The organism is Nesterenkonia sp. PF2B19, assembly GCF_001758425.2.
Lineage (GTDB): Bacteria > Actinomycetota > Actinomycetes > Actinomycetales > Micrococcaceae > Nesterenkonia > Nesterenkonia aethiopica.
In genome coordinates, this window is sequence record NZ_MDSS02000022.1 from 1 (window position 1) to 51,756 (window position 51,756).

40 protein-coding genes and 4 pseudogenes are annotated in these 51,756 nt (G+C 70.2%); 18 read left to right on the forward strand and 26 right to left on the reverse strand.

The genetic code is table 11. The features are described from left to right. Positions 1–326: 326 nt before the first annotated feature. Positions 327–1,496 (reverse strand): acyl-CoA dehydrogenase family protein, encoded by a 1,170-nt coding sequence (locus BCY76_RS08290; RefSeq protein ID WP_070158818.1) that lies wholly within the window; start codon positions 1,494–1,496, stop codon positions 327–329. A gap of 291 nt (positions 1,497–1,787) precedes the next feature. Between BCY76_RS08290 and BCY76_RS08295 the strand changes: the two genes are divergently transcribed. Next, positions 1,788–3,557 carry an AMP-binding protein gene (locus BCY76_RS08295; protein ID WP_083277286.1) on the forward strand — a complete coding sequence of 590 codons (1,770 nt, stop codon included), beginning with the start codon at positions 1,788–1,790 and terminating at the stop codon, positions 3,555–3,557. Between the two features lie 12 nt (positions 3,558–3,569). Here BCY76_RS08295 and BCY76_RS08300 read toward each other — a convergent pair whose 3' ends face one another. From BCY76_RS08300 to BCY76_RS08325, 6 genes and pseudogenes are all read right to left on the reverse strand, one after another. Further along, positions 3,570–4,103 (reverse strand): DUF1648 domain-containing protein, encoded by a 534-nt coding sequence (locus BCY76_RS08300; protein WP_070158815.1) that lies wholly within the window; start codon positions 4,101–4,103, stop codon positions 3,570–3,572. Positions 4,104–4,145: 42 nt separating this feature from the next. Beyond that, complete coding sequence (locus BCY76_RS08305) at positions 4,146–4,823, reverse strand: hypothetical protein (protein WP_070158816.1); 678 nt, start codon at positions 4,821–4,823, stop codon at positions 4,146–4,148. Between the two features lie 87 nt (positions 4,824–4,910). Continuing rightward, entirely contained in the window at positions 4,911–5,693 is a 783-nt protein-coding gene (locus BCY76_RS08310) for an enoyl-CoA hydratase (protein ID WP_070158820.1), read from the reverse strand. Positions 5,694–5,903: 210 nt separating this feature from the next. Then, positions 5,904–6,794: pseudogene (locus BCY76_RS08315) on the reverse strand (3-hydroxyisobutyryl-CoA hydrolase); the annotation flags it as partial. A gap of 101 nt (positions 6,795–6,895) precedes the next feature. After that, positions 6,896–8,218: a multidrug effflux MFS transporter gene (locus BCY76_RS08320; protein ID WP_085437515.1), complete on the reverse strand. Its 1,323-nt coding sequence runs from the start codon at positions 8,216–8,218 to the stop codon at positions 6,896–6,898. A gap of 3 nt (positions 8,219–8,221) precedes the next feature. Continuing rightward, a pseudogene (locus BCY76_RS08325) lies at positions 8,222–9,066 on the reverse strand (HpcH/HpaI aldolase/citrate lyase family protein). Between the two features lie 506 nt (positions 9,067–9,572). Between BCY76_RS08325 and BCY76_RS08330 the strand changes: the two are divergent. Continuing rightward, entirely contained in the window at positions 9,573–10,244 is a 672-nt protein-coding gene (locus BCY76_RS08330) for a GerMN domain-containing protein (protein WP_070160357.1), read from the forward strand. Between the two features lie 41 nt (positions 10,245–10,285). Here the strand turns inward: BCY76_RS08330 and BCY76_RS08335 are convergent, their stop codons facing one another. The 4 genes from BCY76_RS08335 to BCY76_RS08350 are packed head-to-tail and all read right to left on the reverse strand — an operon-like array spanning position 10,286 to position 15,291. Further along, positions 10,286–11,746, reverse strand: coding sequence for a dihydrolipoamide acetyltransferase family protein (locus tag BCY76_RS08335; RefSeq protein WP_070160355.1), 1,461 nt, complete (start codon positions 11,744–11,746; stop codon positions 10,286–10,288). Between the two features lie 35 nt (positions 11,747–11,781). After that, on the reverse strand, positions 11,782–12,963 hold the full coding sequence (locus BCY76_RS08340) for an alpha-ketoacid dehydrogenase subunit beta (RefSeq protein WP_237090049.1): 1,182 nt from the start codon (positions 12,961–12,963) through the stop codon (positions 11,782–11,784). Continuing rightward, entirely contained in the window at positions 12,960–14,087 is a 1,128-nt protein-coding gene (locus tag BCY76_RS08345) for a thiamine pyrophosphate-dependent enzyme (protein WP_070160353.1), read from the reverse strand. The genes BCY76_RS08340 and BCY76_RS08345 overlap by 4 nt, the downstream gene beginning before the upstream one ends. 58 nt (positions 14,088–14,145) lie before the next feature. Further along, complete coding sequence (locus BCY76_RS08350; RefSeq protein WP_083277519.1) at positions 14,146–15,291, reverse strand: histidinol-phosphate transaminase; 1,146 nt, start codon at positions 15,289–15,291, stop codon at positions 14,146–14,148. A 43-nt stretch (positions 15,292–15,334) separates the two neighbouring features. On the opposite strand from BCY76_RS08350, the gene BCY76_RS08355 reads away from it, so the two are divergent. Continuing rightward, positions 15,335–15,742, forward strand: a complete 408-nt coding sequence (locus BCY76_RS08355; RefSeq protein ID WP_070160351.1) for a phage holin family protein — start codon at positions 15,335–15,337, stop codon at positions 15,740–15,742. A 2,056-nt stretch (positions 15,743–17,798) separates the two neighbouring features. Here BCY76_RS08355 and BCY76_RS08370 read toward each other — a convergent pair. Then, the gene (locus BCY76_RS08370; protein ID WP_070160347.1) at positions 17,799–18,284 is read right to left on the reverse strand and encodes a hypothetical protein; all 486 of its coding nucleotides are present in this window, start codon (positions 18,282–18,284) and stop codon (positions 17,799–17,801) included. Positions 18,285–18,493: 209 nt separating this feature from the next. On the opposite strand from BCY76_RS08370, the gene purB reads away from it, so the two are divergent. Further along, positions 18,494–19,957 carry an adenylosuccinate lyase gene (gene purB / locus BCY76_RS08375; protein ID WP_070160365.1) on the forward strand — a complete coding sequence of 488 codons (1,464 nt, stop codon included), beginning with the start codon at positions 18,494–18,496 and terminating at the stop codon, positions 19,955–19,957. Between the two features lie 115 nt (positions 19,958–20,072). Here purB and BCY76_RS08380 read toward each other — a convergent pair whose 3' ends face one another. Then, positions 20,073–20,957, reverse strand: coding sequence for an ABC transporter permease (locus BCY76_RS08380; protein WP_083277518.1), 885 nt, complete (start codon positions 20,955–20,957; stop codon positions 20,073–20,075). Beyond that, entirely contained in the window at positions 20,954–21,889 is a 936-nt protein-coding gene (locus BCY76_RS08385; protein WP_070160345.1) for an ABC transporter ATP-binding protein, read from the reverse strand. Before BCY76_RS08385 ends, BCY76_RS08380 begins: the two co-directional genes overlap by 4 nt. A gap of 80 nt (positions 21,890–21,969) precedes the next feature. On the opposite strand from BCY76_RS08385, the gene BCY76_RS08390 reads away from it, so the two are divergent. Continuing rightward, positions 21,970–22,758 carry a TetR/AcrR family transcriptional regulator gene (locus tag BCY76_RS08390; RefSeq protein ID WP_170922632.1) on the forward strand — a complete coding sequence of 263 codons (789 nt, stop codon included), beginning with the start codon at positions 21,970–21,972 and terminating at the stop codon, positions 22,756–22,758. 10 nt (positions 22,759–22,768) lie between these two features. Here BCY76_RS08390 and BCY76_RS08395 read toward each other — a convergent pair whose 3' ends face one another. Further along, complete coding sequence (locus BCY76_RS08395) at positions 22,769–23,404, reverse strand: DUF998 domain-containing protein (RefSeq protein ID WP_070160361.1); 636 nt, start codon at positions 23,402–23,404, stop codon at positions 22,769–22,771. Positions 23,405–23,694: 290 nt separating this feature from the next. Between BCY76_RS08395 and BCY76_RS08400 the strand changes: the two genes are divergently transcribed. Next, a complete protein-coding gene (locus BCY76_RS08400) occupies positions 23,695–24,123 on the forward strand; it encodes a VOC family protein (protein WP_070160340.1) in 429 nt (142 codons plus the stop codon). 350 nt (positions 24,124–24,473) lie between these two features. Further along, on the forward strand, positions 24,474–25,238 hold the full coding sequence (gene erm / locus BCY76_RS08405; RefSeq protein ID WP_085437521.1) for a 23S ribosomal RNA methyltransferase Erm: 765 nt from the start codon (positions 24,474–24,476) through the stop codon (positions 25,236–25,238). A gap of 37 nt (positions 25,239–25,275) precedes the next feature. Here the strand turns inward: erm and BCY76_RS08410 are convergent, their stop codons facing one another. The 6 genes and pseudogenes from BCY76_RS08410 to BCY76_RS08430 all read right to left on the reverse strand — a co-directional run bounded on the left by BCY76_RS08410 (position 25,276) and on the right by BCY76_RS08430 (position 31,686). Then, complete coding sequence (locus BCY76_RS08410; RefSeq protein WP_070160338.1) at positions 25,276–26,475, reverse strand: pyridoxal phosphate-dependent aminotransferase; 1,200 nt, start codon at positions 26,473–26,475, stop codon at positions 25,276–25,278. A 44-nt stretch (positions 26,476–26,519) separates the two neighbouring features. Beyond that, positions 26,520–27,865: pseudogene (gene rlmN, locus BCY76_RS08415) on the reverse strand (23S rRNA (adenine(2503)-C(2))-methyltransferase RlmN). Positions 27,866–27,924: 59 nt separating this feature from the next. Further along, entirely contained in the window at positions 27,925–28,023 is a 99-nt protein-coding gene (locus BCY76_RS20370; RefSeq protein ID WP_336582033.1) for an SIP domain-containing protein, read from the reverse strand. Beyond that, positions 27,981–28,997: a siderophore-interacting protein gene (locus BCY76_RS08420; RefSeq protein WP_336582030.1), complete on the reverse strand. Its 1,017-nt coding sequence runs from the start codon at positions 28,995–28,997 to the stop codon at positions 27,981–27,983. The genes BCY76_RS20370 and BCY76_RS08420 overlap by 43 nt, the downstream gene beginning before the upstream one ends. A 137-nt stretch (positions 28,998–29,134) precedes the next feature. Further along, a complete protein-coding gene (locus BCY76_RS08425; protein WP_170922633.1) occupies positions 29,135–31,468 on the reverse strand; it encodes a heavy metal translocating P-type ATPase in 2,334 nt (777 codons plus the stop codon). Beyond that, entirely contained in the window at positions 31,465–31,686 is a 222-nt protein-coding gene (locus BCY76_RS08430) for a heavy-metal-associated domain-containing protein (protein WP_070160337.1), read from the reverse strand. The genes BCY76_RS08425 and BCY76_RS08430 overlap by 4 nt, the downstream gene beginning before the upstream one ends. A 112-nt stretch (positions 31,687–31,798) precedes the next feature. Here BCY76_RS08430 and BCY76_RS08435 point away from each other — a divergent pair, with 112 nt between their 5' ends. From BCY76_RS08435 to BCY76_RS08445, 3 genes are all read left to right on the forward strand, one after another. Further along, complete coding sequence (locus BCY76_RS08435) at positions 31,799–32,173, forward strand: metal-sensitive transcriptional regulator (protein WP_070160334.1); 375 nt, start codon at positions 31,799–31,801, stop codon at positions 32,171–32,173. 60 nt (positions 32,174–32,233) lie between these two features. Next, a complete protein-coding gene (locus tag BCY76_RS08440; RefSeq protein ID WP_070160332.1) occupies positions 32,234–33,154 on the forward strand; it encodes a DMT family transporter in 921 nt (306 codons plus the stop codon). 117 nt (positions 33,155–33,271) lie between these two features. Next, a complete protein-coding gene (locus tag BCY76_RS08445; RefSeq protein WP_237090051.1) occupies positions 33,272–34,300 on the forward strand; it encodes an NAD(P)H-dependent flavin oxidoreductase in 1,029 nt (342 codons plus the stop codon). A 380-nt stretch (positions 34,301–34,680) separates the two neighbouring features. Here the strand turns inward: BCY76_RS08445 and BCY76_RS08450 are convergent, their stop codons facing one another. Further along, complete coding sequence (locus tag BCY76_RS08450) at positions 34,681–36,174, reverse strand: hypothetical protein (RefSeq protein ID WP_201791099.1); 1,494 nt, start codon at positions 36,172–36,174, stop codon at positions 34,681–34,683. A gap of 164 nt (positions 36,175–36,338) precedes the next feature. On the opposite strand from BCY76_RS08450, the gene BCY76_RS08455 reads away from it, so the two are divergent. Together BCY76_RS08455 and BCY76_RS08460 are read left to right on the forward strand one after the other, a co-directional pair. Next, positions 36,339–37,124, forward strand: coding sequence for a methyltransferase domain-containing protein (locus BCY76_RS08455; RefSeq protein WP_070158540.1), 786 nt, complete (start codon positions 36,339–36,341; stop codon positions 37,122–37,124). A 193-nt stretch (positions 37,125–37,317) separates the two neighbouring features. Beyond that, on the forward strand, positions 37,318–38,367 hold the full coding sequence (locus tag BCY76_RS08460) for a CPBP family intramembrane glutamic endopeptidase (RefSeq protein ID WP_139827691.1): 1,050 nt from the start codon (positions 37,318–37,320) through the stop codon (positions 38,365–38,367). Positions 38,368–38,387: 20 nt separating this feature from the next. Here the strand turns inward: BCY76_RS08460 and BCY76_RS08465 are convergent, their stop codons facing one another. The 3 genes from BCY76_RS08465 to BCY76_RS18075 all read right to left on the reverse strand — a co-directional run bounded on the left by BCY76_RS08465 (position 38,388) and on the right by BCY76_RS18075 (position 41,535). After that, positions 38,388–39,326: a hypothetical protein gene (locus tag BCY76_RS08465; RefSeq protein WP_070158543.1), complete on the reverse strand. Its 939-nt coding sequence runs from the start codon at positions 39,324–39,326 to the stop codon at positions 38,388–38,390. 131 nt (positions 39,327–39,457) lie between these two features. After that, a complete protein-coding gene (locus BCY76_RS08470) occupies positions 39,458–40,384 on the reverse strand; it encodes a hypothetical protein (RefSeq protein WP_139827692.1) in 927 nt (308 codons plus the stop codon). 119 nt (positions 40,385–40,503) lie between these two features. Next, positions 40,504–41,535: a hypothetical protein gene (locus tag BCY76_RS18075; protein ID WP_070158545.1), complete on the reverse strand. Its 1,032-nt coding sequence runs from the start codon at positions 41,533–41,535 to the stop codon at positions 40,504–40,506. A 376-nt stretch (positions 41,536–41,911) separates the two neighbouring features. Here BCY76_RS18075 and BCY76_RS08480 point away from each other — a divergent pair, with 376 nt between their 5' ends. The 4 genes from BCY76_RS08480 (at position 41,912) to BCY76_RS08490 (ending at position 47,383) form a co-directional block, all read left to right on the forward strand. Further along, positions 41,912–43,345 (forward strand): MFS transporter, encoded by a 1,434-nt coding sequence (locus tag BCY76_RS08480; protein ID WP_070158546.1) that lies wholly within the window; start codon positions 41,912–41,914, stop codon positions 43,343–43,345. Positions 43,346–43,492: 147 nt separating this feature from the next. Beyond that, positions 43,493–45,439, forward strand: coding sequence for a molybdopterin oxidoreductase family protein (locus BCY76_RS08485; protein WP_336582031.1), 1,947 nt, complete (start codon positions 43,493–43,495; stop codon positions 45,437–45,439). A gap of 40 nt (positions 45,440–45,479) precedes the next feature. Further along, positions 45,480–45,683: a hypothetical protein gene (locus BCY76_RS20375; protein ID WP_336582034.1), complete on the forward strand. Its 204-nt coding sequence runs from the start codon at positions 45,480–45,482 to the stop codon at positions 45,681–45,683. Further along, positions 45,680–47,383, forward strand: coding sequence for an FAD-dependent oxidoreductase (locus BCY76_RS08490; RefSeq protein WP_070158805.1), 1,704 nt, complete (start codon positions 45,680–45,682; stop codon positions 47,381–47,383). Before BCY76_RS20375 ends, BCY76_RS08490 begins: the two co-directional genes overlap by 4 nt. Before the next feature lie 171 nt (positions 47,384–47,554). Here BCY76_RS08490 and nirD read toward each other — a convergent pair whose 3' ends face one another. After that, positions 47,555–47,944, reverse strand: coding sequence for a nitrite reductase small subunit NirD (gene nirD, locus BCY76_RS08495; RefSeq protein ID WP_070158806.1), 390 nt, complete (start codon positions 47,942–47,944; stop codon positions 47,555–47,557). Positions 47,945–48,170: 226 nt separating this feature from the next. Here nirD and nirB point away from each other — a divergent pair. Together nirB and cobA are read left to right on the forward strand one after the other, a co-directional pair. Continuing rightward, positions 48,171–50,840, forward strand: a pseudogene (gene nirB, locus BCY76_RS08500) (nitrite reductase large subunit NirB); the annotation flags it as partial. A gap of 99 nt (positions 50,841–50,939) precedes the next feature. Continuing rightward, positions 50,940–51,756, forward strand: an 817-nt coding sequence (cobA, locus tag BCY76_RS19195; RefSeq protein ID WP_237090053.1) for a uroporphyrinogen-III C-methyltransferase, incomplete at its 3' end; no start/stop codon positions are given.

The following is a 51,756-nucleotide window of genomic DNA, read 5'->3' on the forward strand; positions in this document are numbered from 1 at the left end:
CAGCCACGCGACGGCGCGCCCCGGCGCCCCACGGCCGTGTCGACCTCATCGCGCACACCAAGGCACCCGGGCTCCCGTGCGGGCGTGACCGTCCTCTACGAGACCAGCAGACGACGACACTGAGCCACACCAGCCCAGCCACACCACCGAACTCCCCGCTGCCTGACCTGCTCAGCCGAGCACGTCGTCGCGCCGGTCCTCCACGCACGGGTCGGCCCCGGCGGACCTGCGAATCCTCACCGAGGCAGTTGGAGGAGACCAGCCGCACCACGTCCTCCAGCACCCGCGCCAGCACCATCAGCTCCGTCCTGGCTGCGGCCTTCCGATCAGACGAAGGCCGAGACCCCGGTGAGTGCCCGGCCCACGATCAGGGAGTTGATCCCGTAGGAGCCCTCATAGGTATAGATGGCCTCGGCGTCCCCCATGAGCTTGGCGACCTCGTAGTCGGTGGTGATGCCGTTCCCGCCCAGGGCCTCCCGCCCGAGGGCCGCGGACGCCCGGGCCAGGCGGGTCGCAGTTGCCTTCGCAGCAGCCGCGTGCACCATCTCCAGCTGTCCCTCCTGCTGGAGTGCGGTGATCTGCGTCATCAGCGCCTGTGTCGCCGTCAGGTTCCCCGAGATCTCGGCGATGGCCTGCTGGATGAGCTGGAATGAGGCCAGCGGGCGGCCGAACTGCTCGCGATCGGTCACATAGGTGCGCACCACGTCGAGCACCGCGTGCTGCAGACCGACCGCCTGCCAGCCGACCCAGGCCCGTGAGCTGCACAGCAGCACGTTGGTGTCCGCGAAGCTTCGGGCGCCGGGCAGCTTGGCCTCAGCCGGAACCCGCAGATCCTCCAGCACGACGTCGGCGTTGGGGATGCCGCGCAACCCCATCTTGTGGCGGATCATCTCCGCGTGGTACCCGGGAGTGTTCGTCTCCACGAGGAAGCACTTGATGGCGTCGTCGGCGACGTCACGGGCCCAGATGAGGGCGATGTCAGCGATGGTGGCCATCCCGATCCAGCGTTTGGTGCCGTTGATGACCCAGGAGTCGCCCTCCCGGCGAGCCGTGGTCGCCAGACCGCCGGCGATGTCCGAGCCGTGGTCCGGCTCGGTGAGACAGAAGGCGCCGAGCGCCTCAAAGCGGGATAGGCGCCCCAGCCAGGCCTCCTTCTGCTCCGCGGAGCCATAGGCGTGGATGAGACCCACGATGAGCTCGTTGTGGATGCCCAGCACTGCGGACATGGAGACGTCGGCCTGGGCGACGGCGGCGTGCGCCAGGCCCTTGAAGAGACGGGACGTGCCGTCGATCTCCAGACCGCCGAGCCCCAGGTCCGCCAGGGACGGCAGCGCCTCGGCCAGGAACCGCTCCTCGTTCCACGCTTCGAGGGAAGGCTTGCGGAGCCTCTCCTGCACGAAGGCCTCGATGTGACGGAGGCGCTCGTCCTCCTCAGCGGACAGGTGGCGCCTGGTCTTCAGCAGGTCGCCCTCGGGGTACTGGACAGCAACGGTCACCGTCACCAGCTCCTTCGCATGGTCGCCGGCTCCTGGAGCCGGCCATGATGAGCCGCGCCGGGGCCGGGATGGGGAGGCGCGCCCCCTCGGGAGGGACGCACCCCGGTCTCGGGTCCCGGGCGGTGCCGGATCTCGGCCTGGCCGCCTCGGGACCCTCAGTATATGGCCTGACCGGTGACGCGCATCACAGGACGTCAGGTCCTGTCGTAGGCTGGAGCTGTCAGCCCGGCGATCACGTCGGGTCCCGTGTCGACTGACGCCGCACGCAGCCAGTGGGAGGTTCTCCAGGACATGACCAGCCACAACGCCTCACTCGACTCCAGCGCCCTGACCAGCGCCGAGCGCGCCGCCGCGTTCCGCCAGGCCCGGGACCGCCTGGTGGCCTGCCAGCAGGACTACGACCGGGCCCGTGAGGAGTTCCGCTGGCCTCGGTTCTCCCACTTCAACTTCGGCCTGGACTGGTTCGACGTCGTCGCCTCCGGGGAGCGAGCCGACCAGGACGCCCTGGTGATCGCCGAGGCCGACGGCACCGTGCTGCGCCGCACCTTCGCCCAGCTGCGCGACGCATCGAACCGAGTGGCGAACTGGCTGACCGCTCAGGGCGTCCGACGCGGCGACCGGATGATCCTCATGCTGGGCAACCAGGTGGAACTCTGGGAGGTCATGCTCGCCGGCATCAAGCTGGGCGCCGTGCTGATCCCCACCACCACGCAGATGGGGCCCGCCGACCTCCAGGACCGGGTCAGCCGCGGACAGGCGCGCTGGGCCGTGGCCGGCCCCGCAGACCTGGCGAAATTCCAGGAGGTCGACGGCGACCTCACCCTCATCCACGTGCCGGGGGCGGGGGCGCCGCCGGACAGCGGGCGGACTGTGCTGGACTACGAGGACTCCCGGCACGCCTCCGCGACATTCACCCCCGTGCAGCCGACCCCGGCTGACGAGACCCTGCTGCTCTACTTCACCTCCGGGACCACCTCGCTGCCCAAGCTGGTGGAGCACACCCACACCTCCTACCCGGTGGGGCACCTGTCCACGCTGTACTGGATCGGCATGCAGCCGGGAGACGTCCACCTCAACGTCGCCGGACCTGGGTGGGCCAAACACGCCTGGTCCAACTTCTTCACCCCGTGGATCGCCGAGGCCACGATCTTCATCTACAACTACACCCGCTTCGACGCCGCCGAACTGATGGCCCAGATGGACGCCCACCGGGTGAGCAGCTTCTGCGCCCCGCCCACCGTCTGGCGGATGCTCATCCAGGCCGACCTCACCCTGCTGCAGCACCCGCCCCGGGTGACCGTCTCCGCCGGGGAGCCGCTCAACGCCGAGGTCATCGACCAGGTGGAGCGGGCCTGGGGCTGCACCATCCGAGACGGCTTCGGACAGACCGAATCCACGCTGCAGGTGGCCAACACTCCCGGCCAGCCGGTGACGCGCGGCTCGATGGGTCGGCCCCTTCCCGGCTTCGACGTGGTGCTGATCGATCCCCGCACCGGGGAGGAGGCCGAGGAGGGGGAGCTGTGCCTGCGCGCCGAGCAGTCCGGGACGCGCCGGCCCGTGGGACTCATGAAGGGCTACGCGGGAGACCCCGAACGCACGGCGGAGGTCTTCCGCGACGGCCTGTACCACACAGGAGACGTGGTCCGACGGGGTGAGGACGGGGTGCTGACCTACGTGGGCCGCAGCGACGACGTCTTCAAGTCCAGCGACTACCGGATCTCGCCCTTCGAGCTGGAGTCCGTGCTGGTGGAGCACCCCGCTGTAGCGGAGGCCGCCGTCGTGCCCGCCGCGGACGAGCTGCGGCTGGCGGTGCCCAAGGCCTACGTGGTCCTGGCGGCCGGCTGGGACTGGGATGAAGAGACGGCCACCTCGATCCTGGCGTCCTGCCGGGAGAAGCTGCCGCCGTTCAAGCGGATCCGGAGGATCGAGCGCATCGAGCTGCCGAAGACCATCTCCGGGAAGATCCGCCGGGTGGAGCTGCGGGCACTGGAGGAGAGCCGGGGCGGCGAGCGCGGCACCGAGGAGTTCCGCGACGCCGAGCTGCCGGCGCTCCGGACCTGAGGCGGAGCCGGGTCAGGCCTTGACCATCTGCCAGATCCCGACGGCGGCGACCCCGACGACACCTGCGCCGCCGACCCAGGTGAGCCAGAACAGCGGCATCCCCGGCATGGCCCCGACCATCCCCCAGCAGAGCACCGCCGCCGATGCGGCCAGGGCGATCAGCATCCTCTCCCCGAGTCGGTACATGTCCTGCACGTTCTCACTGGTCAACGGCTTCGGGAAGTTGAAGATCCGCGGGTGCCGGGAGAGCAGCGTCATGCCGAGCACGCAGAGCAGCCAGATCAGCACGGGGGCGAGGAACAGCTCCCAGGGTGATCCCATCCTGTTCACCGACCCGTCCATGGCGAAATGCACCGGCACCTGACCGGGCTCCTCCAGGGCACGCCAGCCGATGAGCAGCATCGGCACCGCACCGACCACCACGCTCGCCCAACGCAGGGTCCTCCACCCCGAGCCCAACTCATAGTCCGGCTCCGGACGGTCCTGCCATCCGCCATACACCTCCGGCTCCGGCGCCTGCGCCCGGCTCGTCTCAGCGTCCCCCACAGCCAGTCCTCTCTCCTGTCTTGCGCGTGATGTGCGTCCTCATCAGTCGAAGTCCCCGAGCCCGCCGTCGAGCAACCAGTGATGGCGCAGGGTCAGCGCCCGCTCCAGGGCCGCACCCACCGCCGCGACCGTCAGGGTGACGTTCGCCCAGCCGGGCAGGGTCACCGGGGAGATGAACACGCCCCAGGACTCCGGTACGACGTCCCAGCGGGACACCACCTCGGCCAGCTGCAGCCCGCCCACCACGAGCCCGACGACCAGGATCACGACGGCGGCCCAGCCCACCGCACGACTGGCCCGGGGGCGCCGACGGTCGAACTCTGCGCGCAGCCCCTCCATGGAGCGGGGGTCCGGCTCCAGCATGCGGGTGGGCCCTCCGTCGTCGGGCACGTAGTGCATGCGCTTCAGACCGTAGAGGCTGGCGGCGAACTCCACCACACCACCCGGCACGGAGAACGCGGCCGGGGAGGCGCCGACGCCTACCTGGCGGCCCTCACGGTACAGCGAGGCCTCGAACTCGGCGGAGAAATGGTCCACATCGACCTGGTAGTCCACCGTCGGCCGCGCCTCGTCAGGCCCACCGGCGGCCCCGTCGGAGACGGGAAGCTCCAGATGGAAGGCCGAGCGGTGCAGCACATGCCACCACTGCATCGGAACGAAGGCACGGCCGTCCCCCGGACGGACCTTCCGCTGCCGACGCCGCTTGCCCCATTCCTTCATGGGCTCCAGCCTGCCAGGCGTCGCGCCGCGCGAGGATCAGCCGGAAGGATGATTCGTCCTCACGGCCCACACGGCAACAGGCGATGACTACCGGTGCTGCCAGGTGGGCTTCCGCTTGTTCGCGAAGGCGTCCATACCTTCGGACTGGTCCTCCGTGGAGAACAGCGAGTGGAAGATTCGGCGCTCGAACTGCAGCCCACTGGCCAGCGGCATCTCAAAGGCCGCAGCCACCGCCTCCTTGGCCATCTGTGCGGCCGGCTTGGACTTGGAGGCGATCAGCTCGGCCACCGTCTTCGCCTCGGCGTCGAGCTCCCCGTCCGGGACCACCCGCGAGACGAGGCCGATCCGCTCGGCCTCCTCGGCGTCGATGTGGCGGCCGGTGAGCACCATGTCCATGGCCTTGGCCTTGCCCACGGAACGGGTGAGCCGCTGGGAGCCGCCCATCCCCGGGATGACGCCCAGGTTGATCTCCGGCTGGCCGAACTTCGCCCCGGTGCCCGCGATGATGATGTCGGCCATCATCGCCAGCTCACAGCCGCCGCCCAGCGCGTAGCCGGAGACGGCGGCGACGATCGGGGTCCGCACTCGAGCCAGGTCCTCCCAGCGGCGGAACCAGTCCGCCGCGTACATGTCGGCGAAGGACTGCTCGGACATCTCCTTGATGTCCGCCCCGGCGGCGAACGCCTTCTGCGAACCGGAGAGCAGGATCGCACCGATCTGCGGGTCGGCGTCGAAGGCCACGGTCGCAGCGACCACTTCCTCCATGGTCTCTGCGTTGAGCGCGTTCAGCGCGGCGGGCCGGTTCAGCTGGATCCTCCCGACCCGCTTGGCGGAGGAGACCTTGATGGTGGTGTACGTCTGTTCAGTCATGGGGCAGCTCCAGAATCTTGTGGGGCACCGGGGTGAAGAAATGGTCGAGCAGGTCGTCGTCGACGTCGGCCAGCCGGGCGGGGTTCCAGCGCGGGCTGCGGTCCTTGTCCACCAGCTGGGCACGGATCCCCTCCCGGAAGTCATGGGAGCGCAGCATATGCATCCCCACCGTGTACTCCTGGATGAGGCACCCGCCAGGGAGAGCTCCGCCGCCGTGGTGATGGCACGATGCGCGACCCTCACGGACAGCGGGGAACGCGCCCGCAGCGTGGACGCCGCCTCGGCGGCCTCCGGGATCTCCCCGGCCACACCGTCCAGCCGGGCGAGGATGATGTCCACATCATTGCCGGAGTAGACGTGGTTGATCCACTCGGCCGCGCCCAGGGCGGAGTCTCCCGGCTCCACGGCGAACTCCGGCAGCGCCTCATCCACTGGGCGACTGGTCAGCTCGCGGATCAGCGCTTCGATGGACCCCGAGTCGATCCGGGTGTCCGCCAGTCCGGCGAAGATCGCATCCGCGGCTCCCAGGTGGAGCCCCAGCATCCCCGCGTGCAGGCCGACCTTCCTCGGCGCATGACCCAGCAGGAAGGTACCGCCGACGTCGGGCGAGAACCCGATGGTGGTCTCCGGCATCCCGGCCCGGGTGCGTTCGGTGACGATCCGGTGGGAGCCGTGCGCGGAGATGCCCATGCCCCCGCCGAGCGCCAACCCGTCCATCAGCGCGATGTACGGCTTCGGGTACTGGGAGATCAGCAGGTTCATGCGGTACTCGACCGCCCAGAAGTCCTCGGTGGCGAAATGCGCCTGATAGGCGGGGGTGCCGTCAGGAAGCATCGGGCCGCCGTCGTGGTCCTGATGCTCCACCATGTCCCGGTAGACGCCGACGACGTCTCCGCCCGCGCAGAGCCCCCGCTCCCCCGCGCCCCGGACGAGCACCTGGGCGACGGCGTCGTCGGCAGCCCATTCCTCCAGCTGGATGAGCACGGACTCGCACATCCGCTGCGTCAGCGCGTTCATGGCCTTGGGCCGGTTCAACGTGATGATGCCGAGATGTCCTCGGACCTCGAATGCGACGTCGCCGGTGAAAGTCTCCCTGCCCATCACGCCTCCTTGCCGGTCCGCGGACCCGTCGGTCGATGAGAACCCAGAGCACAGGGAGTGACCTGGGTCTCACCACAATGTACCGGCCCACAGGGACGCGTTCAACGCGCCGACGACGGCACGGACGCGGCGCTGATCAGGAGGTTCCGGAACCCGGTCGGCTCAGTGCGCCACCGGACCCGCCGGCGCCGCGGAGGCTCGATCTGCCAGGGCCGGACCACCAGCAGGGCCACCGCGGTGGCCGCGGCCATGCCTCCAGCGATGACGACGGCCATCCCTGTCGCGCCTGCGGCGAGCACGCCCACCAGCGGGGCCGTCAGGGCGGCCACGCCGAACTGGACGGCGCCCAGCAGTGCGGCGGCGGTGCCCGCGGCCTCCCCATGACGGGAGAGCGCCAGCGCGGGCGCATTGGGCAGGGCGAGCCCGCAGGCGCCAGGACCAGCCACAGCGGGACGAGCAGGCCAGGCAGACCGCCGACGCCGTGGCGGCGAGCTGCAGCAGGACACGCCCGCGGCGGTGCCGGCGACCAGAGCGCCGGTCATCACCTGGGCGGGGGCGAAACGGCGGAGCAGCCGCACGTTGCACTGCGTGGCGATGATCAGGCCCACTGCGCCCAGGCCGAAGACGATCGCGTACTGCTGCTCGTCCAGCCCGTAGACCTGCTGGAAGACGAACGAGGACCCGGAGACGTAGCCGAACAGGGACGACATCGCCAACCCGGCCACGAGGATCAGACCCACGTACGGCCGGTCGCCCAGCAGCCGGCCGCAGTCCCGCAGCGTGCCGAGCGGGCCTCCGCGGCGCCGGTCCTCCGGCGCCAGCGTCTCCGGCAGCAGCATCGCGGCCACCACGGTGATCGCGACGCCGAGGATCGCCAGCACCACGAACACGCCCCGCCAGGACACCAGAGCCAGGACCAGCCCTCCGAGCGTGGGGGCCAGCACCGGGGCCGCACCCATGACCAGCATGAGACGGGAGAGGATCTTCGCGGCCGCCATGCCGACGAACAGATCCCGGACCACGGCCATCGCGACGACGGCGGCCGCGGCCGCCCCGAGGCCCTGCAGGACCCGCATGCCGCCGAGGGCGACCAGGTCCGGGGCGAGCGCGCAGCCGACGGAGGCCACCACGTGGACGGCCACCCCCACCAGCAGCGGACGACGACGGCCCACCGCGTCCGAGAGCGGGCCCACCAGCAGCTGTCCCAGACCCAGGCCGGCGAGCGTACCGGTCAGCGTCAGCTGCACGGCGGCCTCCGTGGTCATCAGGTCGTCGCGGATGGCCGGCAGGGCCGGCAGGTACATGTCCACGGTGAGCGGACCCAGCGCGATGAGCACGCCCAGCACCAGAATGAGCCGCAGCCGCTCCGCCGGGGTCAGCAGCTCCCCGGGCGTCAGCGCGGTCCGCTCCTGACAGTCAGGCACGGCTCAGGCGTTCCAGAGGCCGTAGGAGTCGGCCAGGGACGCGATCTTCTGGGCACGGGCCAGACGCGGCAGGTAGGAGCCGTCACCGATGGAGGCGCCCTTCTCATGCGCTTCGATCAGTTCGCGGGCCCAGTTGAGCTCATCCTCGGAGGGGCTGAGACCCTTGTTGACCAGGTCCACCTGCCCGCGGTTGAGCGAGAGCTTGCCGGTCATGCCCATCGAGGCGGTCACACCGCAGGCTTCGATGACAGCGGCCTCCTCCGCATCGGGCGGCGTCGGGCCGTCGATGGCGCCCGGCAGGCCGCCCACACGGGAGGCGATGACCAGACGCGACCGCGCATAGGCCAGCGCCATGGGGTCGGCGGAGACGCCGACGCCTTGCGGAAGTCATTGGTGCCGAAGGCCAGGCGGAAGGTGCCGGGAGCCGAGGCGATCTGTGTGGCGTTCTCCACGCCGAGGGCCGACTCCACCAGCGCGATCACCGGAGTTCCGGCCCGCAGACGCATGGCCGTGTAGGTGACCTGCTCCGGCCGCTCGGTCTCGGCAAGCATGACCCCGCGCAGCCCCTCGGCCTTGGAGAGCGCGGCGACGTCGTCCTCCCAGTGCGGAGACGAGGTGGGGCTGATGCGGACCCAGGCGGTCATCCCGCCGTTGAGCGCCTCCAGCACGGCGGCCCGGGCGGCGACCTTGCCGTCATCGGGCACCGAGGCCTCCAGGTCGAAGATCACCGAGTCCGCCTCGCTGGCGAGGCCGGGGGCGAAGTCCTCCTGCTTGGCCGCATTGATCAGCAGCCAGGAGCGGGAGAGCTTGGCAGGCAGAGCGGCGGCGCGTCGGTTGCGAATCGGCATGGGCCCAGCTATCGTCCCGCCGCCTGGTGGGCCGGGCTGACGCACCCGCCTCCCGCATGCTGAGAAGCACCGATGGGGGCACCCCCGGCGCTCCCGGGCTCCCCACCGACGCCGCCCATGCCTGCCACGATCGATGGTCGCTGTCCGCGGCGATCGACGACGGTTCGGCGGAACGTGGCGGGGATTGACACCGGCCGCCGTGCGGAGGAACATAGTGATGGGCCACGGTTCAACTTTGAACCGTCATGGAGACATCCCCCTCGTCTCCGGCCCGACAGAAAATCGATGTCCGAGTTTCCGTTCCCTCGGGCATCGTGTTCTGCCCCGTGAGAAGATCTGCTGGCCGGGTGCGCATCATCCCACCCCTGACAGCCGCCCGGTCCCTTCTCGCCCAGCGGGCGGGAGGCACCCCCGTTCTGGCCTCCCGCCCGCTCCCTCCACCTCGTGACACCTGCGGAGCTCCGCCGAATTCGCTGAACCGCGGAAGGGCTCGTATTCTGGCTCCCATGACTCTCCGCCGTTCCCTGCGCCTGTGCGGCGCGGCCGCAGCTGCTGCGCTGCTGCTGGCCGGCTGCGGCGGCGACGACGAGGACGCTCCCACGGAGCCGGACCAGGCCATCCCAGCACCCGAACATGAGGCCGATGACACGGTCCGCCTGCCCCTCGGGCTGGTGAGCCCCCAGGGCCACAGCGTCAACGCCCCGATCGACGAGGAGGGCGTGGTCCGGATCCGGGAGGACGTCGGGAGCGTGCAGCAGACCGAGGTCTACCGGACCGACACCTTCGGCTGCGAAGACACCGTGTCCGTGATCGCCTCCGTACCGATGGTCACCGAGGACCCGGCACGCAGCGCCGTGGAGTTCCTGCTGCAGGACCAGCACTACCACCACGGGGACCCCGCCTACCTGAATCCGCTGGCCATCTCCGAGGGACTGGAGCTCGACTCCGTGACCGTCGACGACGACGTCGTCACCGTGGATCTCACTGGGGAGCCCACGGTGCGCGGCGCCTGCGAGTCCTGGCAGATCCACTCCCAGCTGGAGGCCACCGCCCGCGCCGCCACCGGCGCCGAGGAGGCCGAGATCCTGCTCGACGGGGAGCCGTTCGCCCACGTGCTGGGCATCGAGGTGACGGAGGGTCCGCTGACCCTGCAGCGCGTCACCGACATCATCCGCTGACCCTGCCCGGGACGCCGACGTCGTCAGTCCACCAGGCGCCCTCAGTCCAGAAGCAGTCCGGGCTGTTCGAGGACCGCACCGACGTCGCTGATGAACCGTCCGGCGTGGTCGCCGTCGATGAGGCGGTGGTCGAAGGACCCGCCGATGGTCATCACGTCCCGGGGGACGATCTGCTCACCCACCACCCAGGGCTTGCGCCGCACGGCGCCGAGCAGGACGATCGAGGCCTGGCCCGGAGGCAGGATCGGGGTGCCGCCGTCCAGGCCCAGCGGGCCGACGTTGGTGATAGAGATCGTGCCGCCCTGCATGTCCGCCGGGGCAGTCTTCCCATCCCGGGCGTCCACCGTCAGCTGAGTGATGGCGGCCGCGAGGCCACGGGTGCTGTAGGTCTGCGCATCATGGATCACCGGCACCATCAGGCCCCGCGGGGTGGCCGCAGCGATCCCCAGATTCACATAGTTCTTCACCGAGTAGTGGCTGTCATGCCAGGTGGCGTTGACCTGCGGGTTGCGGCGGGCGGCCCAGATGATCGCCTTGGCCGCGAAGAGCAGCGGAGACACGCTCAGTCCCTCGTAGGAGGGGTCCTGCTTCAGCGCGGTCCGCAGCTCCATGGTGCGCGTGACGTCGATCTCCTTGAACACGCTGACATGCGGCACCTCGGAGGCGGAGGCGCTCACATTCGTCGCCGTCGCCTTCCGGATGCCGCGCACCGGAACCTTCTCCTCCCGGGGGCCCTCGCGGAGCAGGCCGGTGAACGGCGGCTCGGCCGGGGTCGCTGTCGCCGGGGCCTTCTCCCCGTTCTTCTGACGAGCGCGGCGCTCGACGTCGTCGCGGGTGATCTTGCCGTTGCCGCCGGAGCCGACCAGCTCCCAGACCGCCACACCCAGACGCTTGGCCAGCGCCCGGACCGGCGGGCTCGCCTTCGCCACGAGATCGCCGATGTCCGAGGCGCCCGCAGCGGGAGCCGGGACGACGTCGCCGGGGCGCCCGCCTGAAGGGTCCAGGTCCGGGAGTCCCAGATCCGAGACGTCCACCAGGTCAGGGGTGGTGTGCCCGCTGCGCGGACGGCGCCGGGCCGAGTCCGCCTTGGGCCCGGAGCCGATCAGCGAGTCCTCGCTCTGCGAAGAGGAGGCCGGGGTGGAGGTCGACGTCGCCTGTGCCGCAGAGCTCGTCGTCCCGGCAGACTCGTCGTCGACGGGGGCGGGGGCGGCCGCCGGTTCCGCCGACTGAGCCGCTGACGGCTCGGTCTCGGGGCTCGGGGAGCCCTCCACAGCGATGCGGATCAGCGGACTGCCGACCTCGATCGTCTCGCCCTCGTCCGCGACGAGCTCCTGGACCTGGCCGGCGTACGGGATGGGGAGCTCCACCAGCGATTTGGCGGTCTCGATCTCGACGACGATGTCGTTGACCTCGACCGTGTCCCCGACCCCCACACGCCAGGAGACGATCTCCGCCTCGGTGAGCCCCTCGCCGACGTCAGGCAGGTTGAAGGTGTCGACCATGCTCAGTCTCTCTCCGTTCGTTGTCGACGCCGGGATCAGCGGCGGGGATGGCTGAAGCTGCGGTCCACGGCCTCCAGCATGCGATCGATGTCCGGCAGGTAGCGGTGCTCCTGCTGCGACGGCGGGTACGGCATGTGGAAGCCGCCCACCCGAAGCACCGGGGCGACGAGTCGGTGGTGGGCCCGCTCGCTCACTCGGGCGGCGATCTCCGCGCCGAAGCCGCCGAAGGTGGGGGCCTCGTGGGCGACGATGAGCCGCTGCGTCTTCGCCGCCGATCGAGCGATGGTCTCGTCGTCGAGCGGGCTGATCGAGCGGACGTCGACGACCTCGATGCTGCGTCCGTCCTGGGCCGCCGCCTCCGCGGCCGCGAGAGCCACCGGCACAAGGGGCCCGTAGCAGGCGATCGTGGCGTCGGTGCCTTCGCGCACCACCTGGGCGGTGAAGGCGTCCTGGGCGGGGGTGGAGAAGTCCACCATGCCCTTGAGCCAGTATCGGCGCTTGGGCTCCAGGATGATGACCGGGTCCTCGCAGCGCACCGCCTGACGCGTCATCCAGTAGGCGTCATGCGCGTTCGACGGCGTGATGATGCGCAGACCCGCTGTGTGCGCGAAGAGCGCCTCCGGAGACTCGGAGTGATGCTCGATCGAGCCGATGGAGCCGCCGTAGGGCAGCCGGATCGTCACCGGCAGGTGCACCTTCCCCGCGGTGCGGGAGCTGATCTTGGCCAGCTGGGTGGTGATCTGGTTGAACGCCGGGAAGACGAAGCCGTCGAACTGGATCTCGGCGACCGGACGGTGCCCGCGCATCGCCAGACCGATGGAGGTGCCGACGATTCCTGACTCCGCCAGCGGAGAGTCGATGACCCGCCGGGGGCCGAACTCCTTCTGCAGCCCGTCGGTGACGCGGAAGACGCCGCCCAGGGCGCCGATGTCCTCCCCGATGAGCAGGGTGCGCGGGTCAGCGGCGAGCTCATCGTGCAGCGCCGCGGTGATCGCCTTGGCGAGGACGAGTTCCCGCGGAGGTGCGGGCGTCTCGACGCCGTCGTCGTGTCCGACCGCCTCCTGGGCGCTGCGTGCCGAAGAGGCCGTGGAGACGACGTCCGGTGAGGACGGTGTGGGGGCCGCGGGGCGCGTCCCGCGTGCACCTCGGCGGGAGCTGCGTGCCGAGGGCGCGTGGGACTCCGCCCGGCGTGCCTGGCCATGGTTCATCAGTGTCATCGGGCACCAGCCTCTCCGCCGGCCAGGGCGTCGTCATCGACGAAGCCGGCCTCGTACTCCTTCAACCACGCCTTGTCCGTCTCGACCTGCCGGTGCGGCTCGGCGTAGACGGCGTCCATGGCCTCCTCGAGCGGCAGCGGATCGATCTCCTGGACGGCCCGGCGTAGCTCGGCCGCGACCTCGGCGGCCTCCTGGTCCACCTCGGAGAAGTAGATGTCATCGGCGAGGTCCTCGGCCTCGAGCCAGCGACGGTACCGGTCCAGCGGGTCCTTGGCGCGCCAGGCCTCCACCTCGTCCGCGCTGCGGTACTTGGTGGGGTCGTCGGCCGTGGTGTGGGCGCCCATCCGGTAGGTGACCGATTCGATGAGCTTCGGTCCGCCGGCGCGCACCTGTCCCGCCATGTGGGCGGCCACCGCATAGCTGGCGAGCACATCGTTGCCGTCCACCTGGACCCCCTCGAAGCCGTACCCGGCGGCGCGAGCGGCCAGCGGGCTCCGAGACTGCGTGGAGGAGGGCACGGAGATCGCCCAATGGTTGTTCTGGATGAAATAGAGCACCGGCAGCTCGTAGGAGCTCGCGAAGACCATGGACTCGTGGACGTCTCCCTGGCTGCTGGCACCATCGCCGAGGCAGGCCAGGACGATCTCGTCCTCCGCCCGCCCGTCGGCGAGGTCCCCCGCTTCGAGCTCCCGCTGGATGCCCATCGCCCACCCGGCGGCGTGGAGGGTCTGGGCGCCGAGCACCACCATGTAGACGTTCATGGCGTGCTCACGGGGGTCCCAGCCGCTGTGCGCGGTGGCGCGGAAGAGCTGGATGATCTGGTCCGGGCGGATGCCGCGGTGGAGGGCCATGACGTGTTCCCGGTAGGTCGGGAAGATCATGTCCGTGGGCTTCAGCGCTGAGACGGTTCCGGCCTGGGCGGCCTCCTGTCCGAGGGCAGGCACCCAGAGGGCGAGCTGGCCCTGGCGCTGGAGCGAGGTCGCCTCAGCGTCCATGCGCCGCTCCGTGGCCATGAGTCGATACAGGTCGCGCAGATCCTGCTCTCCGAGCGCGGCGATGTACTCGCTGTACACGTCATGCTCGGTGTAGGTTCCGTCGGGCGCGAGCAGCTGGATGGGCTGCACGGCGTGCTCCTCTCCGGTGGCATCAAGGGTGGGCCACCGTTCATTCTGTCAGCTGCGGTCAGCTCGTCCGTGTGTAGGTCTTACACAACTGGATCAGCCGATCGTTGGCTTCGGTTTCGCCGATGCTGACTCGTACACCGTCGCCGTCGAAGGCCCGCACGGCGAGGGCCTGGAGCCCGGCCTCGTGGGCGAAGTCACCTGCGTGGTCCCGCAACGGCAGCCATATGAAGTTGCCCTGCGCGTCCGGCACGTTCCACCCCGCGTCGATGAGGGCGTCCCGGACTCTCTGTCGTTCTTGTACAAGATTCTGCACCCTGGAGTTCACCTCGTCCAGAGCTTCCAGCGATGCGATCGCTGCGACCTCACCCAGCGTGGAGACGCCGAACGGGACCGCGACCTTGCGCAGGTGCTGGGTCACCTCCGGTGAGGCGATGGAGTAGCCGACCCGCAGGGCCGCGAGACCGTGTGCTTTGGAGAAGGTCCGCAGCACCACGACCTGCGGGTGCTCGCGGTACAGCGCGAGCGTGTCCACGGGGTCCTCGATGCGCACGAACTCCAGGTAGGCCTCGTCGATGACGACGACGACGTCGCGGGGGACCTTCCCCAGGAAGTCCACGACCTCCTGATGCCGCAGCGCGGGCCCGGTCGGGTTGTTGGGTGTGCACAGCAGGATGACCCGGGTCCGGTCCGTGACCGCGGCGGCCATCGCCTCGAGATCGTGGCGACCGTCCTGCGTGACGGGCACCGGGACATCCTGGGCGCCTGCAGTGCGGACCACAATGGGGTAGGCCTCGAAGGAGCGCCAGGCGTAGATCACCTCGTCAGGAACGCCGTCGGGCCCTGTGCCGGCGAAGGCGCTGATCACCTGGGTCAGGGCGCCGAGGCTGCCCGTTCCGGTGACGATGTCCTCCACCGGCACGTCGAGGGTCTCGGCGAGCGCGGCACGCAGCTGCTCCGCACCGGGGTTCGGGTAGCGGTGGACGGTGTCCACCGAGGCGATGGCCCGTTCCACGGAGGGGACCGGGCCCAGCGGATTCTCGTTGGAGGAGAGCTTGTAGGGGGTGAGCCCCTCGGCGGGGCGAGGCGGCTTGCCTGCGGCATAGGTGGGCAGCAGGGACAGGGCAGGGCGCGGGGTGACCGTGCCCGCGACGCTGCGGGTCAGCCGGTCAGCCGTCCGGGCGGTGTCGTGGTCTGTGGTGCTCATGGGTCGCATGATCCTCTCAGGGTTCTCTCATCTCTGACATGAGATGATCGTCCTCGTGAGAATCCTACTGGCGATCGTGCTCAACGCCTGCGCCCTGGGCGCGGCGGCTCTGCTCCTCCCTGGGATCGGCGTCGAGGGCGCCGGTGACGACATCGGGATGGTCCTGCTGGCCTATCTCTTCGTCGGGGCTGTCTTCGGGGTCATCAACGCCGTGATCAAACCGGTCCTCTCCCTCCTGGCCCTGCCGATCACCTGCCTGACGCTGGGCCTGTTCGCCGTGGTGATCAATGCCGCGATGCTGATGCTCACCGGCTGGGTCACCTCCTTCTTCCCCGTACAGTTCGTCGTCGGGTCGTTCTTCTGGGATGCGATCCTCGGGGCCATCATCGTCTCCCTGGTCTCCGCGATCCTAGGCCGGTTCCTGGTGGATCCGGCGGCACGCGCGGCCTGAGCACCGGGCCGCCGGGATGGGGGCTCACCGCTCCGGCGGGCCGATGACGGCCGGGGTGAGCGGCTGCGGTAGGGACGGTTCGCCGTCGTCGGCGCCCGGCGCGGACCGGACCGTGGGGTGGTCGGGATGATCACGCCGGGGGTGAGCGGCTGCGCGCGGTCACGGTGGCCGCGGACCGGTTCCTGGGGATTCGCGGCGGCTTCCGCCTGGCTCCGCACCGCCGAGGCGTCGGATCCGACGGCGCCGCCGAGCGACTCCTCCCCAATAGCACCTCCGGGCTCCCCAGCCAGGCCCTGACCGTCCTCCTCACCGGCAGATCCCAGTGCGCCGGCGTCGAGGGTGCCGGAGTCGAGGGTGCCGGCGCCCCGTGTCCTCTCGGAGGGAGAAGGTGGTGCGGTGTCCTCGAGGTCCGGCGTTCCTGGCGTCTCGGGATCCTCCACCGGTGTCACCGGGCCGAACGCGTCTCCGATCCCCAAGACGTCCAACCGCTCGATGGACTCCCAGACGCCGGTCGTCAGTCCCGTGGCTTCCCAGAACTCCGGGTCGAACAGGTCCGGGTCCTGGCTGTCCGGGTTCTCCTCCCATCCCGTCCGGAAGACGTGCGTCTCCGCCTGGCCCTGGTACAGCGTGGAGAAGTCTCGCAGCAGCGCATCCCCGCCCTCACCGAGGTGCTCCTCCGGGTTGGTCTCTAGCTCCTCGACGATGTCGAGGTAATACTGGTAGCTGTGGGCATCGCCGAACAGCGAGGGGTCCTCGGGCCGGGCGTCCTCGTCGTGATGGGCGACCTCGATGACCTGTCGGTTCACCCCGGTTCCTTGGTGCTCGCCGAGGAGGTGCGGCACAGGATCGCGACGGTCCTGGATATGCGTGGTCGAGGTCTGCGTCCCTGGCGGGAAGCCGCCGTGTCGGCCCGGGGCTCCGATGCTCGTCGCGGCGACCAGGTCATACTTCTCCCCCAGCCTGCCGTTCCGGACCAGATTGGTCACCCCGATCCCGCCGAGACTGTAGCCGGACAGAGCGATCTGGTCTCCTTCCTGCGCCCCCAGGCTCTCCAATGCCTCATCGACCACATCGGCGAGCTGCTCGGCGTCGTTGAACGCCGAGTCGACCAGACCCAGGTACCCCCTGCCGTCCTGCCGGTTGAGGTCGGTGATGTCCATATCCAGTCCCGGCAGATGCACCATGTACGTGGTCTCGCCCGAGTCTCCGGCGACGGTCGTCACCGCGAGGTCCCCCTCCTCCGAAACCTGGCCCATCTGCTGGTACCACGCGTGCAGCGTTCCGTCGCCGTGGTGGAAGGACGTTCCCGTCTGATCACCCAGCCTCAAATCATGTCTCGTCATCTCATACGCGGCCAGCGCGTTCTCCTCCTGGAGCTTCGCGATCGCCAGGAACCCGAACCCGGCACCGTCCTCGAACCGATCGCGCCCGCTGGGCCTGCCGCCCCCGAGGCCTGATCGCCCACGCGTGAAGTACGCCGCCACCAGCCGAAGCGCCTCCTGCCCGCCGAGCACACCGAGGCTGCGGGCCCAGTCGCCGGCCAACCTCCCGTCCCCCTGACCGGCCTGATCGATGACGTAGGAGGTCTCCGAGATGAGCTCGCTGATCTGCAGCCATCGGCGGATCATCGACTCGCCCTCGCGGTACTTGTCGTGGGAGTACTCGATCGCCGACACACACTTCTCCACCAGACCGCTGATCCAGATGATCCGCATGCTGAGACTCGCACTCCGGGCCACCAGCAGCGGCGCCCGCCAGTGGGGGATCTGAGGACGTGGCACCACCAGCAGCGTGTTGTTCGCGGCGACGTCGTCCAGCTGCCTCCCCGCGAGCTCCTGAGCCGCCCCGACGTGGGACGAGGCCGCGAGGAGCGTCTCCCAGGCGACGTCGATCGTCGTGTCCCCGCCAGAGACCCTGACGGTGAACGGACCGTGATCGGCGGTGTGCGGGCGCACGGGCACCGGCACGGGGAACTGAGGGGCAGGAAGATCCATGGTCATCTCCTGACAGTGTGTCGTCGACGGGGTGGTGGATGGGGCGGTTGATGGAGTGGCCGTCAGGTGGCGTTCGGCTCGACAGGCGGTCGCAGGACCTCTGCGATCACGTCGCCGAGCCCAGGCGGAACTCCCCCGTAGTCGTCGAGGAAGCTCCCCAGGGACATGACGTCGTCCACTGCCGCGCGCGCTCGTCGCAGCAGGACCTCGCCGGAGATCCCCACGATGTCCAGCCCGGCCACCGCGTCGAGGATCGCGGCCAGATGGCGCGCGACCTGCGCTCCCTCCCGCATGACCCCCGCGAGGATCGACGCCTCGGACGCCAAGTCCTCAGCTTCCTCGCTGACCCCCGCGCTGTCGGCCATCAGCAGGTCGATCAACCCGCGGAAGGCGTCCCCGGCCAACGATTCCCACCGCACCGCGTCCTGGGCGAGGACGAGCTGCGTCCGCTGCTGAGGGCCCAGACCCGCTGCGCGCCGGTACCGGGCGGCCATCTCGTCATAGACCGTGGCGACCTGGTCCAAGTGGGCAGCTGCGGCACTGTACACGGGAACTCCTCGGGGCTCGGCCGCTCGACGGCGGCTGGCTGAACAGGGACGACGCCGTCGACGCTAGGCGGCGCACCGCTCACTGCGCCGCCCGGGGCGGCGGTCTGTGGACAGCCCGGGCATGTCGCCGCCGTCGTCCGGCCCCTGTGGAGGAGCCCGCCTGTGACGGGCCTGCACCTGCGCCCCTCGGCCGTGGAAGAATGTCGGGCATGGCCAACTCTGTCTCCTCCCCTGCCGTGTCCACGCCGTCCTCCGCCGACCAGGACCGCGTCAGCCTCGCCGCCGCCGAGCCGCAGATCGCCCTGGGTGCGCTGGACGGTCGGTACCGCCCCGCCGTCGCGCCGCTGATCGACCACCTCTCCGAGGCCGCGTTGAACCGCAACCGCATCCACGTGGAGGTCGAATGGTTCATCCACCTCTGCACCGAGCAGGCGCTGCCGGGCCTGCCCATCCTGACGGAGGAACAGATCGCCGGGCTCCGCGGCATCGTGACCGGATTCGGGCCGGACCAGGTCGCCGAGCTGGCCGCCATCGAGGCCGAGACGGTCCATGACGTGAAGGCGGTGGAGTACTTCATCGCCCGTCGCCTCGACGGACTCGGACTCGGTGAGCTGACCCCGCTGGTGCATTTCGCCTGCACCAGTGAGGACATCAACAACCTCAGCTACGCGGTGGGCATCCGTGACGCCGTCGAGCAGGTGTGGCTTCCTGCGGCCCGCACGGCGCTGGACGGTCTGGGCGCCCTGGCCGCAGAGGCCGCCGAGGTGCCGATGCTCTCCCGTACCCACGGCCAGCCAGCGACTCCCAGCACCCTCGGCAAGGAGATCGCCGTCTTCGTCCACCGCCTGGCCCGCCAGGTGCGTCGTGTCGAAGCTCAGGAGTACCTGGGGAAGATCAACGGCGCCACGGGCACCTACGCCGCCCACCTGGCGGCCGCACCGGAGCTGGACTGGCCGGCGCTGGCACAGCGGTTCGTGGAGAAGCTCGGACTGACGTTCAACCCGCTGACCACCCAGATCGAGTCTCATGACTGGCAGGCGGAGCTCTACGCGGACATCGCCCGCTTCAATCGGATCCTGCACGGGCTGTGCGTAGACATCTGGTCCTACATCTCCATCGGCTTCTTCCGTCAGATCCCCGTGGCCGGGGCCACCGGGTCTTCGACGATGCCGCACAAGGTCAACCCGATCCGCTTCGAGAACGCCGAGGCCAATCTGGAGATCTCCAACGCCCTGCTCGACTCCCTCGGCTCCACGCTCGTGGCGTCCCGATGGCAGCGCGACCTCACCGACTCCTCGGGCCAGCGCAACATCGGCACCGGCATCGGCCACTCGGTGCTGGCGCTGAGCAACGTCACCAAGGGCCTGAAGCAGCTCGACGTCGCCGCCGAGGTCATCGCCGCCGACCTGGACGCCAACTGGGAGGTCCTGGGAGAGGCGATCCAGACCGTCATGCGCGCAGAAGCCATCGCGGGCACCTCCGGCATGGAGAACCCCTACGAACGGCTCAAGGAGCTGACCCGCGGCCGCCGCGTGGACGCCGAGAAGCTCCAGGAGTTCGTCGCCGGACTCGGGCTGAGCCCCGCCGCCGAGGACCGGCTGAAGAGCCTCACCCCGGCCCGGTACACCGGCCTCGCGACGCGGCTGGCCCGGGAGTTCGCCGGCACCGAGTGACCGGCACCGAGCGAGCAGCGCAGACACGGTGAAGGGGGCCGCTTCGGCGGCCCCCTTCGTCGTTCACGGCCGCATGGGCCGCACAGCCTGTCAGCGCCTCAGACGGTCAGCGCCTTCATCGTGTCACCTTGCGCGGGAACACGACCGCGGTGAGCCACACCGCGAGGATCACGAAGCCGAGGCACCAGAGCGGGCCGCCCCACCAGGTCGAGGGAACCTCCGTCCCGGTGATCAGCGCGCGGGCGGCATCGATGATGGGTGTCATCGGCTGGTGCTGTGCGAAGCCCTGCAGCCATCCGGGCATCGTCTCCACGGGCGCGAAGCCGCTGGAGACATAGGGCAGGAACAGCAGGATGAACCCGTAGCCGTTGGCCGACTCCGCCGAACCGGAGATCAGCCCCAGCAGGGCGAAGACGCAGGTGATGGCCAGGATCCAGAGGGCGATGAGCCCCACTGCTCCCAGCAGCTGGGGCAGGCCCGCATCCGTGCGGAAGCCGACGGCGAAGGCCACCCCGAGCACCACGGCTGTGGCCAGCAGGTTGCGCACCATGGAGGCCACCGTGTGGCCCAGCAGCACCGTGACCGCCGGGAAGGGCATGGTCCGCAGCCGGTCCATGAAGCCGGTGGTGACGTCGTTGCTGACGACGACGGCGGTGTGGGAGGCGCCGAATCCGGCGGCGGTCAGCGCGATGGCCGGCAGCACGAAGGCCAGGTAGTCGGCCCGGCTGCCGTCCCCGATCGCCATGGCCTCCCCCATGACGAAGGTGAAGATCAGCATGAGCATGACCGGCAGCAGCACGGCCATCAGCACGGACTCCACGTCCCGGAAGGAATGACGGAGACTGCGCAGAGAGAACTGCGTCAGGCCTGTCAGCAGCCCGGCTCCGGGCGCCCCAGGGGGAACCCGAGTCGGTGTCTGCGGCATCTCGGCGCCCTCGGCGCCCTGGTGTTGACGGGCGGGCCGGACGGCGGCGAGCTCGTCGGTGCTCGTACTGGTCATGACAGGGCCTCCTCGGTGATCTGATCGGTGGGCGGGGCGCCGGTGAGCTGGAGGAAGACCTCGTCCAGGCTGGGGCGACGCACCGTGACACGCATGCCCGGGCGGGACTCAGCGATGCCGTGCAGCACCCGCGCGACGTCGTCGACCTCTCCCCCGGTGGGGATCTCCTCACAGACGTGCCCGGCGTCGTCGCGCAGTTCGATGGTGGAGCCGCCCACCTGCGCCTTGAGCTCCTCGGCAGTGCCCCTGGCGATGATCCGACCGCCGTGGAGCACCAGGACCTGATCGGCCAGGACGTCGGCCTCCTCGAGGTACTGGGTGGTCAGGAACACGGAGGTGCCCTGGTCGGCGAGGGCCTGGATCTCATCCCAGAGCGCCTGACGGCTCCGTGTGTCGAGCCCGGTGGTGGGCTCGTCCAGGAACAGCAGCCGCGGCTCGGGGATCAGCCCGACGGCGATGTCCAGCTTTCTGCGCATGCCTCCCGAGTACGTGCCGGCCCGGCGGCGGGCGTGCTCGGTGAGGCCGAACCTCGCCAGCAGCGTCTCGGACCGCTCGCGGGCTCGGGACCGGGACAGTCCGAACAGGCGGCCCATGAGCTGCATGTTCTCCTCCCCGGAGAGGGACTCGTCGACCGCGGCATGCTGACCGGTCAGGGAGATCAGCCGCTGCAGTCGCCGCCGATCGGCCCAGGGATCCAGTCCGAGCACCCGCACCTCGCCTGAGTCCCGGGGGATCAGGGTGGACAGGATCGAGACGAACGTGGTCTTGCCGGCGCCGTTGGGACCCAGCAAGGCGTGGACGCCCGGGGGCAGTGACAGGGTGAGGTCGTCCAGGACTCGATGGCGTCCGTGGCTCTTCCTCAGCCCGGTGACATGGATGAGCGGAGGGGCGTCCTCCGGCGCGGCCGCGCCGCGACTGTCTGTGTACGTCATACATAGAGTATGACATACACAGTGTAGTTCGTACACAGTCAATGTCAGGTGGTACTCGTCCAGGTGAGAGAATGCACGTCATGGTCGACACCACTGAGACAGGCCTCCCCCGCGCGGTCGCCGTCGCCTGGGGCATGCAGGAGACGCCGCAGCGCGGCCCGAGCCGCGGCCTGAGCCATGAGCGGATCGTGGCCGCTGCGGTCCGCATCGCCGACGAGGAGGGCCTGGCCGCCGTCACGATGCAGGCCGTGGCGAAGTCCTTGGGATTCACCACGATGTCGCTGTACCGCTATGTCTCCGGCAAGGAGGAGATGCTGCAGCTCATGGGTGATGCGGCCGCGCGGCTCTCTGAGAAGGTCACGCTCGATCCCGACTGGCGCCAGGCGCTCCGACAATGGGCCGCGCTGATCCGCGAGGCCTGGCGGGCCCACCCCTGGCTCCGCGAGATCCCCCGGGGACAGGTCTCGGTGCTGATGCCCAACCAGATGCGCCTCGCCGACCTCGGGCTCCAGGCTCTGGAGTCCCTGCCCCTGACCAGGGACGACAAGATCGGCGTCATTCTCGTGGTCTCCCAGCACGTGGCCTCGATGACCGAGCTGGAGCTCGCCCTGGCGCAGGAGGGCCAGCTGACCGTCACCGAGGAGGGCGCCGCGATGCTCAAGGAGGTCATCACCGAAGAGCGCTACCCCCACGTGGCTCCGCTCTATCAGGCCGGCGACTACTCGCCGGGGTCCACCGCCTCACCCCCAGCCACTGACGAACCCCCGGTGGAGAACGTCGAGGCGGAGTACGACCTCGGTCTGGACCTGATCATCGCGGGCCTGGAGTCCCGCGCCGGCGGCGCTGCGGAGACGGCGACTCGACACTGACCAGCGCGGGTCACCCCACCGCCAGGACCACAGCTCCCAGGCTCGGCAGCCCGAGGACCAGATGGGCCCGCTGCCACAGACCGGCATCCCCTGCGTCCTGCTCCCATCGCTCCCCGAATCGCACGGCCAGCCACCCCGTGGCCAGGCCCGCGACGACGGCGGCGACCCGCACCGCCGTGTCCAGGCCAGGGACCACGACCACCCCGATCATCACGACCGGAAGCCCGAGGAACACCACGGAGCCCGCCTGGTCGTGCCGCCGGTGCCGCCGGGACAGCACCTCGGGGTCGCCCGCGGGACTGCCCGGCGGATATCCCCGCATGGGGTCCATGCGGAACAGCCCAGAGGCCACCACGGCGAGGCCCAGGACCGCGACGCCGCCTGCCCAGATCAGGTCTGCCCAGGGGACGTCTGACCCAGAGACGCCGCTGAAGGCCTGTCGGATGAGCACGGAGGCCCCGAGGATGAGCGCGCTGCCGAGCTGGAGGAAGTTGGCAGTCTGGACCCAGCCGCGAGAGCTCAGGGCGAGGGCGCTGACGGGTTGGCGGCGAGGATCGTAGCCGGGCCGTGTGGCCCCGTCGATCAGGAAGACCGCGATGAACAGGACAGCGCCGAACAGCGGCGCTCCCAGCAACAGACTCGACATGCTCACAGCACCCTCTCCGACGGGCCGAGCTACGGATGCCTCAGCTTAGGGGGCGGATCCCTTGCGAGGCACGTGCCGATGGTCACGAACGTCGTGACGCGCGGGATCTCGAACCCCGGGCGAGCGGCCCTTCCCCTCGCGTGCGAACCGGAGCACGATGACAGGCACAGGCCCCTCCGCGGCCGGCGGGAACCCGACCGAGTCTCTCGGCATCCGCCGTCGCGGTACGGACCCACACCACCTGTGACTCGAGGCCCGAGCGGCCCCGACCCTGCGAGGAAGGCTCCATCATGGCTGTCGCGCTGACCCCCTACCTGCAGCTCCCCGGCACCGCCCGCGAGGCGCTCGAGACCTACCATGCCGTGTTCGGCGGAGAGCTGGGCATGCTCACCTACGGCGAAGGCATGGGGGTCGACGACCAGAACAAGGACAGCATCATGCACGGTTCGCTCTTCGTGGACCGCGGCCTGCACGTGATGGCCTCCGACCTGCCGCCCGGGATGGAGAGCAACGGGCTGGGCACCATCGCGCTCAGCGTCAACGAGCCCGACGCCTCGGAGAACACGAAGCTCGAACGCTGGTGGAACGACCTGAGCGAGCACTCCGAGGTCCTCATGCCGCTGGAACGCGCACCCTGGGGTGACCGGTTCGGCATGCTGAAGGACCGGTTCGGGGTCACCTGGATGTTCAACACCGCCGAGACCGCCTCGCAAGGCTGATCAGCCCCAGACCGGCCTCTGCTATCCTCATGCCCATGGGTTCCTTCAACGCCATCTACATCATCGCCGTGGCCCGTCCCCGCACGGGCTCAGCGGCGATGAGCAGCTGAACCTCGAGGCGTGGTCGCGGCACGTCCGCGCTCGGCGCTGATCTAGGCGTCCCTCGAGCTCCGTCTCTTCCCGTAGTCCACCGCTGGCCTCTGCCTGCCTGCGCGCCCGCGCGCCGTCGGCAGCCCTGCCCTGGTGACCCGGACGAGTCCCTGATGCTCTCCCGCCGCCGCAGCTGACCACCACGCTGCGCGGCGCCTCGTGCTGCCCAGCGTGATCCCTGCGCGATCTGGAGATCACTTGTGCACACCTATGCCCACAGCCGTCACGAACACGGCCAGAACTTCCTCATCGACCCCCGCGCCATCCGGACCGTGGTGGCGCTCGTCGCCCGCACCGAGGGCCCGATCCTGGAGATCGGCCCCGGAGACGGCGCCCTGACCCTGCCGTTGCAGACGCTGAGACGCCCCCTCACCGCAGTGGAGATCGACACCCGCGCGGCCCGGCGTCTGGACCAGCGCACCGGCCGACGCACCCGGGTGGTCGAAGGGGACTTCCTCACCCACCGTCTCCCCCGGGAGCCCCACGTGGTGGTCGGCAACCTCCCCTTTCACCTGACGACGGCGATCCTGCGGCGGCTGCTCTATGCCCCCGGCTGGACCGATGCCGTGCTGATGACCCAATGGGAGGTCGCCCGCCGACGTGCCGGCGTCGGGGGATCCACCATGATGACCGCCCAATGGGCCCCGTACTACGCATTCAGGTTGGAGGGACGGATCCCCGCGTCGGCGTATCGACCCCGCCCTGCCGTGGACGGCGGACTGCTGACCATCGCACGGCGGGAGCGCCCTCTGGTCCCCCACACGGACCGGAGAGCGTATGCGGCCTTCGTCCACCGGGCGTTCACCGGACCGGGCCGCGGCATGGGGCAGATCCTGCAGCACGGCCTCGGACTGTCACGCCGCGAGGTGGGCCCGCTGTTGGGCGCTGCGGGGGTGCGTCGCGATGCTGCCCCCGGCCGTCTGACTGCTGAGCAGTGGGCCGCCCTCTGGCGGCGGGCCCCCTGACTCGGTCAGCGCAGGGTTCAGTCGGTCGACCCTGGGCTCAGCCGCGGTGGAAGGCCACGATCCGGTCGAGACCCTCGGCGACGGCGGTCGGCCCCGGTGCCAGGGACAGGCGCACCCACTCGTGACCGGTCACGGGATCGAAGTCAGTGCCGGGGACGATCGCCACCCCGGCCTGCTGCAGGACCGCCTGGCAGTAGGCCGGGGAGTCCCCGAACTCCGCCAGGTGCTCGCCGATGTGCGCGTAGACGTAGAACGCGCCGTCGGCGGGCGCCAGCTGGCCCCAGCCGAGCTCCGACAGCCGGTCCAGCACCAGCTGACGGGCAGAGGCGTACTGCTCCACCTGTGCTCCGGCGAAATCCATCGACTCCGAGCTGAAGGCCTCCACGGCGGCCAACTGGGAGCCGTGCGGCGGACACAGGGAGACGTTGCCGGCCAGCCGCGAGACCGGATCCACCAGATGCTCCGGCAGGACCGCCCAGCCCAGGCGCCAGCCGGGCATGCCCCAGTACTTGGAGAACGAGGACACCACGACGGCGTCGTCGGTCAGTTCCAGTGCGCTCACCCCGGGAGACGGGCGACCGGTGGCCGGACCGGCCCCTCCATAGGTGATGCCGTGATAGATCTCATCGCTGACCAGGTGCACGTCCTGCTCCCGGCACCAGTCCACCAGAGAGGTGAGCTCCTCACGGCCGATCATGGTGCCGGTGGGATTGGCCGGGGACGCGAGGATGAGCCCGGACAGCGGGCCGCCGTCGGCCGCCGCCTGCTCCAGGAGCTCCACGGTGGGCTGGAAGCGGACCTCAGGGCCGCAGTCCAGATCCACCACCTCGATGCCGAGGCTGGCCAGGATGTTCCGGTAGGCGGGATAGCCGGGCCGGGCGAGCGCCACGCGGTCGCCCGCGTCGAAGGCCGCCAGGAAGCTCAACAGGAACGCCCCGGATGACCCGGTGGTGATGGCCACCCGCTCGACGTCGACCTGGACGCCGTACCAGTCGGCGTAGTGGGCGGCCACGGCCTCCCGCAGCGGCCGGATCCCCAGCGCGGCGCTGTAGTTGAGCACCGTGCCCTGGGCGTGGATCTCCGCGGCGGCGCGATTGACCGCCGGAGGAGCGCCCGAGCCTGGCTCGCCGGCGGTCAGCGAGACGACGTCGCGGCCCTGCGCGCGCAGGGCATCGATCTGAGCGAGGATGCTCATCACCTGAAAGCCGGGGACCTCGGAGCGCTGCGACGGTTTCATGCCCGCCAGCCTATCGGCCGCAGCCGCGGTGAAGCGGTGCGTGCTCAGTCCTCGGCGGCGGCGAGCTGGCCGCAGGCGCCGTCGATCTCCTTGCCGCGGGTGTCCCGCAGCGTGGTGGGCACACCCTTGGCCTCGAGCCGTGCGATGAACTCCTGCATGACCTCCGGCTCGGAGGACGTCCAGATGGAGCCCGGGGTGGGGTTCAGCGGGATCGGGTTCACGTGCACCCATCCCCGCCCGCGGGCGTTGAGCTTGTCCGCCAGCAGGTCCGCGCGCCAGCCGTGGTCGTTCATGTCCTTGATGAGCGCATACTCGATGGAGACCCGCCGGCCGGTGGTCTCGTAGTAGTAGTACGCGGCATCGATCGCCTCGTCGGCCTTCCAGCGCGAGTTCACCGGGATGAGCTCGTCGCGCAGCTCGTCGTCGGGGGCGTGGAGGCTCAGGGCGAACGTGATCGGCAGGTCCTCATCGGCCAGCTTCCGGATCGCCGGCACCAGGCCGACGGTGGAGATGGTGATGCCCCGGGCGCTCATCCCCAGGCCCTCGGGGGCGTCATCGATCATCCGGTGCACCGCATTCATCACCCGCTTGTAGTTCGCCAGCGGCTCACCCATGCCCATGAAGACGATGTTGGAGACCCGCTGCGGACCGGTGCGCTGCGTCCCGCCCGCGGCAGGCTCAGGCCCCTCCTCGGCGAAGTCGGTCTCCTCACCGAGGCCGGCGTGGTCCCGCTCCTCGGCGATCTCCGCCGCACTGGGGGCGTCGAGTTCTCCGGCGGCGATGGCCCGGTTCGCCTGGACGATCTGGTCCACGATCTCCGCGGTGGACATATTGCGGGTGAGCCCGTTCTGGCCGGTGGCGCAGAAGGGGCAGTTCATCCCGCAGCCGCACTGGGAGGAGATGCACAGGGTGATGCGGTTCCGGTACCGCATCAGCACCGACTCCACCAGGCGCCGTCGAAGAGCCGCCAGAGGAACTTGATGGTGGCGCCGTCGTCGGTGCGCAGCCGACGGACCTCGGTCAGCAGCGGCGGCAGGAACTCGGAGACCATCGCCTCCCGCGTGGCCGCCGGCAGGTCCGTCATCTCTGAGGGGTCCGAGGTGTAGTGCTGGAAGTAGTGCACGGAGAGCTGCTTGGCCCGGAAGCCCGGGTAGCCCAGCTCCTTGGCGCGAGCGATGCGCTCCTCCAGGCTCATGTCCGCCAGGTGCTTGGGCGGCTGGGTGACACGTGCGGACTGGGCGAACTGCAGCTGCGGGCGCCCGTCGGGACCCATGGGCTGCTTCCACCCCTCCGGCTTGGGCCGGACCTGAGGGCGGGCATCGTCGGCACGGGTGGGGCGCTGCGCCGCGGCCGCGCGCGGCGTCTCCGGGTTCTTCGGTGAAGTCGACATCGACACCAGTGTCCCATGCCGGGGCGGCCTCGGGTCAGGGGATGAGCCAGGGGGACGGGTCAGGCGCTGGCGCGGCCCGCCTTCCAGTACCCCATGAAGGAGACCTGCTTGCGGCTCATGCCGATGCCCTTGACCAGGTGGCGGCGCAGACCGGTGATGACGCCGGCCTCTCCAGCCAGCCACGCGTACTCCCGGAATCCCTCGGGGTCGGCGACCTCCCAGAGCACGGCGTCCTCGCTGACCTCGGGCAGCTCGCCGGTGTCCGGGGCACCGACGGCGGCGCGCGCGGCTCGCAGGCGGCCTGCCGGGCGGCGAAGATCTCCTCCCGGCGGCGCGCCCAGTCCTCGACGGCCGCGGTGAGCCGCTCCCCCAGAGGCGCACCGTCGCGGCCGAGCCAGTGGACGGTGACACCGCAGCGGGTGGTGACCTCGAGGGCGTCCTCGCTGCTGGGCACCTCCAGGTACGCTTCACCAGTGATGCCCTCCGGCAGGGACTCGAGGATCGCGCACATGGCAGGCACGGCGGTCTCATCCCCGGCCAACAGCACGTCCCGGGCGGTGCCGGGGTTCCATTCGATGCCGGCCCCGACCTCATCGGAGCGCCCGTCCGGGCCGATGACGATCAGCTCATCACCGGGACGGGCGGCGCTCACCCAGGCGGAGGCCGGACCCTCGGTGTCGTGGACCACGAAGTCGATGTCGATCTCGCGCTGCTCCGGACGGATCGCGCGCACCGTGTAGGTGCGGATGGGATTGCGCTCCGCGTCGTCGAGCTCGCGCCAGCGGTGGTACCACTCCATGATCGTGGGGGCCGGGTCGGCGAAGAGCCCGATCTCCGGATACTCGCCGTCGGCACGGGGCAGGAAGACCTTGATCCGCTGGTCCAGCCCGCCGGTGTAGAAGTGGCGGAGGTCCTCAGCGGTCACCGTCACCCGGATGAAATGGGGACTGAGCCGTACGACGTCGGCGACCGTGGTCCGGAACGCACGGGTCGCCGGGATCGGGCGAGCCACGGCCGTCGACCCGTCGGTCGGCACGGTCGGCGCCGTGGCGCGGCGACCCGAGCCTTCCACGGCACGGATCTCCGGGCGGGCGGGTGTCGCCTCGGCGACATCGACCGGCTGTGCGCTCATGGGATCCTCCACAGGTCGGGGCGACCCCGATGCGCTCGATCGAGCCATCAGGGAAGGTTCGCCTCACCACAGTAGACGCCCTTTAGCGAACTTCGCAATGACGAAACCGACTGTGACGCCGCTGTCACCGGACCCGCTCACCGGGCCCGCGCACGGAACCCGCGCAGCCGCAGGCTGTTGCCGACCACGGACAACGAGGAGAGCACCATCGCCGCCCCGGCGAGCATCGGGTTCAGCAGGCCCAGCGCGGCCAGCGGGATCGCCGCCGTGTTGTACAGGAACGCCCAGAACAGATTCGAACGGATCGTGGTGAACGTCTTCCGGGAGAGCCGCACGGCGTCGGCCACACTGCGCAGGTCTCCTCGGATGATGGTGATGTCGGCGGCGTCGATCGCCACATCGGTGCCGGTTCCCATGGCGATGCCGAGATCCGCCTGCGCCAGGGCGGCGGCGTCGTTGACGCCGTCGCCGACCATCGCCACCGTGCGTCCCTGGCCCTGCAGACGCTTCACGGCGTCGACCTTGTCCTCGGGCAGCGCCTCAGCGATGACCTCAGCGATGCCGACCTCCTCGGCCACGCGCTCGGCGGTCCCCGTATTGTCACCGGTCAGCAGGACGGGAGTCAGCCCCAGCCCCTTCAGCTGGGAGACCGCCTCCGCTGAGGTCTCCTTGACTGCGTCGGCGACGATCAGCACGCCGGCGAAGGCGCTGTCGACGGCGACCAGCACGGGCGTCCGCCCCTCGCGCTCGACGCGGCGGCACATCGCCAGGACCTCGTCCGGCAGGTCCACGTCCTGCTCGGCGAGGAAGCTGCGCCGCCCGACCCAGACGTCACGCCCCTGGACCTGGCCGGAGACGCCGCGACCCTCATGGTTCCGGAAGCCCTCCACCTCGGGCAGGGAGCCGTCCCGCTCCCCGTGGGTCTCCCGGGCCGCGGCCGTGACGGCGCGGGCGATGGGATGCTCGGAGTAGGACTCCAAGGCGCCGGCCAGGCGAAGGAGCCGATGGTCGGCGTCGGTCACCGGCTCGGGCTCCGTCTCCGGAGCGCCGATCGAGTGGATCGCCGTCAGCCGCATGGAGCCGGTGGTCACCGTGCCGGTCTTGTCCAGCACCACGGTGTCCACGGTCCGCGAGGACTCCAGGACCTCGGGCCCCTTGATGAGGATGCCCATCTGGGCACCCCGGCCCGTGCCGACCAGCAACGCGGTCGGGGTGGCCAGCCCCAGGGCACAGGGGCAGGCGATGATCAGCACGGCGACGGCGGCGGTGAACCCGGCTTCGGCGGGGTGTCCGATCAGCAGCCAGGCCAGCAGGGTGATCACGGCGATCACCAGCACCACCGGCACGAAGATCCCGGAGATCCGGTCCGCCAGCCGCTGCACCTCAGCCTTCCCGGACTGGGCCTCCTCCACCAGGCGCGCCATCTGGGCCAGCTGAGTGTCGGCTCCGATGCGGGTGGCCCGCACCACGAGGCGCCCGGAGGTGTTGACGGTCGCTCCGGCCACCGGGCTGCCCGGTGAGACCTCCACGGGGATGGACTCCCCGGTGAGCATCGACATGTCCACTGCCGAGACGCCGCGGACGATCTCCCCGTCGGTGGCGACCTTCTCGCCGGGTCGGACGACGAACTCGTCCCCGACGGCGAGCTGCTCCACCGGAATGCGGACCTCCTGAGCTGCGCGCAGCACCGAGACCTCCTTGGCCCCCATGCGCAGCAGCGAGCGCAGTGCGGCCCCGGCCTGCCGCTTGGAACGCTTCTCCAGATAGCGGCCCAGCAGCAGGAAGGCGGTCACGGCGGTGGCGACCTCCAAGTAGATGTTGGCCGCGCCGTCCACATGCTCGGGGAAGAGGCTGAACTCGTGGCGCATTCCGGGATCTCCGGCCGTGCCGAAGACCAGCGCGTAGAGCGACCAGATCAGCGCCGCCAAGGTCCCCAAGGAGATGAGCGTGTCCATGGTGGCCATGCCGTGCCGCGCATTGAGGGCCGCGGCCCGATGGAAGGGCCATCCGGCCCACAGCACCACCGGCAGGCTCAGCACCAGGGAGACCCACCCCCAGCCGTCGAACTGGGTGACCGGGACCATCGCCCAGACCACCACGGGCGCGCTGAGCACGGCGGCGATCACCAGGCGACGCTTCAGCCCGCGGAGCTCGCGGTCGGCGCGCTCGTCCTCCTCCGACTCATCCTCCTCAGGAAGCTCAGCGGTGTAGCCGGTCTTCTCGACGGCGGCGATGAGAGCCTGGACGAAGTCCTGGCGGTCTTCGACGTTCTCGCCGCTGATCCAGGCCTTCTCCGTGGCGTAGTTGACCGAGGCGGTGACGCCGTCGAGCCGGTTGAGGCGCTTCTCCACGCGGTTCGCGCAGGAGGCGCAGGTCATCCCGCCGATCTCCAGCTCCAGTCGCTCGACGCCGTCGGAGCTCTCAGCCCTGTGCGGCGGCGCAGTGCGCGCAGATCCGGAGGCATCGGTCATGAGGCGCGCACCGCCTCGTATCCGGCCTCGTCCACGGCGGCGATGACGGCGTCGTCGGAGACCCGCTCCGGGTCCTCAGCCGTGAGGCGCAGCGTGCCGCTGGCCGCGCTGACCTCGACGCCCTGGACGCCGTCGAGGGCCTCGACCTCCTGCCGGACGGCACTCTCGCAGTGCGAGCAGGTCATGCCGGTGACGGTGTACTGCAGGGTGGTGGCCATGGTGCTCCTCCGTGACGTGAGTGATCATCCGATGCCGGCAACTATACCCCTAGGGGGTACAATTGTATACCCCTCTCCAGTACACTTTCGTCACATAAGGAGGCCATGACCGATGAGCGAGACGACGACCGCCGCCCCCAGCGAGGGCACGGCAGGCACCGACAGCACGGCGACTCCCGAACCCCGCGAGCACGCCGAACACACCCATCACGGATACATGTCCGACAAGTCCCGATACCTCTCACGACTGCGCCGCATCGAAGGACAGGCTCGAGGCATCCACCGGATGATCGAGGACGACACCTACTGCATCGACATCCTCACCCAGATCAGCGCCATGACCTCCGCCCTGGAGAACGTGGGCCTGGCCCTGCTGGACGACCACCTGAAGCATTGCGTCGCCGGCGCTGTGGCCGAGGGAGGCGCCGACGGCGAGGAGAAGCTCAAAGAAGCCTCCGACGCCATCCGACGCCTGGTCAAGTCCTGACGAGCCGCTCCCCCGTCACAGCGCTCAAGCGCACCGGCACCGGTGTGCCACACTGACCGCATGGTGACTCCGCTGAAGGGCACGCTGCTCCTCCTGGCCGGGACCTTCGCCCTCGGCGGCACCTCACTGCTGATCTCCACCATCGCGGCAGACCCCCTGGTCATCGCCTCCCTGCGATGCCTCCTCGCCGTCCCGATGCTGCTGCCCCTGGCGCTGTGGGAGCTGCGTCGCGTGGACCGGGCCGCGTCACTGCCCCGACGGACGGTGATCGGTGCGCTGATCGCCGGACTCGCCCTGGGGATCGACTACAGCTTCTGGAACACCTCCATCGGTCTGGTGGGTCCCGGCATCGCCACCGTGCTGCTCAACATCCAACTCGTCGCCCTGCCCCTGATCGCCTGGCTGGTGGAGCGCGCACGGCCCATGCCGCAGCTGGCGGCGATCATCCCGCTGATGCTCACCGGAGTGGCGATGACCGCCGGAACCTTCGACGTCGGCGGGGTCCAGCTGGGCGGAGTGCTGGCCGGACTGGCCGCCGGCACCGCCTATGCGATCTACCTGGCGGTCATCCGTCGGACGGCACCGGCGACCACCAAACCCGCACCGTTCACGGTCCTCGCCCTGGTGTGCCTCTCAGCCGGAGCCGCGGCCGGAGTCGGCGCCGTGATCACCGGAGACGCCCACTGGCCCGCCGAACCTGGCACGTGGGGCCAGCTGCTGGCCCTGGCGTTCGTGGGCCAAGTGGTCGTGTTCTGGTGCCTCAACGTGGGCATGACCGGCATCTCGGAGACCGCGACCTCCACTCTGCTGCTGCTGCCCGGAGTGTTCGCCCTGGGGCTGTCGTCAGTGCTGCTGCGAGAGACGCCGTCACCGATCCAGCTGACCGGCTGCGCGGTGATCATCCTGGGCGCCTGGTGGGCGTCCCTCGCCTCCCATCGGAGACGGCGGGGCCGGGAGTCATCTGCTGTGGATCGGCGCTGACCAGGGGTAGCCTCGGCGGCATGAGCACCCGACTTCAGCGGCTGCTGAGCCAGCTGCGCTCCCCCATCCTCCAGGCCCCGATGGCCGGCGGTCCGGCGACGCCGCGCTGGCGCCGCGGTGCACCGCGCCGGTGCGTTCGGCCAGCTGGCCGCCGGCAACCTCTCTGCCGCCGCGCTGGCCGCCCAGCTGGACAGCACCCGGGAGCTCCTGAGCTCCCCTGCCTCGCCGGACGGGGCCCTGCCGGTCGAGCCTCTGCCGGTCGCGCCTCTGCCGGTGGGCGTGAACCTGTTCGTACCCGACCCGGACACCGCCGAGGCCGCCGCACTGGAGGGGTACCGAGCCGCTCTGCGCCCGGTGGCGGATGCCCTCGGCGCGGAGGTTCCTGAGGTTCCCGCATGGTCGGATGACGACTTCCCCGCCAAGGTGGAGCTGCTGGTCTCCCGGCCGGTCGCCGTCGTCTCCTTCACCTTCGGCCTCCCGGCGGCGGAGGTGGTGCGCCGACTGCAGGAGGTCGGCTCCGCCGTCGTGATCACCGTGGCCGACCGGCCCGGTGCGCTGCGTGCTGCGCAGCTGCGGCCTGACGGCCTGGTGGTGCAGGGGCAGCAGGCGGGCGGACACCGCTCGGTGCTGGACATGCACGACGATCCCGACCCGATCGACACGGCCGACCTGCTGCGCACGGTGCGCGGCGCGCTGGAGGGCCACCGCGACGGAGATGACGGCGACGGCGGTTCGGCGAGTCTGCCGCTGATCGGGGCCGGAGGGGTCGGGACGGCCGAGGACGTGGCCGCCCTGTGTGACGCCGGCGCGCAGGCCGTGCAGGTGGGGACCCAGTTCCTCACGGCGTCCGAGGCCGGCACCCGCGCGCCCCACCGGGAGACGGTGCTGGATCCGGCACGCCGGGAGACCGTGGTGACCCGGGCGTTCTCCGGACGGCCGGCGCGGGGCCTGCGCAACCGGTTCATCGACCAGATGGACCGACACGCGGTGACCGGCTATCCGCAGGTGAACCAGCTGACCGCCCCGCTGCGTGCGGCCGCGGCAGCCGCCGGAGATGCTGAGCACCTGAGCCTGTGGGCAGGCACCCGCACCGATGCCTGCCGGGAGGAGCCCGCCGCCGACGTCGTCGCCCGCCTCACGCCCTGACCTCCCGAACTGGCGTCCGTGACGGGATTCCGCCCGGCTCCTCGCCCGTGGATCGTCCGCCCCTGAGAAATCGTCCCTGAGTCTGGCGACGATCTGTCACTGAGAGACGATCTCTTGGCTGAATTGGACTGACAGAAGCCCGCAGACAGAACGGCGGCCCGGCCCAGAGCTGATGCTCTGTGACCGGGCCGCCGCCCACCTACCTTGCCAGGGGTGTCATGCGCTGCGCCGTCATGCCCGGAGATCCGCCCAAGAATCTCCGGCGGCGACAGCGCCACCCCATCTCGCACCTGCCAGGAGGAGTCCGCTGACGCTGTCCGTGACACCGTCAGCGGTGTCGGGTCTGGCAGAACCACCCGAGTCCATCAGGGACGCCCGACTCAGTGGTCGTGATCGTCCTCATCATCGTGATCATGGTCGTCATGATCATCGTCATCGTCATCGTGGTCGTGGTCATCCTCGTCGCCATGGTCCTCGTCGCCATGGTCGTGACCCTCGTGGTCGTCCTCGTCTCCGTCGTCCTCGTCACCGTCGTGCTCGCCCTCGAAGTCGTCGGACACACCCTCCACGGGGCGGCCGTCCACCGCGGCGATCTCGTTCGGTGCGAAGTCCAGCTCGGCCTCGTGAATGATCTCCAGCTCGTTCAGGTCCACCATGTGGATCGTCTGAGCGTCCGGCTCGGTGATGTAGGCGATGTCGTCCACCACGCGGATGGCCGGTCGCGGTTCCTGCCACTCCTCCGGCTCGGTCCATTCGTCCATGATCTGGAGGTGGTCGATGTGTTCGCCGGTCTCCTCGTCGATGACGTGCAGCTGCCCGTCCTCGGCGATCACCAGCGCCTCACCCTCGGGGCCACGCGCCAGGGAGCGGAAGTTGTAGGCGGCGTCGATGTCCGCCAGCACGATCTCTTCCGTCTCGGAGTTGACCAGGGCCACCTCCGTCATCGGCTCCTCGCGGTCCTCATCCAGCAGGTAGTCGCCCAGCAGCACCGGGGAGTCATCGTGGGGGAAGAGGTTGCCGATCCGCGCGAAGTCCTCGCCGGCCTCGACCTTGGTGAACTCCTCGCCGTCGAACAGGAGGACACCGTCCTCGCAGCCCACTGCGATGGTGTGGTCCGGAAGCGCGGCCTCACCGTGGACCCCCGGGCACTCCTCGCTGCGGGCGACCTCCTCGCCGTCGGCGTCCAGGAAACGGGCACCGCTGCGATCGGCCAGGGTCTCGAAACGGGAACCGTCGGCGTTGACCACGGCCACGCCGTGGTGGGCCTCCTCGGTCTCGGCCACCTCCGCCTCGATCTCGGACTCGGCGTCGAGGCTGCCCAGGTCGTAGCTGTGGATCTCCCCGTTGCCGTCGAAGAACAGGGCACCGACGCCGTCGTGGGCCACGACGTGACCGGGCTCGGGACCGTCGACGGTGATGTCCGTCAGCAGCGGATCGGTCGTGTAGTAGTGGTTGTGCTCGCCGTGCGGAGCACCCCAGGTGCCGCCGTCGAGCAGGCGGAACGACTCACCCTCCGAGAGGAAGAAGTGGCGGCCATCCCCGGCGGAGTTGACGCGCACGAAGCCCTCGGCGTCGAAGTCTCCGAGAACATCCAAGGTCGCCCCGTCGAGCACGGCGACTCCGCCGTCATGGGTCACGGCCAGACGAGTCGTCGGCCCGCCGGCCTCATGGGTCTCCCTGTCAGACGGTTCGACTCGCTCGTCCTCGGAGTCCTCCTCCTGCGCACCGTCCTCGTCACCGGCATCCGTCTCCTCGGTCTGCGCGGCGGTGTCCAGCTCCTCGTCGCTGGTGGCGGCGCCTTCATCGCCGCAGGCGGACAGGACCAGAGCCGAAGCCATGGCCAGGGAGGTCAGAGTGAGTGCATTCCTATTCATGCGAATCATTATCAGAAATCGCTCGCAATAGATGCAAACCGTTCGCAGTTTGTGACGACGAGGTGACGACGCGTCCCACCGCAGGCGAGCGCGGCGACCCACCAGGTGTCGGAATGTGTCCCGGCCCCTCGGTTCCGCTGACCAGCGTCCATAGAATGACAGCCATGCCCAGTACCCAGTGGAACCCGGGTGCGTATCTGACCTACGCGTCCGAGCGCACGCAGCCCTTCATCGACCTCCTCCAGCGCGTCCGCCTCCCCCAGGCGGAGACCATCCTGGACCTGGGCTGCGGCCCCGGAAACGGCATGCCCGTACTGCGCGGCATGTGGCCGCACGCGACGATCACCGGCGTCGACTCCAGCGCGGAGATGCTCGACCGCGCCCGGGAGGCCACCGACGACGACCGCATCAGCTACATCCGCTCGGACATCCGGAACCTGGAGGTCCCCGAGCCGGTGGACCTCGTGGTCTCCAACGCGGCCCTCCAGTGGCTCCCCGACCATCGGGACGTGCTGCCCCACATCCTGGACATGGTGGCGCCCGGCGGGGCCCTGGCCGTCCAGATCCCGGGGAACTTCAGCGCACCCAGCCACTCGCTGCTGGCCGACTTCGCCTCCCGCGAACCCTATGCCACCCATATCGACCAGGACTCCCTGCTCCAGCCGACCCACGCGCTGACCGACTACATGCTCGACGTCGCCCGCCCCGGCTGGGAGGTGGAAGCCTGGGAGACCCGCTACCACCATGTGCTGCAGGGCGAGGACCCGGTCTTCCAGTGGATCTCCGCGGCGGCCGCGCGCCCGGTGCTCCAGGCCCTCCCGGAGCCCGAGCTGAGCCGGTTCACCGAGGAGTACAAGGCCGCTCTGCGCGAGGCGTACCCGCAGACCTCGCTCGGCACGGTCCTGCCGTTCCGTCGCCTGTTCTTCATCGCTCGTCGCCCAGCGCAGTGATGTGCGTCGCGGCCGCGCTCGGACTCCCGGGCGCGGCCGCGCAGGCCTTCTGCGTCTCGGTCAGGACGTCAAGCCAGACCCCGTATCATCGGGGGCTGGACCGGACCTTCCCCTGACCGTGAGACCAGTGAGGCCTCCCATGTCGCAGCACTCCCCTGACACCCGACCGGCAGCCCAGGAGCCGTCCGACGGCGTGCCTGTACGCACCGCCCCGGCCACTCCGCGGACCCCGCTGGTGATCATGAGCACCTATCTGATCCTGGCTCTGGCCCTGGGTTGGCTCATCGGCCTGCCCCTGGTGCTGATGGAGGCGCCGGACCGGCACGCCGCACCGCTGGACATCTTCTTCAACCTGTTCATGCTCAGCCCCGCACTGGCAGCCGTGGCCGTCCACGTGATGGAACGGCGCCAGCCCGCCCAGGTGCTCTACGGCCACTTGGCGCGGACGCGTGAGGCCGAGCCCGACGCCGACGCTGAGCACGACGCTGAGCACGACTCAGCGGCCGACGTCGACATCACCACTCGCCTGCGGCCGCAGACGGTGACCGACGCGCTCGGCATCACACCGCTGCGCCCGGTGTCTCGACTGATCAGCTGGTCGGTGCTGGGCATCCTGCTGTTCTTCGCGTTCAGCATGGCCGCTCTGCCGATCGGCGGCCTGCTGGGGGTCTACGCCTTCGACCCGTCCATGCCGGTCTTCGTCCAGGATCTGGGCCAGCGTCTGGGCCACGACCCCACCGAATTCATCGCCACCGGCCTGATGGTCGAGGCCGGGATCATCTTCGCCGCCGCCATCGGCTTCGTCTTCCTCCATGTGGGCGCGGAGATCGGCTGGCGCGGCTGGTTCTTCCCCCGGGCGCAGCTGCGCTGGGGCACCACTCGCGCGGTGCTGATCACCGGGGCGGCCAACGGACTCTGGTATGCGCCGCTGCTGGCCGTCGGCTTCTTCTACGACCAGGCCGACGTCTTCCAGGCCATGGGGCTGATGATCGTCTTCTGCATCATCATCGGCGGAGTCCTGGCCTGGCTGCGCATGCGCTCAGGATCAGTCTGGCCGGCCGCATTCGCCCAGTCGATGATCACCGCGGCGACGATCCTGGCCTACTGGTTCACCTCCTTCGGCGAACAGCTCGACTTTCGGCAGGCCACCCTGCAGGGCTGGTCCGGCTGGCTGCTGCCGGCCGCTCTGCTGGGCGTGCTGCTGCTGACCCGCCGCCGCAGCTTCGCCCCGGCGAGCGCCTGACGTCTGCCGGCCGCTTCACCTCAGCGGAAGTCGATCTCCTCCAACGCGTCGATCTGGGCGGTCAGGTGCTCCTCGAGGGCCTGTTCGTCGCCCTCCTGGACGAAGCGCGCGTAGAGATGGACACCGTCGCCGTCCCAGGCCGCGACCCCGGCGGTGCCGGTCATCCCCTCATACTCGGTGGAATACCAGAATCCCCCGACATCCGGATCGTCCCAGGGTTGCATCTCGACGACGAGTCCGTCGTCTCCCTCCACCGTGGGGCAGGCATCGGGGAGGTCAGCGTGGAGCCCGGCGACGTCGTCGTCGCCTTCTGCGGTGAACAGCTTGATATGAGCCATCCCGTCCTCCTCACCAGGAATGTGGAAGGTCGACTCCACGAGCCCCGTGCTGATCACGATCAGCCGACGCAGCTCTGCCATCGCCTCGTCACAGTCGGCTCCCGTGACCGCGTCCTCCGCAGAGATCTCGAAGTCCAGAGGCGTGGAGTCCCCTCGCCGTCGGTCCTCGCTCAGGTATGCCGTGGGACCCTCTGAGTACGTCCAGCCTTCTGGAAGCTCATCGTCGTCCAGGGCGGCCTCCAGGAGATGCCGCTCAGTCTCCGGAGGCTCTCCGTACCGTTCCACCAGTTCCTCGTCGGAGAGGTCGTCGTACTCCTCCAGCTCATCCAGCTCGTTCTGTTCGTCCAGCTCGTCGTCGGGATGCTCGACAGGCTCATCATCGGCGGCATCGTCCGGCGAGGCCTCGGCGTCCGAGTCCTCAGCCGTCACGGTGTCAGCGTCCTCCACCTCGGCAGCAGTCTCGGAGTCCTCGCCGGAATCACCGCAGGACGTCAGGGTCAGGGCCAGCGCGGAGAGCGCGGCCCCCCGCATCGACAGCAGGGAGGCTGACCACCGAGAGGTTGTCTGGTCGAGCAGCTGTGGCTCCGTCGAGCCGTCGGTGAACCGAGTCGTGGGGGTCATGGGGAGAGTCCTCTTCCGTCGTCGTCACAGGTCTGTGAGAACGATCGGCCTGGTCTCTCCCTGCCAGCGCGTCGATCGGGGTGCCTTCAGGTTACCAGGGGGTACCGGCACAGCGGGAGGGGTCGACCGCATCAGGAGGGGTGGGCCGCCTCGAACCACGAGATGAGGTGCTCCACCAACGCTTCCGCCGCGTCACGTTCAGTGAGGTCACGCGCCTGGAGATGGAAGGCCACCCCGTCCCCCACCCACACGTACCCGCTGCTCGACCCAGCGATCTCTTCATCGGTGAGCGCGTCGTAGAGTGCGACGTCCAACCAGAAGCCGACGGCGTCCTCTCGCTCCCACGTGTCCTTGACCAGTTCCTGACCGTCCTCGGTCACGAGCTCTCGGCAGTCGGTGATCATCTCCTGGTATGCCCACAGCAGGTCGGGGAACGCGTCAGCGACATACACGGACAGTCCGGCCCCCGAGAACTCCATGGCCTCGTGGACGAGCACCACGGACATCCCTGCCTCGCCCTCGCGCAGCCCGGTGAGCCGCTCACGCGCGATCTCACACTCTCGGTCCGTCTCCTCCACTCCCAGCCAGCCGAACGCATCGTCCCATGGGGGCGAGAAGTCGTGCCGCACCCCGCCGAAGTCGTCGACCGCCGGCTCCGGGCCCTCCACGATGGCCCACCCCGCGGGGAGATCCTGCTCCTCGGGGAACACCTCCAGCAGCACCTGCTCTCCTGCTTCGCGGCTCGCGCGCTGCTCCGCCTCCCCTGCCGGGAGGTCCTCATCCTCCCCGTTCCCCTCAGCCTCGGCCTCCTGCTCGGCGTCGGCCTCTCGCCCATCGTCCGGTGTCTCATCGTCGGGCAGGCCGGGGTCGGCCTCGGGCGTCTGCGGTGTGGGGGTCGCGTCGGCATCCGCCGTACCCCTCTCCTCGGGCGCGTCGGCGCAGGCGGCCACCAGCGCCACGGCCGCGCACACGCAGGCGAGGCGAGCTGGGACGGACCAGCTGGGCCCACCGTGCGCCGACTGGCGGCAGGACAAGCGTTCGAGGGCGTGCTCACGCATCGGGAGATCCCTTCCCGTCGTCGTCACAGGTCTGTGAGAACGATCGAGCCGGCTCTCCCTTCCGGCACACCGATCTGGTGAGCCCAGAGGCTACCAGGCGTCACCTCCGAGCGGGTAGGTCAGCGGAAGTCGATCTCCTCGAACGAGGCGATCTGGTCCGCGAGGAACTCTTCGATGAGCTCCTTGTCGTCGATGCCTTCGACGAACATGTACAGGTGGACGCCGTCGCCGTCCCAGACGGCCAGCCCGGTGGAGATCTCGTGTCCCGAGATGACCTCCTCGGCCCAGAACCCGCCGATGTCGTCATCGTCCCAAGGCTCCAGCATGGCCTCATCCCCGTCCTCGTACACCAGCTCCGAACAGGCGTCCGCCAGGGCGCTGTAGGGGCCCATGAGGTCAAGGCTCCGGTCCGTGGTGAACACGTCCATCTCCACCACCCCGAAGGCGTCGTCGTAGATGACCGCCTCCCCGGATCCTGACGCGCTGGTGGAGAGGTCATCGATGTCCGCGAGCGCGTCCTCGCAGTCCTCATCGAGGTCGTAGCCGGTCCAGTCCAGCGAGAAGTCGTACCGGATGCGCTCCTCGCCCGGCTCGATCTCGGTCAGATACGGCGTGGGGCCCTCCTGATAGAGCCAGCCGTCCGGCAGGTCATCGGGGTCGAGGTACCCGGCGAGGATGTCCTGCTCGATGGCCGGGCCCTCCCCGACGTCGTCGTCCTCGTCGTCATCCTCATCGTCTTCCTCGTCGTCCTCGTCGTCCTCGCCCTCGCGGTCCAGGTCCGGGCCGAGCGAGTCGTCTTCCTCGTCGTCAGCCTCATCATCGTCGGAGTCATCGTCCTCGGCGTCGCGGTCCTCAGTGTCGTCGGACCCGGTGTCTCCGTCGGCGTCTCCGTCGACGTCTCCGTCCTCATCCACGGTCTCCTGGTCGTCGGGCTCGGCGTCGGTCGCCTGTTCATCCCCCAGGCTCACGCAGCCGCTGACCAGCAGCATCGCCGCCGAGAGCAGCCCGGCCGCCCGCAGCCGCGCCGTCGGCGACCGTCGGTCTCCCCTCGGCTCATCCTCGGTCAGCCCTCCCCTGTCCTCCGGTGCGCGGCGGCCGCCCGCCGTCACCGCAGCGGCCAGCGCTCGTCGGTCCACCCCATGTCCGCTCATGAGTCCGTCCTTCCGTCCCGTCACTCAACCTGCGACGCACCCGTGTGAGCCCCCTCGGCCCTGGCACCGGCCCGCTGCCCCGACAGTAGCAACGCCGGCGGCAGACCGGGAGATGCCGCGCCTCGGCGCGGCCCGCGCACCGCACCCGACGACGGGGCCAGACGACGGTGCCACACAACGGTGCCATTCCGCGGCCATCCGGCACCTCACCACCGGACGGCCTGGTGCTGAGGCTGGTTTTTCCTGGCCGAAACTCTGCGATGCCCAGGGCGAAACACCGAGTTGGAATCGTGGGGCTCACCGTGAGGCCCCGTCTCACGCTCCCAGCCCAGGTTCCACCACGTGCCCGCCGTCGAGCGGAGGAGAGCAGGACACCATGACCCCGCAGCCCTACAGCACCGGACCCCTCACTGACACCGAGCAGCACCGCGCCGCCCCGCCTGCCGAGGTCGGCCAGGCCCCCGAAGACCGTCTGGTCGTGGAACGCGGCCGCTGGATCACCAACTGGCAGCCTGAGAACTCCCGCTTCTGGGAGGGACCAGGACGGGTGACCGCCCGGATCAACCTCATCTGGTCCGTATTCTGCGAGTTCCTGGGCTTCGCCGTCTGGCAGCTGTGGTCCGTCACCGTGGTCTTCCTCCCCCAGGTGGGCTTCGACCTCACCACCTCCCAGCAGTTCTGGCTGGTGTCCCTGCCGCCGCTGGTGGGCGCCACCCTGCGCGTCCCCTACAGCTTCACCGTCGCGATGTTCGGCGGACGCAACTGGACCATCGTGTCCTCCCTGCTGCTGCTGATCCCGACCCTCGCCATGGCCTTCAGCCTCGGCAACCCCGACACCCCCACCTGGGTCCTGTTCGCGATCGCGGCGGCCGCCGGATTCGGCGGCGGGAACTTCGCCAGCTCGATGGCCAACATCACCTTCTTCTACCCGGCCAAGGAGAAGGGTGCGGCACTGGGCGTCAACGCCGCGGGCGGGAACCTCGGTGTCGCCGTCGCCCAGTTCACGGTGCCGATCGTGGTGACCGCCTTCGCCTTCGGCACCTTCCAGCCGAACCTGCCCATGGCGGGGATCTTCTGGATCCCGTTCATCCTGCTGGCCACCTGGGGCGCCTGGAAGTACATGCACAACCTCTCCCACGCGAAGAACGACCTCAAGGGGTCCCTGTCCACGCTGAAGGAGAAGCACCTGTGGATCATCGCGGTCCTCTACATCGGGACTTTCGGCTCGTTCATGGGCTTCGGCTCCGTCTTTCCCACGCTGATCAACATGACCTTCCCGGAGTTCTCCAGCTTCCAGGTCCTCGGCGCCGCGCTGTCCCTCGCCTTCATGGGCCCGCTGGTCGGCTCCCTGGCCCGTCCCTACGGCGGCAAGCTCGCCGACCGCATCGGCGGCGCCCGCATCACCGCCCTGTGCTTCATCCTCATGGCCGGCGTCACCGCCCTGGTGGTGCTCACCCTGCCGATGGCCAGCTTCTGGATCTACCTGCTGCTGTTCCTGACCCTGTTCACCCTCACCGGCATCGCCAACGGCTCCAGCTACCGGATGATCCCGCTGGTCTTCAAGCTCTCCGTCAGTGCCGACGACCGAGTCGGCCATGAGCGGAAGGCCTCGGCGGCGCTGGGCCTGATCGGCGCCGTCGGCGGCTACGGCGGCTTCGCCATCCCACAGATCCTCAACTTCTCCCACAACTCCACCGGCGGATTCGACGTCGCCTTCTGGTGCTTCGCGGCGGCTTACATCGGCTTTGCAGGACTGACATGGGCCGTTTACATGCGACCGGGCACAATCTTCGCCAAGGCCAACGTCTGACGAGCTGCAACTGACGACCCCGGCTGACCCCGACCCCAGGAGCATTCCCCGATGACCCCCACGGCGCGCACCCGCACAGGTTCGACGCGCACAGGTTCGACGCGCACAGTGCAGACCCACTGTCCGTACTGTGCTCTGCAGTGCGCCATGGACCTCACGGTGGTCGAGCAGCCCGGAGCACCGGACAGCTTCAGCGTCGACGGCACCTCCTTCCCCACCAATCAGGGCAGGCTGTGCCGCAAGGGCAACACCGCCGCCGAGCTGCTGACCCGCCGTCACGACCGGCTCACCGCACCGTTGCTGCGTGGAGACGACGGCGAGCTGCACCCCACCACCTGGGAGGCCGCCCTGACGCATGTGGTCACCGAGATCCGCCGCATCCAGGACGAGCACGGGCCCGACGGCGTCGGCGTCTTCGGCTCGGGAGGCCTCACCAATGAGAAGACCTACGCACTGGGGAAGTTCGCGCGGGTGGCCCTGGGCACCGCGCAGATCGACTACAACGGCCGGTTCTGCATGTCCTCGGCCTCGAAGGCCTCCACCCTGGCCTTCGGGCTGGACCGCGGGCTGCCGTTCCCGCTGACGGACCTCGACGCCGCCTGCACCGTGCTGCTGCTGGGGTCCAATGTGGCCGACACGATGCCGCCGTTCGTGCAGCACCTGGAAGGTGCCCAGGCCTCCGGAGGTCTGATCGTGGTGGACCCGCGGCGCAGCGCCACCGCGGAGCTCACCGCCGACGGCGGCGGCCTGCACGTCGCCCCCGCCCCGGGCGGAGACCTGGTCCTGCTGCTCTCCGTGGCGCAGGTGGTCCTGGAGGAGGGGTTCGCCGCCGAGGACTACCTCAGCCGGCGGGTCACCGGGCTGGACGCGTTCCGCCGCACCGTGGCCCACTGGTGGCCCGAACGAGCCCAGGCCGCCACCGGTGTCGGAGCCGATCAGATCCGTCTGGTGGCCCGCCGGCTCGGCCACGCCGCCCGGGCCGCGCGCGCCGGCGGCGACCCCGTCTACATCCTCACCGGACGGCGGCGTCGAGCAGCCACAGGACGGCACCGACACGGCCCGCGCGGCGATCAGCCTGGCCCTGTTGCTGGGGCTGCCCGGCACCCGCGCCGGCGGATACGGCACCCTGACCGGGCAGGGCAACGGGCAGGGGGCCGGGAGATGGGCCAGAAGACCGACCAGCTGCCCGGCATCCGCTCCATCACCGATCCGGCCGACCGCGCGCACATGGCCCGCATCTGGGGCGTGGACGAGGAATCCCTCCCCGGCCCCGGCCAGCCCGCCGCCCAGCTGCTGCACACCATGGGGCGCGACGGCGGCGTGAAGGGCCTGCTCGTCCACGGCTCCAACGTGGCGATCTCCGCGCCCGACGCCGGCCGGGTGGTGGAGAACCTGCGCGCCCTGGACCTGCTGGTGGTCGCCGACTTCTTCCTCTCCGAGACCGCCGAGGAGGCCGACGTCGTGCTTCCGGTGCTGCAGTGGGCCGAGGAGGACGGCACCATGACCAACCTGGAGGGCCGGGTGCTGCGCCGTCGGAAGCTCGTGGAGCCGCCGTCGTCCGCTGACCCGGACTCTGGGCCGCGCTCGGAGCTGTGGATCTGGCACGAGCTCGCCCGCCGACTGGGCCGCCCCAGCGGCTTCCCCGTGGACCCGGCAGAGGTCTTCGCCGAGATCCGCCGGGCCACCGCCGGCGCCGCCGCCGACTACTCGGGGCTCGACTGGGACCTCATCGACGCCGGCCATGCCCCGTACTGGCCGGTCCCCTCGGCGACGCTCAGCGGCGAGGCCTCCCTCACCGGGGAGCCGATCATCGGCACCACCCGGATGTTCCTGGAGCGCTTCGCCCACCCCGACGGGAAGGCGCGGCTGGCCGCCATCACCCCCGGGAAGATCCCCGCCCCGGCCCCAGGGCAGCTCACCCTGACCACCGGCCGGCACATGGAGCACTATCAGTCCGGCACGCAGACCCGCCGCGTACCCGCCCTGCTGGACACCCACCCGGAGGCGACCGTGGCCGTGCATCCGGCCACGCCCTGGAGCACGGCCTCGACGACGGCGACCAGGCCGTCATCGCCAACGCCCAGGGCGAGATGACCGCGCGGGTGGTCTGCGACGCGGCATCCGCACCGACACGATCTTCGCCCCCTTCCACTACGCCGGCGCCGGGACCGCGAACCGGCTCACCCAGGCGCTGACCGACCCGCAGAGTCGGATGCCCGAGTTCAAGAACACGCCCGTGACGCTGCGCCCGGCCGGGGCGTCTCGCACGGCGCCGGCCGGGGTGACCCGTGACGCTGAGCCTGCTGTGACCGCCCCTTCGAAGGAGACCCGCCTGTGACGTCCCCGTCGACCGCCCCCCGTCCCGCCGCTGACACCTTGTCCTCCGGCACCTCCGACATCGAGGCCTCCCCCGCGGAGACCACCACCGCACCGGCGCCTCACGTGGTGGTGCTGGGCTTCGGCCCCGTGGCCGCCCGCCTGCTCGAGCAGCTGCGTGACGACGTCGCCGCCGGTCACCTGCGCGTGACCGTGGTGGGCTCCGAGTGCGTCCCGGCGTACCAGCGGATCAGGATCGGCGACGTCAGCGTGGGGCGCAGCGAACCGGAGGACCTGGCCCTGGCCGACGAGGCCGAGCTGGCCGAGACGGGAATCGAGGTCCGCTGCGGGGTCACCGCCACCGCCCTGCATGCCGCCTCCCGGATCATCACCCTCGACGACGGCGGCATCCTGCACTACGACAAGCTGGTCCTCGCCACGGGCGCGGAGCCGACCGTCCCGCGGATGTCACTGGAGATGCGCCGCGACGGCCACATCGACGCCGAGCTGACCATGAAGGCCAACGGCCGCTCGGCGGGGCGCAGATCTCGCGCGCCGGGGGCGGAGTCTGAGGAGCCCCGCCGGTACCCGGAGGGGGTGATGGCGCTGCGAGACCTCGATGACGCCCGACGCATCCGCGAGATCGTCTCCCGCCGTGAGCGGGCCGTGGTGCTCGGCGGCGGCGTGCTCGGAGTGGAGGCCGCCCTGGCGATCGCCGAGGTGGGCGGTGAGGTGACGCTGCTGCACCGCGGCACCGTGCCGATGGGCCGACAGATCGACACCGACTCCGGGATGCTGCTGCGCCGTCAGCTGGTGGACGCCGGCGTGGACGTCCGCTCCGCCTGCGACGTCAACACGGTGGTCGCCGACGACGGCCGGCTCTCCGCCGTGCGCACCTCGCTGGGCGAGAAGATCGACACCTCACTGCTGATCACCTGCACCGGGGTGCGCCCGCGCGACGGCCTGGCCGCCGATGCCGGACTGCCCACCGCCTGGGGCGTGGTGGTGGACCGGCAGTGCCGCAGCACCGGGGACCCACACGTCTTCGCGGTGGGTGACTGTGCCGCCGTCGAAGGGCGCGATCCCAGCGGGCTCATCGGCCCCGGCTGGGCGCAGGCCGAAACGGCCGCCGGCACTCTGCGTGCCGACCTGGGACTCAGCGCGCCCACCGAGCACGACGCCGCCGGGCGTCCCGTCGATCTGACGGCGTCGGCTCCAGCGAGGGCCGCGACGGCGGGCGCCGCCCCGCAGACGCTGGATGTGATCCTGGTGAAGTCGAAGACGCTGTCCGTGGCCTGCGCTGGGGAGACTGCTGTGGATCCCTGGGACCCCGAGGCGCCGACGGTGTCCACCTGGTCCGACCCCAAGGCCGGACAGTATCTGCGCATCGTCACCGAGGGTGATCGTCTGCTGGGGTTCGTCTCGGTGGGGATGCCACGCTCCGCGGCGGAGCTGGCGCTGCACTGCACCCGCGGCACCCTGCCCGTGGCCGACCGCACCGCCCTGCTCGCCGCCGAGCACGCCACCAAGGAGGCCGAGCTCGGGCCCGACGACGTCCTGTGCCGCTGCTCCGGGGCGACCGCCCGACAGGTGGAGGAGGCGGCATCCTGCTGTGACACCGTGGAGGAGGTCGGGGCGGCCTGCCGGGCCGGCACCGGCTGCGGCACCTGCCACCGGAACATCGAGAGGATGCTGGCCGCGGCCGAGCCCGCCGTGGTCTGAGGCCCCTCCATCCGGGGTCCCTGAGCGGGCACACGAGCGTCGAGGAGTCACTTCCCGGCACCCCTCACCCCGCCTGACACGCGTCAGGTGGGGTGAGATGCACGGGGAACTGACTCCTCGACATGAGGACCAGACCAGAGAGGCGGACCGGAGCACCCCGGCCCGCCCCTGTCACAGGCTGACGTGGACCCTGCCCTCGGCATCGACGTCCACTGCGAAGACCCGCAGCGCGAGCCCGTCCTCGCTGAGGCACTGACCCGACTCGAGGTCATAGACCTGCTTGTGGATCGGCGAGGCCAGAGTGGGCCGTCCGCCCTTGGTGCCCACGATCCCGCGAGCCATCACATGGGCCTTCGCGAAGGGGTCCCACTGGGAGACGGCGAACACGCGGTCTCCGGGAACACGGATCAGGGCGATCTGCACGCCCTCGACCAGGGCCGCCTCGCCCCAGAAGGGCTCGAGGTCCTCCAGCCGGCAGACCGCGTGGCGCCCGTCGGTCGACGCCGCGGCGTCGGCGAGCGTCAGGTCGGGCTCTTCGGTGAGATGCAGTGCTGTGGTCATACATCCACGCTAGGCGTGCGGGATTTCCCCCATCGTGCGCGCGTGTTTCCCCCCGGTGAAACGTCCTTCAGCACCCCGGATCACCACGCTGAACGCCTCGTCATATTGGCTTTACAAAGGCGATACGGCAGGGAAATCGCCTCTCCCTACGCTGGATCCAACCCCGAGCACAGGGCACCGTCACGGTGCCTCTGACACGCTCTTCTCGACCGGCAAGGTGAGGATCATGTCTGCACCCAGCACAGCGACCCCGACTCCGAGCGACGCCGAGACGCGGCACATCGTCGTCGTCGGCGGCGGCCCCGCGGCCCACCGGCTGACCGAGGCCCTCGTCTCCCGCGAGCTGCCCGGCACCCGGATCAGCGTCTTCACCGAAGAGATGCTGCCGCCCTACGACCGCGTCGCCCTGTCCAAGCGCTTCGAGATCGACGACGACCTCCTCCTCGGCGAGCCCTCCCTCTGGGAACATCCCACCGTCACCCTGCACACCGGACGGTCCGTCACCGCGCTGGACGTCGCCGCCCAGCGGATCACCACCGCCGACGGCGAGACCCACGGCTACGACGAGCTCGTCCTGGCCACCGGCTCCTCCGCCCCGCGGCCCCGGCTGGCAGGCGCCGAGGAGATCGCGGTCTACCGCACCCTTGATGACGTCGACTGGCTGCGTCAGCGGGTGGCGGACCTCGCCGTCGAGCTCGGCCGCACTCCGCAGTGCGCCGTCATCGGCGGCGGCCTGCTCGGGCTCGAGGCCGCCGGCGGGCTGAAGGGGCTGGGCGCACAGGTCACGGTGGTGCACTCCAAGCCGTGGCTGATGAACGCCCAGCTGGACGAGTTCGGCGGCCGCACCCTGAACCGCCTGCTGGAGAAGGAGGGCTACGACCTCCACTGCGGCGAGCGCCCCGCCGGCCTGGAGATCCGCGACGCCGCCGCCGCGGGAGATGCCCGGTCCGCCGCTCCACAGCCTCGCTACGCCCTGACCTTCCCCGCCATGGACACGGTGGAGGCGGATCTGATCGTCGCGGCGATCGGCATCACCGCCCGCGACGAGCTCGCCCGTGAGGCCGGTCTGGACATCGGGTCCCGCGGCGGGGCCGTCATCGACGCCACCTGCGCGACCTCGGCGCCGCATGTGTGGGCCATCGGTGAGGTCGCCTGCTTCGAGGACATCTGCATGGGCCTGGTGGCTCCGGCCAACGCCATGGCCGAGGTCGTCGCGGACCGGCTGGCTGGCGGGGCGGCCGAGTTCGACGGCTTCGACACCGCCGCGAAGCTCAAGCTCGCCGGCATGGACGTGGCCTCCTTCGGGGACGGCTTCGCCGAGACCGACGGCGCCCTGGAGGTCGTCTACGCCGACCCGGCCGGCGGCGTCTACCAGAAGCTGGTGGTCTCCGAGGACGCCAAGACGCTGCTGGGCGGCATCTTCGACGGCGACGCCTCCCCCTACTCCTCGCTGCGCCCGCTGCTGGGCCGCGAGCTGCCGGCCGAGCCGGGCGCCTTCCTCTCGGCAGCCGGCGGCGAGGTCGCCGACCTGGACCTGCCCGACGACGCCCAGGTGTGCTCCTGCAAGGACATCTGCGCGGGCACCATCCGCAAGGCCGTGGTCGGCGACGGCGTCGCCCCGCCGTGTGCGGACATCGGCGCACTGAAGTCGTGCACGAAGGTGGGCACCCAGTGCGGCTCGTGTCTGCCGATGGCCAAGAAGATCATGGAGAAGGAGATGGTCGCCCAGGGGATGGAGGTCTCCACCGCCCTGTGCGAGCACTTCGGCCTCTCCCGCGCTGGGCTCTTCGAGGCGGTGCAGGCCACCGGGCTCACCTCCTTCGCCGAGATCATCGAGCGCTTCGGGACCCCCGCGGACGCCAGCGTCAACTTCGGCTGCGACATCTGCAAGCCGGTCATCGCCTCGGTGCTGGCGGCGCAGCATGACGAGTACATCCTCGACGGCGGCCGCGGCACCCTGCAGGACACCAACGACCGCGCCCTGGCGAACATGCAGAAGGACGGCACCTATTCGGTGGTGCCGCGGGTCCCGGCCGGGGAGATCACCCCGGAGAAGCTCGCCGTGATTGCGGAGGTCGCCCAGGAGTTCGACCTCTACACCAAGATCACCGGCGCCCAGCGGATCGACATGTTCGGCGCCCGTCTCGAGCAGCTGCCGCTGATCTGGAAGCGCCTGGTGGAGGCCGGCTTCGAGTCCGGGCAGGCCTACGGGAAGGCGCTGCGCAATGTGAAGTCCTGTGTGGGCTCCACCTGGTGTCGCTACGGCGTCCAGGACTCGGTGGCGATGGCCATCGAGCTGGAGATGCGGTACCGAGGGCTGCGCTCCCCGCATAAGCTCAAGTTCGGCGTCTCCGGCTGCGCCCGCGAGTGCGCGGAGGCCCGTGGCAAGGACGTCGGCGTCATCGCCACCTCGGAGGGATGGAACCTCTACGTGGGCGGCAACGGCGGCGCCACGCCCGCCCACGCCGAGCTGCTGGCCAAGGACCTCGACGACGAGACCCTGCTGCGCTACATCGACCGCTACATCATCTACTACGTGCGCACCGCTGACCGGCTGCAGCGCACCGCCCGCTGGATGGAGGAGCTGCCCGGCGGGGTGGACCACGTCCACGACGTCGTCGTGAAGGACACCCTGGGCATCGCCGAGGACCTGGAGGCCGCCATGGCCACCCACGTGGGCCGCTACGAGGACGAATGGGCCGCCACCCTGCGGGACCCGGAGAAGCTGCGGCGGTTCCGCAGCTTCGTCAACGCCCCCGACGCCCCGGACACGGGGCTGGCCTACGTGGTGGAGCGGGACCAGCGACGCCCGGCCACCGCGGAGGAGGTCGAGGCGGCCGCCGCCGGCGAGGGGCCCGTGCTGCTCTCCGGTCCCCGCATCCCCGTGCGTCAGGACGGCGGCGAACCCGCCGCGGCCGCTGCTCAGCCGGTGGGGGGTGCGGTCATGATCGGGCATGTGACCCTGGTCGGCGGAGGGCCGGGTGCGGCGGATCTGATGACCGTCCGCGCCCGGGACGCGCTGGCCGCCGCCGACGTCGTCTTCTACGACCGTCTCGCCCCCACCGACGGCCTGCCCGACTGGGCGCCGGGGGCTGAGCTGGTCGACGTCGGTAAGCGGCCTGGACATCACCGGGTCCCGCAGGAGACCATCCACCAGATGATGATCGAGGCAGCACAGTCAGGGAAGGCCGTGGTGCGGCTCAAGGGCGGAGACCCGTTCGTGTTCGGCCGCGGCTGCGAGGAGGTCGCCGCCTGCCGGGAGGCCGAGGTGCCGGTCACCGTGGTGCCGGGGATCTCCTCGGCCATCGCGGTCCCGGCCGCCGCCGGCATCCCGGTCACCGCCCGCGGCGTCTCGAAGGCGTTCACGGTGATCTCCGGGCATGATCCGCTCAGCGAAGAGGAGCTGGCCGGTCTCGTCGGGCTCGGGGGCACCACCGTCATCCTCATGGGTGTCGGCACGCTGGGCCACACGGTCTCCGGGCTGCGCCGCCACGGACTGGGCGACGACGTCCCGGTGGGCATCGTGGAGCACGGCTTCAGCGCCGACCAGCGCGTGTCGATCGCGCCGCTCGGCGAGATCCTCGGCGTGGCCGCGCACGCGCGGATCAGCCACCCCGCGGTGCTGGTGATCGGCGAGGTGGTGCGACTGGCCGCCGTCGAACCCCTGACGGGAGAGGCCGCCCACCCGGTGTCTGTCAGTGGGCCGACGGCGAGCGCGGCGTCCAGCGGATCCGCGCCCTGGCGGGGGCGGTGCTGTGAGCCCGTCGCTGAGCACCACCGGACTCCCCACTGGACCCTCTGCCGGGCCCTCC

Excerpts from the sequence above, each read along its gene's own strand:
- BCY76_RS08295 (WP_083277286.1), top strand. The coding sequence starts at position 1,788 with ATGACCAGCCACAACGCCTCACTCGACTCCAGCGCCCTGACCAGCGCC.
- BCY76_RS08305 (WP_070158816.1), bottom strand. The coding sequence starts at position 4,823 with ATGAAGGAATGGGGCAAGCGGCGTCGGCAGCGGAAGGTCCGTCCGGGG.
- BCY76_RS08310 (WP_070158820.1), bottom strand. The coding sequence starts at position 5,693 with ATGACTGAACAGACGTACACCACCATCAAGGTCTCCTCCGCCAAGCGG.
- BCY76_RS08330 (WP_070160357.1), top strand. The coding sequence starts at position 9,573 with ATGACTCTCCGCCGTTCCCTGCGCCTGTGCGGCGCGGCCGCAGCTGCT.
- BCY76_RS08335 (WP_070160355.1), bottom strand. The coding sequence starts at position 11,746 with ATGGTCGACACCTTCAACCTGCCTGACGTCGGCGAGGGGCTCACCGAG.
- BCY76_RS08340 (WP_237090049.1), bottom strand. The coding sequence starts at position 12,963 with ATGACACTGATGAACCATGGCCAGGCACGCCGGGCGGAGTCCCACGCG.
- BCY76_RS08350 (WP_083277519.1), bottom strand. The coding sequence starts at position 15,291 with ATGAGCACCACAGACCACGACACCGCCCGGACGGCTGACCGGCTGACC.
- BCY76_RS08355 (WP_070160351.1), top strand. The coding sequence starts at position 15,335 with ATGATCGTCCTCGTGAGAATCCTACTGGCGATCGTGCTCAACGCCTGC.
- purB (WP_070160365.1), top strand. The coding sequence starts at position 18,494 with ATGGCCAACTCTGTCTCCTCCCCTGCCGTGTCCACGCCGTCCTCCGCC.
- BCY76_RS08380 (WP_083277518.1), bottom strand. The coding sequence starts at position 20,957 with ATGACCAGTACGAGCACCGACGAGCTCGCCGCCGTCCGGCCCGCCCGT.
- BCY76_RS08385 (WP_070160345.1), bottom strand. The coding sequence starts at position 21,889 with ATGACGTACACAGACAGTCGCGGCGCGGCCGCGCCGGAGGACGCCCCT.
- BCY76_RS08390 (WP_170922632.1), top strand. The coding sequence starts at position 21,970 with ATGGTCGACACCACTGAGACAGGCCTCCCCCGCGCGGTCGCCGTCGCC.
- BCY76_RS08395 (WP_070160361.1), bottom strand. The coding sequence starts at position 23,404 with ATGTCGAGTCTGTTGCTGGGAGCGCCGCTGTTCGGCGCTGTCCTGTTC.
- BCY76_RS08400 (WP_070160340.1), top strand. The coding sequence starts at position 23,695 with ATGGCTGTCGCGCTGACCCCCTACCTGCAGCTCCCCGGCACCGCCCGC.
- BCY76_RS08410 (WP_070160338.1), bottom strand. The coding sequence starts at position 26,475 with ATGAAACCGTCGCAGCGCTCCGAGGTCCCCGGCTTTCAGGTGATGAGC.
- BCY76_RS08420 (WP_336582030.1), bottom strand. The coding sequence starts at position 28,997 with ATGAGCGCACAGCCGGTCGATGTCGCCGAGGCGACACCCGCCCGCCCG.
- BCY76_RS08425 (WP_170922633.1), bottom strand. The coding sequence starts at position 31,468 with ATGACCGATGCCTCCGGATCTGCGCGCACTGCGCCGCCGCACAGGGCT.
- BCY76_RS08430 (WP_070160337.1), bottom strand. The coding sequence starts at position 31,686 with ATGGCCACCACCCTGCAGTACACCGTCACCGGCATGACCTGCTCGCAC.
- BCY76_RS08435 (WP_070160334.1), top strand. The coding sequence starts at position 31,799 with ATGAGCGAGACGACGACCGCCGCCCCCAGCGAGGGCACGGCAGGCACC.
- BCY76_RS08440 (WP_070160332.1), top strand. The coding sequence starts at position 32,234 with ATGGTGACTCCGCTGAAGGGCACGCTGCTCCTCCTGGCCGGGACCTTC.
- BCY76_RS08450 (WP_201791099.1), bottom strand. The coding sequence starts at position 36,174 with ATGAATAGGAATGCACTCACTCTGACCTCCCTGGCCATGGCTTCGGCT.
- BCY76_RS08455 (WP_070158540.1), top strand. The coding sequence starts at position 36,339 with ATGCCCAGTACCCAGTGGAACCCGGGTGCGTATCTGACCTACGCGTCC.
- BCY76_RS08465 (WP_070158543.1), bottom strand. The coding sequence starts at position 39,326 with ATGACCCCCACGACTCGGTTCACCGACGGCTCGACGGAGCCACAGCTG.
- BCY76_RS08470 (WP_139827692.1), bottom strand. The coding sequence starts at position 40,384 with ATGCGTGAGCACGCCCTCGAACGCTTGTCCTGCCGCCAGTCGGCGCAC.
- BCY76_RS18075 (WP_070158545.1), bottom strand. The coding sequence starts at position 41,535 with ATGAGCGGACATGGGGTGGACCGACGAGCGCTGGCCGCTGCGGTGACG.
- BCY76_RS08480 (WP_070158546.1), top strand. The coding sequence starts at position 41,912 with ATGACCCCGCAGCCCTACAGCACCGGACCCCTCACTGACACCGAGCAG.
- BCY76_RS08485 (WP_336582031.1), top strand. The coding sequence starts at position 43,493 with ATGGACCTCACGGTGGTCGAGCAGCCCGGAGCACCGGACAGCTTCAGC.
- nirD (WP_070158806.1), bottom strand. The coding sequence starts at position 47,944 with ATGACCACAGCACTGCATCTCACCGAAGAGCCCGACCTGACGCTCGCC.